This window comes from endosymbiont of Galathealinum brachiosum (assembly GCA_003349885.1).
Lineage (GTDB): Bacteria > Pseudomonadota > Gammaproteobacteria > SZUA-229 > SZUA-229 > SZUA-229.
The window spans coordinates 57,672-115,342 of the sequence record QFXC01000014.1; the positions used below are offsets into that span (position 1 = coordinate 57,672).

At 37.0% G+C, this 57,671-nt stretch carries 50 protein-coding genes (1 of these 50 only partly in view); 36 read left to right on the forward strand and 14 right to left on the reverse strand.

Annotated elements, in window-relative coordinates; translation table 11 throughout:
* A protein-coding gene (locus tag DIZ80_16845; GenBank protein ID RDH80694.1) for an SAM-dependent methyltransferase crosses the window boundary here: on the forward strand, window positions 1–159 show its 3' portion. The gene continues 672 nt to the left of window position 1, outside the view; the window shows 159 of its 831 coding nt (coding positions 673–831); the start codon falls outside the window, past its left edge; the stop codon is at window positions 157–159.
* A gap of 108 nt (window positions 160–267) precedes the next feature.
* A complete protein-coding gene (locus DIZ80_16850; GenBank protein RDH80695.1) occupies window positions 268–1,029 on the forward strand; it encodes an amino acid ABC transporter substrate-binding protein in 762 nt (253 codons plus the stop codon).
* Between the two features lie 337 nt (window positions 1,030–1,366).
* On the opposite strand, the gene DIZ80_16855 is transcribed toward DIZ80_16850, so the two are convergent.
* The gene (locus DIZ80_16855) at window positions 1,367–2,305 is read right to left on the reverse strand and encodes a hypothetical protein (protein ID RDH80696.1); all 939 of its coding nucleotides are present in this window, start codon (window positions 2,303–2,305) and stop codon (window positions 1,367–1,369) included.
* 349 nt (window positions 2,306–2,654) lie between these two features.
* On the opposite strand from DIZ80_16855, the gene DIZ80_16860 reads away from it, so the two are divergent.
* Window positions 2,655–4,763, forward strand: coding sequence for a hypothetical protein (locus tag DIZ80_16860; protein RDH80697.1), 2,109 nt, complete (start codon window positions 2,655–2,657; stop codon window positions 4,761–4,763).
* A gap of 65 nt (window positions 4,764–4,828) precedes the next feature.
* Here DIZ80_16860 and DIZ80_16865 read toward each other — a convergent pair whose 3' ends face one another.
* Window positions 4,829–5,515 (reverse strand): 1-acyl-sn-glycerol-3-phosphate acyltransferase, encoded by a 687-nt coding sequence (locus tag DIZ80_16865; GenBank protein ID RDH80698.1) that lies wholly within the window; start codon window positions 5,513–5,515, stop codon window positions 4,829–4,831.
* A gap of 333 nt (window positions 5,516–5,848) precedes the next feature.
* Here DIZ80_16865 and DIZ80_16870 point away from each other — a divergent pair, with 333 nt between their 5' ends.
* The 4 genes from DIZ80_16870 to DIZ80_16885 all read left to right on the forward strand — a co-directional run bounded on the left by DIZ80_16870 (window position 5,849) and on the right by DIZ80_16885 (window position 8,799).
* Complete coding sequence (locus DIZ80_16870) at window positions 5,849–6,277, forward strand: hypothetical protein (GenBank protein ID RDH80699.1); 429 nt, start codon at window positions 5,849–5,851, stop codon at window positions 6,275–6,277.
* An 82-nt stretch (window positions 6,278–6,359) separates the two neighbouring features.
* Window positions 6,360–6,824 (forward strand): hypothetical protein, encoded by a 465-nt coding sequence (locus DIZ80_16875; protein RDH80700.1) that lies wholly within the window; start codon window positions 6,360–6,362, stop codon window positions 6,822–6,824.
* 162 nt (window positions 6,825–6,986) lie between these two features.
* Window positions 6,987–7,352 (forward strand): hypothetical protein, encoded by a 366-nt coding sequence (locus DIZ80_16880; protein RDH80701.1) that lies wholly within the window; start codon window positions 6,987–6,989, stop codon window positions 7,350–7,352.
* Window positions 7,353–7,485: 133 nt separating this feature from the next.
* Window positions 7,486–8,799 (forward strand): hypothetical protein, encoded by a 1,314-nt coding sequence (locus tag DIZ80_16885; GenBank protein RDH80702.1) that lies wholly within the window; start codon window positions 7,486–7,488, stop codon window positions 8,797–8,799.
* Between the two features lie 81 nt (window positions 8,800–8,880).
* Here DIZ80_16885 and DIZ80_16890 read toward each other — a convergent pair whose 3' ends face one another.
* Complete coding sequence (locus DIZ80_16890) at window positions 8,881–10,584, reverse strand: hypothetical protein (protein ID RDH80703.1); 1,704 nt, start codon at window positions 10,582–10,584, stop codon at window positions 8,881–8,883.
* 688 nt (window positions 10,585–11,272) lie between these two features.
* Here DIZ80_16890 and DIZ80_16895 point away from each other — a divergent pair.
* Both DIZ80_16895 and DIZ80_16900 read left to right on the forward strand, forming a co-directional pair.
* Window positions 11,273–11,620 carry a hypothetical protein gene (locus DIZ80_16895; GenBank protein RDH80704.1) on the forward strand — a complete coding sequence of 116 codons (348 nt, stop codon included), beginning with the start codon at window positions 11,273–11,275 and terminating at the stop codon, window positions 11,618–11,620.
* 34 nt (window positions 11,621–11,654) lie between these two features.
* Window positions 11,655–11,891: a hypothetical protein gene (locus DIZ80_16900; GenBank protein ID RDH80705.1), complete on the forward strand. Its 237-nt coding sequence runs from the start codon at window positions 11,655–11,657 to the stop codon at window positions 11,889–11,891.
* Window positions 11,892–11,961: 70 nt separating this feature from the next.
* Here the strand turns inward: DIZ80_16900 and DIZ80_16905 are convergent, their stop codons facing one another.
* The 3 genes from DIZ80_16905 to DIZ80_16915 all read right to left on the reverse strand — a co-directional run bounded on the left by DIZ80_16905 (window position 11,962) and on the right by DIZ80_16915 (window position 17,715).
* Window positions 11,962–13,797 carry a hypothetical protein gene (locus DIZ80_16905; protein RDH80706.1) on the reverse strand — a complete coding sequence of 612 codons (1,836 nt, stop codon included), beginning with the start codon at window positions 13,795–13,797 and terminating at the stop codon, window positions 11,962–11,964.
* A gap of 12 nt (window positions 13,798–13,809) precedes the next feature.
* Entirely contained in the window at window positions 13,810–16,101 is a 2,292-nt protein-coding gene (locus DIZ80_16910) for a hypothetical protein (protein ID RDH80707.1), read from the reverse strand.
* Window positions 16,102–16,353: 252 nt separating this feature from the next.
* Window positions 16,354–17,715, reverse strand: a complete 1,362-nt coding sequence (locus DIZ80_16915) for a hypothetical protein (protein ID RDH80708.1) — start codon at window positions 17,713–17,715, stop codon at window positions 16,354–16,356.
* 289 nt (window positions 17,716–18,004) lie between these two features.
* Here DIZ80_16915 and DIZ80_16920 point away from each other — a divergent pair, with 289 nt between their 5' ends.
* The 16 genes from DIZ80_16920 (at window position 18,005) to DIZ80_16995 (ending at window position 32,133) form a co-directional block, all read left to right on the forward strand.
* The gene (locus tag DIZ80_16920; GenBank protein RDH80709.1) at window positions 18,005–18,352 is read left to right on the forward strand and encodes a transcriptional regulator; all 348 of its coding nucleotides are present in this window, start codon (window positions 18,005–18,007) and stop codon (window positions 18,350–18,352) included.
* Window positions 18,339–18,770 carry an SRPBCC domain-containing protein gene (locus DIZ80_16925; protein RDH80710.1) on the forward strand — a complete coding sequence of 144 codons (432 nt, stop codon included), beginning with the start codon at window positions 18,339–18,341 and terminating at the stop codon, window positions 18,768–18,770. The genes DIZ80_16920 and DIZ80_16925 overlap by 14 nt, the downstream gene beginning before the upstream one ends.
* 24 nt (window positions 18,771–18,794) lie before the next feature.
* Window positions 18,795–19,247, forward strand: a complete 453-nt coding sequence (locus tag DIZ80_16930; protein ID RDH80711.1) for a hypothetical protein — start codon at window positions 18,795–18,797, stop codon at window positions 19,245–19,247.
* A 115-nt stretch (window positions 19,248–19,362) separates the two neighbouring features.
* On the forward strand, window positions 19,363–19,953 hold the full coding sequence (locus DIZ80_16935) for an RNA polymerase sigma factor (GenBank protein RDH80712.1): 591 nt from the start codon (window positions 19,363–19,365) through the stop codon (window positions 19,951–19,953).
* Between the two features lie 12 nt (window positions 19,954–19,965).
* Complete coding sequence (locus DIZ80_16940) at window positions 19,966–20,634, forward strand: hypothetical protein (GenBank protein RDH80713.1); 669 nt, start codon at window positions 19,966–19,968, stop codon at window positions 20,632–20,634.
* 19 nt (window positions 20,635–20,653) lie between these two features.
* Complete coding sequence (locus DIZ80_16945) at window positions 20,654–21,103, forward strand: hypothetical protein (protein RDH80714.1); 450 nt, start codon at window positions 20,654–20,656, stop codon at window positions 21,101–21,103.
* 81 nt (window positions 21,104–21,184) lie between these two features.
* A complete protein-coding gene (locus DIZ80_16950) occupies window positions 21,185–22,465 on the forward strand; it encodes a hypothetical protein (protein RDH80715.1) in 1,281 nt (426 codons plus the stop codon).
* 266 nt (window positions 22,466–22,731) lie between these two features.
* Window positions 22,732–23,271 (forward strand): pyridoxamine 5'-phosphate oxidase, encoded by a 540-nt coding sequence (locus DIZ80_16955; GenBank protein RDH80716.1) that lies wholly within the window; start codon window positions 22,732–22,734, stop codon window positions 23,269–23,271.
* A gap of 11 nt (window positions 23,272–23,282) precedes the next feature.
* Complete coding sequence (locus DIZ80_16960) at window positions 23,283–23,960, forward strand: hypothetical protein (protein ID RDH80717.1); 678 nt, start codon at window positions 23,283–23,285, stop codon at window positions 23,958–23,960.
* Window positions 23,961–24,066: 106 nt separating this feature from the next.
* The gene (locus DIZ80_16965) at window positions 24,067–24,609 is read left to right on the forward strand and encodes a hypothetical protein (protein ID RDH80718.1); all 543 of its coding nucleotides are present in this window, start codon (window positions 24,067–24,069) and stop codon (window positions 24,607–24,609) included.
* 67 nt (window positions 24,610–24,676) lie between these two features.
* A complete protein-coding gene (locus tag DIZ80_16970) occupies window positions 24,677–24,958 on the forward strand; it encodes a hypothetical protein (GenBank protein ID RDH80719.1) in 282 nt (93 codons plus the stop codon).
* A 5-nt stretch (window positions 24,959–24,963) separates the two neighbouring features.
* Window positions 24,964–25,266, forward strand: a complete 303-nt coding sequence (locus DIZ80_16975; protein ID RDH80720.1) for a hypothetical protein — start codon at window positions 24,964–24,966, stop codon at window positions 25,264–25,266.
* A 97-nt stretch (window positions 25,267–25,363) separates the two neighbouring features.
* Window positions 25,364–26,977, forward strand: a complete 1,614-nt coding sequence (locus tag DIZ80_16980) for an NAD-dependent malic enzyme (GenBank protein ID RDH80721.1) — start codon at window positions 25,364–25,366, stop codon at window positions 26,975–26,977.
* Window positions 26,978–27,001: 24 nt separating this feature from the next.
* Entirely contained in the window at window positions 27,002–28,363 is a 1,362-nt protein-coding gene (locus DIZ80_16985) for a hypothetical protein (GenBank protein ID RDH80722.1), read from the forward strand.
* Window positions 28,364–28,551: 188 nt separating this feature from the next.
* A complete protein-coding gene (locus tag DIZ80_16990) occupies window positions 28,552–30,321 on the forward strand; it encodes a sodium-independent anion transporter (GenBank protein RDH80723.1) in 1,770 nt (589 codons plus the stop codon).
* 144 nt (window positions 30,322–30,465) lie between these two features.
* Window positions 30,466–32,133, forward strand: a complete 1,668-nt coding sequence (locus DIZ80_16995) for a sodium-independent anion transporter (GenBank protein ID RDH80724.1) — start codon at window positions 30,466–30,468, stop codon at window positions 32,131–32,133.
* Window positions 32,134–32,140: 7 nt separating this feature from the next.
* Here the strand turns inward: DIZ80_16995 and DIZ80_17000 are convergent, their stop codons facing one another.
* Genes DIZ80_17000 through DIZ80_17010 form a run of 3 tightly spaced genes read right to left on the reverse strand, consistent with a single transcriptional unit; the run spans window position 32,141 to window position 36,679 of the window.
* Entirely contained in the window at window positions 32,141–32,758 is a 618-nt protein-coding gene (locus tag DIZ80_17000) for an SAM-dependent methyltransferase (protein RDH80725.1), read from the reverse strand.
* Window positions 32,759–32,781: 23 nt separating this feature from the next.
* A complete protein-coding gene (locus tag DIZ80_17005) occupies window positions 32,782–33,723 on the reverse strand; it encodes a hypothetical protein (protein RDH80726.1) in 942 nt (313 codons plus the stop codon).
* Window positions 33,724–33,745: 22 nt separating this feature from the next.
* Entirely contained in the window at window positions 33,746–36,679 is a 2,934-nt protein-coding gene (locus DIZ80_17010; protein ID RDH80727.1) for a hypothetical protein, read from the reverse strand.
* Between the two features lie 497 nt (window positions 36,680–37,176).
* On the opposite strand from DIZ80_17010, the gene DIZ80_17015 reads away from it, so the two are divergent.
* Complete coding sequence (locus tag DIZ80_17015) at window positions 37,177–38,220, forward strand: hypothetical protein (GenBank protein ID RDH80728.1); 1,044 nt, start codon at window positions 37,177–37,179, stop codon at window positions 38,218–38,220.
* A 12-nt stretch (window positions 38,221–38,232) separates the two neighbouring features.
* Here the strand turns inward: DIZ80_17015 and DIZ80_17020 are convergent, their stop codons facing one another.
* The gene (locus DIZ80_17020) at window positions 38,233–39,642 is read right to left on the reverse strand and encodes an ATP-dependent RNA helicase (GenBank protein RDH80729.1); all 1,410 of its coding nucleotides are present in this window, start codon (window positions 39,640–39,642) and stop codon (window positions 38,233–38,235) included.
* Between the two features lie 271 nt (window positions 39,643–39,913).
* On the opposite strand from DIZ80_17020, the gene DIZ80_17025 reads away from it, so the two are divergent.
* From DIZ80_17025 to DIZ80_17035, 3 genes are all read left to right on the forward strand, one after another.
* Entirely contained in the window at window positions 39,914–40,297 is a 384-nt protein-coding gene (locus DIZ80_17025; GenBank protein ID RDH80730.1) for a hypothetical protein, read from the forward strand.
* Window positions 40,298–40,381: 84 nt separating this feature from the next.
* Window positions 40,382–41,566, forward strand: coding sequence for a hypothetical protein (locus tag DIZ80_17030; GenBank protein RDH80731.1), 1,185 nt, complete (start codon window positions 40,382–40,384; stop codon window positions 41,564–41,566).
* A 232-nt stretch (window positions 41,567–41,798) separates the two neighbouring features.
* Complete coding sequence (locus tag DIZ80_17035; protein RDH80732.1) at window positions 41,799–42,440, forward strand: hypothetical protein; 642 nt, start codon at window positions 41,799–41,801, stop codon at window positions 42,438–42,440.
* 172 nt (window positions 42,441–42,612) lie between these two features.
* Here the strand turns inward: DIZ80_17035 and DIZ80_17040 are convergent, their stop codons facing one another.
* On the reverse strand, window positions 42,613–43,566 hold the full coding sequence (locus DIZ80_17040; GenBank protein RDH80733.1) for a hypothetical protein: 954 nt from the start codon (window positions 43,564–43,566) through the stop codon (window positions 42,613–42,615).
* Window positions 43,567–43,734: 168 nt separating this feature from the next.
* On the opposite strand from DIZ80_17040, the gene DIZ80_17045 reads away from it, so the two are divergent.
* Window positions 43,735–45,648: a hypothetical protein gene (locus tag DIZ80_17045; GenBank protein RDH80734.1), complete on the forward strand. Its 1,914-nt coding sequence runs from the start codon at window positions 43,735–43,737 to the stop codon at window positions 45,646–45,648.
* A gap of 229 nt (window positions 45,649–45,877) precedes the next feature.
* Window positions 45,878–46,351 (forward strand): signal transduction protein, encoded by a 474-nt coding sequence (locus DIZ80_17050; GenBank protein RDH80735.1) that lies wholly within the window; start codon window positions 45,878–45,880, stop codon window positions 46,349–46,351.
* An 80-nt stretch (window positions 46,352–46,431) separates the two neighbouring features.
* Here the strand turns inward: DIZ80_17050 and DIZ80_17055 are convergent, their stop codons facing one another.
* Window positions 46,432–47,406 carry a hydrolase gene (locus DIZ80_17055; GenBank protein RDH80736.1) on the reverse strand — a complete coding sequence of 325 codons (975 nt, stop codon included), beginning with the start codon at window positions 47,404–47,406 and terminating at the stop codon, window positions 46,432–46,434.
* A gap of 64 nt (window positions 47,407–47,470) precedes the next feature.
* On the opposite strand from DIZ80_17055, the gene DIZ80_17060 reads away from it, so the two are divergent.
* The 5 genes from DIZ80_17060 to DIZ80_17080 all read left to right on the forward strand — a co-directional run bounded on the left by DIZ80_17060 (window position 47,471) and on the right by DIZ80_17080 (window position 52,495).
* Window positions 47,471–47,827 (forward strand): hypothetical protein, encoded by a 357-nt coding sequence (locus DIZ80_17060; GenBank protein ID RDH80737.1) that lies wholly within the window; start codon window positions 47,471–47,473, stop codon window positions 47,825–47,827.
* A gap of 74 nt (window positions 47,828–47,901) precedes the next feature.
* On the forward strand, window positions 47,902–48,624 hold the full coding sequence (locus tag DIZ80_17065) for a YebC/PmpR family DNA-binding transcriptional regulator (protein ID RDH80819.1): 723 nt from the start codon (window positions 47,902–47,904) through the stop codon (window positions 48,622–48,624).
* A gap of 117 nt (window positions 48,625–48,741) precedes the next feature.
* Window positions 48,742–50,211, forward strand: a complete 1,470-nt coding sequence (locus tag DIZ80_17070) for an FAD-binding oxidoreductase (protein ID RDH80738.1) — start codon at window positions 48,742–48,744, stop codon at window positions 50,209–50,211.
* 2 nt (window positions 50,212–50,213) lie between these two features.
* The gene (locus tag DIZ80_17075; GenBank protein RDH80739.1) at window positions 50,214–51,275 is read left to right on the forward strand and encodes a glycolate oxidase subunit GlcE; all 1,062 of its coding nucleotides are present in this window, start codon (window positions 50,214–50,216) and stop codon (window positions 51,273–51,275) included.
* Window positions 51,276–51,277: 2 nt separating this feature from the next.
* Window positions 51,278–52,495, forward strand: coding sequence for a glycolate oxidase iron-sulfur subunit (locus DIZ80_17080; protein RDH80740.1), 1,218 nt, complete (start codon window positions 51,278–51,280; stop codon window positions 52,493–52,495).
* A 158-nt stretch (window positions 52,496–52,653) separates the two neighbouring features.
* On the opposite strand, the gene DIZ80_17085 is transcribed toward DIZ80_17080, so the two are convergent.
* Both DIZ80_17085 and DIZ80_17090 read right to left on the reverse strand, forming a co-directional pair.
* Window positions 52,654–55,110: a hypothetical protein gene (locus DIZ80_17085; GenBank protein ID RDH80741.1), complete on the reverse strand. Its 2,457-nt coding sequence runs from the start codon at window positions 55,108–55,110 to the stop codon at window positions 52,654–52,656.
* Window positions 55,111–55,334: 224 nt separating this feature from the next.
* Entirely contained in the window at window positions 55,335–57,638 is a 2,304-nt protein-coding gene (locus DIZ80_17090; GenBank protein RDH80742.1) for a hypothetical protein, read from the reverse strand.
* Between the last annotated feature and the right edge of the window lie 33 nt (window positions 57,639–57,671).

The window sequence follows — 57,671 nt, forward strand, 5'->3', positions numbered from 1 at the left end:
AAAGCTCTACGAGAAAAAACAGAAGCGAATGGCGGCCCACCTCCTCTCGGCCTGCACACTTTAATGCAGGAGAGCACTGCAGATAAAATTAAAAACATGATTCACAATATAACAGAGGGCTATATTGCTCCGGTAGAAATTATTTCACACAAAACATAAGCATTATTAAAACGCATTAATTTACATCCCGATTAACCCATAAAGCAACTGAAAAATGATATATTCCTCTGACCCTGATCATTTATAAACAACCAATACGTACTTACTATGCAAACACACAATCAACTCAAGAATTTGTTACTCCTGTTATTTCTGGGTTTACAATTCAACCCGGCACTAGCCGATGAAATAACAATAGGCGTTAGCGCCTCTATACCGCCATATATAATAAAAGAAACAAAACAAGGTATTGAACTGGAGATTTTACAGGAAGCATTTAAGATCACGGGGCATACGATAAATATCGAATTTCTTCCTTTCGCGAGAACATTTACATTACTAGATGAAAAAAAATTAGATGGCATAATAAACACGAAAAAAGGAATGATCGACAATGTCTTTTATACTGATATTGCCATTACTTTTCAGAACTGTGTTATTAGTTTAGCTAAAAACAACTATCCGGACTTTAAAAACATATCATTTTTAAAAAACAAAGATATCATCGCCTTCCAGAGAGCATCTGAAATATTAGGTAACGAATTTGCACTAATAACAAAAGATAACGACAACTATGAAGAAGTGGCATCCCAAAGATCACAGGTCTTACAGTTCTTTCTGGAGCGGAATGCTGAAATAATTATTATAGAAGAAAACATTTTTAAGTATTATCGAAATAAAGCCTATGACATTATCGGCAATAAAGCACATACACCTGTAAAATATCATCGAATTTTTCCGCCAACAGAATACAGGTTTGCATTTATAGATGAAAAGATTCGAGATGATTTCAATACGGGTTTGAAAACAATAAAAAGTAATGGTACTTACAGTCAGATTATAGATAAATATGAACGTTTAATGTTATAACTCGATCAACCCTGAATAGCTGATCAAAATATATAAATTATAATTAGAGAATAAGGAGGAAGGTCATAATAGGAAAAACTAAAACAGGTGAAAATATTAGAATTCAATATTCTTACGCTGAACCTGGTTTTATATATTCACACCTTAATAAAAGCTATAATTTTGAAAACTTACAATAAAAAAATGTATGCAGTACAAAATCATCTTTAAAATCGGGTTACATTTTCCCTACCTCCAACTATTACCTTAGTTATTTAAAGTTGAAAACACTAAAACACCTGTTTTATTTGATAAATATCTTTGGCTTTTGTCTTCTTACTGAGCACTTACATTAAAATCAGTCAAATTTTATAGAAGGTGTAATTACTAACTGTACACTCGTATCTTCAACCAGTGGAGCCTGATAACGTCTATCTGTGGTTCTAATCAAACCCATAGTTAAAGTAAAAATATTTTTTGATTCTTTCAGCGGGAAATTTTTATGAATTAAAAATCGTTGTTGAGTCGGCCTGAAATTCGTTTGATCAAATTCAAAAAAAACATCTATACCACTATTATCCAATAAAGATAACCACTTGCGATTTACATTTATATGATCTCTCCTCATACCAACATATATTGCATCAGCTATCGACTCATTATCATGCCACTTACCCCCCACACGAAAACTCCAGTCGAGGTTTTTGTTTTCTTTTTTTATCTTTCCCTTTATCTTCCATTCAAATTCAAACCAGTTATCGTCGATTACTTCATTATTTAATAAATGCTTATCACCATAACTGAGCAAATACCCCATAAATCCTTTATTATTTGCCTGTTCACCTTCTCCATAAGTAACCATATTCCCCATAAATAATGATACAGCGTAAGGTTCTTCAAATCCTGCAGTTAACACCTCTATTACGTTAATGTTATTGGTTATCTGAGCTTTATCATAAGCATAATCAGAATTATGACGAATTGACGCACCCAGTATAGGCATGGGATTAACACTGAATTCCAATAACAGGAATCGGGGTTTGTGGCTTCTGAGTAAAAGATCCTGATATATCTCTCGTTCAGTCTTGTCACCAAGATTGGGTATTTCCTCATCAGTCAGGTTCACATACAGACCTAAACTACTGTAATACGGATCAAGCTCCATCTCCCAGTTATATCTGTCTTGCTGTTCTACTGCTTCTGCCTGTAAAAAAGTGACATTCAACACAGTCAGAAAAAAACACAGTACTCTAGGCACTTTAAACACTCCGCGAAAACAGGCTATAAAACATATCATTAAGCACACATGTTTAGTGGCTGTATCAGTTACTATAGTAAATTATTTGCATCTGAACACAGTCGTTATTACCCCCCCTAACCTGTTTTCTCAGCACACGATTTAGTACCTCCTTGTAAGCTATATGTAACATCAATAACAAACCACTTTAATCGCAATATATGAAAACAGCTTAACTCATCAAATATTCATATATTTCAAATAGATATAAGGACTTAAGGGATACCTAGAGATTCTATATTAGTGATTTATTTTATACTCATTAGTAAGCTGATTATTTAATATGACTGGTCTACACTACTGTATATAGACGTAATGGATTACAAAATTTATTATGTGATATATAAATATGAGCACAGTCCACCCAGCAAGTAGATACACATCGCTTTTACTTCTTCTCGGCCTTTTAATCATTTCTTCAACGGCCCTGTCTGAGAACATATCTTTCGAAGAGATTTTAACTTTATCGTTAACTGATTTAGTCAATCTTGAGATATACAGTGCAAACAAAACACATGAAACCATTAAAGAGTCCCCTGCCAGTATTTATATCGTCAATAGAGCTGACATTGAAAGGTATGGTTATAATACGTTGACTGATATTCTGGAAAACGTGCCTGGTTTTTACAATATATATAGTTATAACGGTGCACCAGGAAACTTTGGTGTCAGGGGCTTCTGGAACCCAAATCAACAAAATAGCAGTATGGCTATTCTGGTTAATGGTGTGCATCAATATACCTTTGATTCTAGAAGCAGCCCTATGGAACAAATTCCTGTTCCTGTTGAAGCCATTGATAAAATTGAAATAACACGAGGACCAAATGCGGTTATTTATGGAAGTGGCGCCTCATTCGGTGTAGTAAATATCATTACAAATACAGTTACTGATGATCAGAAAAAATCTTTATTCGCATATTCATCAGGCTCTTTAAACACAGAAAGAGCGGCTCTACGTGTTGCTCTGAAAGAAAATGATTTGAAGCTAGTTATGAATGCCGGTACCTACAGTACAAACGGTCCAGATAACAAATTTTATGATTTAATGAATTCAGATAATTTCTCCACTCTGCCGAGTTTTGGTATAACCGACCCCGAATATAGCACTAATGAATTATTAGAACAGCATAATAAATATTTCAATATTAACAGTTCATACAAAAACTGGTTCTTTGATTTTGCATTTAATCAGTCAAGCACTGAATTTTTCATATTAGTACCTTCTGTACAGGATGGATCAGAAAGAAAAAGCACCTCCATTAATATGACAGTTGGTTATGCATATGAAATTAATGACTGGATTGATATGAATTTTAAATCAACTTATTATCAGCACAATAGAGATACAGACTTTGATGCATTCAGCCCTTCATTCTATGGAATTATTAACTCATCTTACGATGCATATAACATTGAGCTATTAAGCAACATTAAAGCATCTGATGATACCAGCATTTTAATTGGTCTTAACTACCAGAGCATGAAGAACCTTGATGAGTTAACAGACATACCTGCATTAAACTTTAATCAGGACAGTTATTTCATTGATGACAGACCACTGCATGCCGTCTTTTCGCAAATAAACTATCAGGCGACTGACAAATTAAAACTAACTGCTGGAGGTCGTTTTGAAGAGATACAACCTTATAGAAGTACCTTTATTTCAGATACTGGAGAAGCTTCAGAGAATAGAATTATCAGTAATAATGAAAGCATACACATAAACTCTTATAGGGGCGCTGCGGTATACTCATCAACAGATGAACACACTTTCAAATTTATGATAGGAAATTCAAGCCGCATAAGTGGAGATGATTTTTTACCTGAAGAAACAGATACTATAGAGTTAAACTATTTATATGTTGTTGAAAACCTGTATACAAGTGTTAGCTTATTTCATAACAACCTTAGAAATCTCGTTGTTCCATTTTTAGTAGATGATGGGGCGGGAGGCTTATCAACAGAAGAAGATACCTCAGGTAAGCTATCGACTGATGGCATTGAAATCATCATAAACAAAAACTTTCAAAAATACTGGTTAATTGAAGCTGGAATAACCTATCAGGATACAAGTGATGATATTAATAAAAATCTGGAACCAGCGTACTCTCCAGATTTACTCTCACATATTAAACTTAGCTATAAAAGTAGAAAATCAACGTATTCACTTATAAGTCGATATGTAGACGAGATGGAAAGCTTCTACGATCCTGGTATAGACAATGGGGACGGCAGTTTTGGCAATCGAACAGGTGATAAAATAAATAGTTATGCAACTCTGGATGCGAACATAAGAATAGATAACATCTATGAGGGTTTTTACCTTAATGTAAAAGCGAATAATCTTCTGGATAAAACCATTCGATACCCGAACAACAATGACAACAACACTCTTCTCGACAAGGGAACGCTTGGCAATGAAAGAATCATTACTGTTACTGTTGGTATCGATTTTTAGATAAGGAATAATATAATTATTGTGATTATAGAAAATCTCTGTTTATACATTCTATTTTTAGCATATTATTGAATATTAAACATTTTTCTGTAGGCCTGCTCAAGACTCATCGATCTATCTTTATAATCAATAACATCTCCAATGATTATCTCTATCTGTAAGTTCTTTTCACGATTTACAATCGCTCTTCGTAAGATATCATTGGCATTATCTTTTATATAAACAGGTAAAATAGGTAACCTATTTTTAACTGCAATCAGTTGAGATCCTTCTTTAAACTCGGTTAGATCAGTATCCTCTTTATTACGAGTGCCTTCAGGAAAAACAAAAATGGAAACACCTGTACTCAAGCCTTTTTTAATGTCCTTGAAAAAGGAGCCCATTGTATTTGACTCTCTATCCAGCAGAATAGAACCGCCATTACGCACGAATAAACCAAAGAAAAACGAATTATAAAGTTCCTTTTTTGAAATCCATAACCCCAGGATAGGTGTGTTTTTTAAAGCCTGCTCAATAATACAGGGATCGATTATGCTTCGATGATTGGAGATCAGTAAATACTGACCCTCAGGATCAATTTTATCTGCACCCGTTACGATTATTTCAATGTTAAGCCTTGAAAGCAGCGTATCACTATACTCAAGGCGCAGTTTCTTCTTCTCAGCATTGCTTGATGCTTTCTTTAATTTAAAACCATATTTGTTTGTTAAATACAGCGCGTACAGCGCCATTCTTACCTGTTTCAGACTCAAAAAAGCAACCCTCATATTTTGAGACGCGATTATAACAGGACTTGGGTTCAGGCTTTAAATTATCTATAGAATTATTAGTTAATAGCATTATATTTCTAAAAGAAGGTCGTTTTGGTCAAAAAACGACCAATCACTTGCATGAAATTCACCCATTTACCTGATTTTTCTCTAATCAAGTCAAACAAACTGCTGCTTTTTAGTCTTTTAAAAACATGGCTTATACCTTAATAAAATATTGAATAATGATATTTATCATTGCTCAAAATAGTAAAAAACTGATAAAAATCAGGTAGTAATTGTTAATAACACCATATGACTTAATAGGACTTTGTTATGAAAAAATCATTATCTATAATATTCTTCACCCTTCTATACTTCGTAGTTAACACATCCGCATTTGCGGATAACTCGGATAAAAAACTTTTCGTTAATTTAATATCGGATGATCTAGATCGTGCTGCAATGGCACTTGGTATCAGTAATAAGGTGTTAAGCACTGAAAATATTAAAGTAACAATATTTTTAAGTGCTCAGGGCGTTCGTTGGGCTGATAAGAACATCCCTCAGAATAGTTATGTTAATGGTAAAACGATTCCCGAGATGTTACAGGCTTTTATGAAAGCTGGTGGTCAGGTTATTCTCTGTAAAATGTGCATGAATAATGTAGGCGGGATAAAACAGAGTGAAGTTATAGATGGTATTAAATTCACAGGTACACTTGAAGCATTGTTTGCTGATGACACAACGGTACTAACCTATTAGATATCTGATTAAGGTCAGAGTATATTTTATTCTAATATCAGATTACATTATCCTCTGCCCTTATTTAATTAAGTAGCATTAGATGTTAATAAAAACAAAAATCCAGATCTTCACTGGTTTAATTTTTCTCAGCATTGTTAGTAGTATTTACCCTGGGCTCTGCCAATTGAGTCCATTTCCCATGGTACTACTTGGATCCGGTCCTTTTATTTTATACGGTATGATATATTTACTGATTAAACGAGAGAGCGTATTAATTAGCTGCATTTGGGCCATATCTATTACATTATTTTTAACATTATTATCTCAATATACCATCTATTCTAATTGTAAAGGCACTACATACGGTTATTCAGCTCTACCATATTTGTTTGTAACGCTTAGTAATTACATGATAGCCGGTCTGGCATTTTTTATCGCACTGAACAGTTATTTTCGTAATCATGAAAACAAACCATTAAACAGTATCGCATCATTTATAAGCGCATCAGGTATAATTATTATGGTGACAATTCTTGTGGTGACTCTTATTGAAATTTTGGCATAGTCATTACGGTTTATTCAAGCTAATATAAAATTACCTATTAAAACTAAAACCTTAACTGTGATATTTGGTACATTCATTAAAACACATAATGATATATTATAACTCCATATATTAACGGCATTAAGGTCAGGAAACATCTAATTAAATCTACAGAAAGATTATATGCAATCACTTGAAAGCTGGTTTTCTTTAATAGCTCTCTTTATTTTATGCTTCACTATTATTGGTGGAGCAGCGACGGCTTTCGTTCGTCTCTTCGATATAAACACCCCCATCGACATAGGTCTACTTCATGGTCGCGCTGGAGTAGTTGGCACTTTATTATTAATATTATCTATAGTCATTGGTAATGAAACGGGGCAGACTATAAAACCAGCAATTGGATTTCTAACATTAACTGTGCTGGGAGGAATTACACTGTATTTTATTATCAGAAGAAAAGGCATTTTACCCAGAAGTATAATTCTCATACACGGCGCTCTCGCTATAACAGCTGTTCATACCTTAATTTTCGGTTTTAATATTTAAGCACGAAAATCGAAGCCATATTAGTAACAGTCATTTTACTTTCACAGCTAACATTACGAGCAAGTATCACTTATATCCGAAACCATCGTATTTGTGTATTATTGATTCCCCTTAATAGACTAACACCAGAATAATGAAAAGATATAATTTACTACTTCTATTAATTTTATTCATACAGACATCATTAGCATTCTGCGAGAATAATATACCAGTTAATATAACTGAAGATTTCAATAAGGCAGCTAATCATCATAAAGGGATGTTTAAAAGTTTAATGGGTATGCGTGGATTTCCGAGTCTTAAAGATCGATCAGCAACATTAGACAATATTCTCAATAAATTAGCCAGTTATGAAAAACCAACAACATTACTGTTTTATGAAAATAATGAAAATGAGCTAAGGATATGGACACTGAATAACAATAGACAGGTAAATTTAAAAAAAATACAGATATCTTCAAGTGATCTTGAGCAGAAAATTATTGGATTTAGAAAGACCATCAACTCACTAAGCTCTCAAATCGATAGAGCGCCTAAACTAAAACGTGGCATAACAAGGAATGCTAAAAAAGTAAATAAAACGAGTCTAGATGAAATCAGCCAACTGTTAGTACCGGAAGAGCTTCATAAAATACTTGATAACACTGAACAACTCTTAATTATTCCATCATCAGCTATTGGAAGCATTCCATTTGCCATGTTAGATTTTCCTGGCAAAGATGGAAAACAACTTGTAGATTCTGTTTCCATTACCATACTACCTAGTTTATTTGATACAGATAATGCTCTGCCCCGTAGATACGTAAGTACTAACAACCATAATACGTCTCTAATTGTCGGTAATCCTGAATTTTATAATGATTCTGACTGGCATTTTCCACAACTACCCGGTGCAGAACATGAAGCCAGAATAGTTTCTAAATATTTAAATTCTTCCCCGTTAACTGGAAGTAATGCTAATAAGTCAGATGTTCTTAAAACAATCGAAACAGCTGATATTATATATTTTGCAACACACGGCGTTGCCAGTGTTGACTCCCCTCTTGATGAAAGTTTCATTGCATTAGCCGGTACAGACTTTAAAAGCAGTCGATTAACTGCTAGAGAAATACAAAACCTTTCTTTACAGGCAAAACTGGTAGTTTTAAGTGCCTGTCAAACAGGACTTGGTAAAACTGAAGACGCGGGTATCATAGGACTCGCCAGAGCATTTAAAATCGCAGGTGCTGAAGAAGTACTGGTAAGCTTATGGAATGTTGATGATGAAGTAACAACTGAATTGATGACAAGCTTTATGAAAACCTATTTAGAAAGCACTGAGAATGCTTCATCTGCTTTAAGAACAACAATGGCCATGATGCGCACTAAACATAAAGACCCCAGGCTATGGGCATCATTTACTGTATTTAGTGGTGAAGGCACTGTTATTGAACAAACAGATAATTAATTCATCAAAAAATATTATGATCGAAAGAGCTAAAAGACAACCGTCTCTATTCCTAAAGAACAGTGTCTTTAACCTCTTTTTTTACACACCACGTCTGATTGTATTCAAGGTCTGCTCAAAACGTTCACGTCTGTCAGGATTATTACGACGATTTTCTTCACTGTATCTGCTCTTTTGTGCCCGGTACCAGGTAGGTACAATAAAACCGAGTATAAAGGTCACTATCCCCATTCGAGTAACAATAGCCCAGAACGTCGCACCTTCAATAGGATCCGGTCTTAACGGCTCTAATAAAGGTATAACTATAAAAGCAGCAATCAGCATTAGACTAATTGCACAAATAACTGCGTCTTTAAGGTCGCCCCACTGTCGATAACGCTGCCAGCCTTTTAACTTTGTTATAACTGGATATTCACCAGTGGTTAAACGTATTGACAATAAAATGGCAATACCACTATGAAGAAAACTCCATGGATAAGAACATTTTGTATATCGTTCAACGCCTGTATATTCACAAAAACCAGTAGGCTCTAAAAATAGACCGCCAATGTAAAAAGTCATAAATGCAATAAACGCGGCAATCAGGCCTGACAACAGAGGGTAAACTACATTCGGTCCATATTGTTTTAATGAAAAATCACATATTCGTGGGCAGAATCGCGCAAGTACAATTGGTGTCAAAACAGCACTAAACATAATACAACCAATCATAATCGCTTTTACAATACCCAGTTTATATGCAAGAGGAAACACAATGAATGAACATAAAATAATAGTCAGTATCAACATATCATTTGGGTTAGGGAGCGGACTAATACCTTCAGCTTCAAGTTTGAAACCCAGTTTACCAAACTGTTTAACTCTATCGGCATCGCTATAATGAGAATGTAAAGAAATTCCAGCTAATAAAGAATAAATCTTACGTAATAAATCTCTACAGTTATCTCGAAATTCAGACTCTCGTTTTGTTAACTCTTCACTTTTTTCCCCACTATTTAATCTTAACTTATCTAAACAGACCCGGGCATCAGCAACAAGATTCTGTTGTATCTCTTTAACAACATCCACAGATCGTCTTTCACTATCAGGTTCTTTTAGTACAGCAAAAGCTGTTTTATAATGATCATCTGCTTCCCAGTAGTTTATGTTTTCAATTAATAACAGACACTTACACCAGAGAGACTGGGTAGTAGCAAACTCACTATTGTAAACAACATCTACAGCATGAAAATTATCTTCAACTGCCCTGTTTCGTACCTTCTCTACCAGATCAGCCTGTGGATTATAGGGAGCCCTTTTTAGGCGGTTTATCTCACGTAATTGCTGAGCAGGAATTAACGCACGTTCATACAGGATCGACCGAATACCAATATCGGCCCAGCGAAATGGTGGCACATTAGGCAATATCAAGATAACAAATGCTGCAATCACAAGTGGACCTGCATTGGTTATATCTGGAAGCCCCTCCTGTACAAACCATAGAATTATCTGCTGAAACTGGCTGCTGATACCAGGTTGCAATAAGACTAATAGATAAATTAACATCGCCAGTAATGCATACAGAAATTGATAAAGACGAAATCGAAATGCTGTGGTATTGGCACGAGGTGGTCTTAACAGTAAATTATGTTTACCGGGATTGAAACTCAATATTTGACTGAGTTTATCTTTCCAGTTTAAATTATCAGATGTTGATTGTGTTTGCAGTATATGTGGATTATTGAAACGATACATTGCTGATAAGAGCACAACAAGCGCCCCAAGCAGAAGAATTAAGCCATCCATATCACACCCTCCGTAGCATTAATAATAAGCGATTCTAATATACCAAAATAAATGCATTAACAACAATAAACTTTTCTTTTAAATGAAAATAATAGTTAATTTAAACAAGTTTTATTAACTAAGATAGACACGACATTTACCAGGTTGACCTATATACAAACATTAAGTCAATACTTTCAATAACTTGCATAAAGTGATATGTTGGATTTGAAAAGCTTCACTCCTACAGAGATTTAGAATTTATGCTTAAAAGAAAAACTCAGTCTGGAAAAAAATAAAGAAATACAGAATTTTATACACTAAAGTATAAATACATCACAGGAAAATTATGAAGAGTCATTAAGAAATTCCGCTCCACCCGTATTAACATGGGATACAACAACCTACACAATGATGGAGATGAGCTTATATTTGAGGTAACAACAATGACAATATCAAATAAATCTAGTATTAGTGGAAAAATCAGTTACGAAACTAAATAAATTTTATATAAATAGTCGATAATACAAACCTATGAATAAAAGAATAATAAACTTACTGCTCTTTATATTAATTCTGACTGGATTAGCTTTTGCAGCCGTTCCTTTTCTTAGCTCTTATGAACCTGTGAAAGCCGTAAATAATCAGATCAAAGATGATGCAATAAAAAATACAGGAGTAATAAAAGACAATCAACCATAATGTCTATATGACCAATAAAATATTTAAACCCAGAGGTGATATTAGCCGCTATATCGATACTGCAATTACATTTATTATTAGTATCGCCAGCCTGTTTATATACTACAGCATCAATCATGTTTTATGTATTGATGCTGTATGCAAGAAACTAACCATAACCAGTTACTGGGTATCATCATCAGGTTTATACATTCTATATGCTATTTCTTCATTTATATCTGGAATATACTTATTTAAAACAGGAGAATTAGCCAGAATCTACGCTATGTCTATCATTATAGTTATATGCAGTAGTTTTATTTTATGTGCAATGATGTTTTTTGCTATCGCACGTGAAATTTCCACTTTCACCTAGATCACCTACCTTCTAACCGGTTAATAATAAAACTATGTGGAATCAAATTAGAGGTCTGGAAGAAAAAATAAAACACAGAAAAACGCTAAAAATCTACAGTCGCTGTGGATTTTATTACTCTAAGACCGAAACTTCATGCCCTCATTGCGCAGACATGGATGATGAAACAGTATTAAGGCAGCTGGCAAGGAAAAAGCATTTCAGACTAAGCCTGGGTAAAGGCATGTTTATAGCCGCCATTTTAATTCTATTACTTATGATAATCATATAAATTAAATAAATAAAAATCTGATCTGAGCTTTACGCTATTACTACTACGTCCTGTTACGAAAAAACAGGATTTACTGTATACCACTTTGCATTGCCAATGCATCGCCTATTATCTGACGAACCCTTTTCGATGGTTCAGTACGAATAAGATTTTGTAAAACCGGTTTATACTCAGGATGTTTCGCTAAATTTGATCCCATAAAATTTGCCATAGAATAACGAGCTGACTCATAGGTTTCGGTTTGAATAGCCTTACTTATACTGGCCATCATTTCTGAGGTATTGGTTAATGGTAATCGGCTTAATGAATCAGCCATAGCTTCACGAACCTGACTATTTCTCTCTAGCTCAAAACGCGAGGTTAATGCTTTAGCACTTTGTTCAGATGACATTAAGCCGAGCGACAACGCTGCTGCGCGTCGTATGGCAGGCTGGTCATTATCTAAAAAGGTGCTTACATTTGAAACCACTTCTGTATCTCGAGTATTACCCAGCGCATAAATAAACGTTGTCTGTTGTTGAGTATTGCTATTGTTGTTAGCACCACTGATTAGCTCATCACGCAATGCCGGATAATCTGGATTATTGGCCACTTTCATATTGCCGCCAATGCTACCTAGTGTATAAGTAGCCGTATTTGAAATTTGCGGACGCTCAGTATAAGCCGTATCCCACAGCGCTTTCACAGTTTCAACGCTAGGTTCATTGATTCCTGCCAGTGCAACGGCTGCCCTCAATGCATCACGGGTAGACCAGTCAGCACTTGTCATAACCTGAGTCAGGGCCGCCTGAGCTTCGTCTGTCGCGGCCAGCTCCAAAGCCAGAAACAAATCCGCACGTGTTCGATCACTCAGCTTCCGGGTTTGCATTTGCTCAAGCAGAATTTCTGGCATTGTGCCATCAACACGCAGCAGATCTCTTAGAATATGAATGCGCTTGCTCCTTGCCTCAACTGCCGCATCTAATGCTGGCACTTCATCAATCAGTTTCCTGCGTGCCTCCTGCTGAGAAAGTTGAGGAATTGCCTTTGCAGGTTTAAGCAAAATTGGCTGTCGTGTCGCTGCTATAAAACTCCAACGATCTTTATGAATACTCACCTGATTACTTGAAACAAAATTAACTTGAGCATGATTATTAATGTGTAATGTCGGGCCATTCTTACCGGGTGTTTGAATAGTTTCATCTACTGTCATACTGGTGATCCAGCTAAACCTCTCATTGAGCTGAATGCTTTCTTTCGAGGTGATAGTTGCTTTGTTAAGCATGGGTGATGAAGATAAAACAACAAAGTCATGCTTATTCTTTTCAAGCTGAGTTGAGCTAACTCGCTGATAAGTTGCCAGATATTCACCGGAAGCATTTTTTTCTTTAACAACCCAGTTTTGTTTACCCTCTGGCCTGGATTTCTCTGGTTTAGACTGCTTCGGAATTGATATAGTGAAAGTACGCACAATGTTTTCCAACATGCTTTGTTCCTGACCGGTAAGCCCTTCCGAAAATTCAAATTTTTCTGGAACACCGCCTGCTGTAAACTGAACTCTAAACGGGAGCTCAAGCATCTGATTCATCTCCGGATCAGATTGTCCGGAGATATTGATTCGTACATCTGATAACTGCATTCCTACTCGCGTATTATCTTTACCTGCTTCCAGGGTAACCATATCGAGTAATGAACGAATACTAACCTGAACATTTTGACTGTCACTGGTGCCAAACATATTTAAGCGACTGGATGAATCCATCACTACTCGATATCGCTGGGAAACACCTACCTGCCAATGAATAACGTGGGGCTCATTTTGCTCAAGCGTATTATTAACACTCCAGCTTGCCTGTAAAAACCAGAACACACCCACACTGACTGAAATTAATAATAATGAAAAAATAAGTCCCTGTTTTTCTTTCATTTTTACCGTTTCCTATTCACCGGGGCCAGGAACAAAGTACTCAGGCTCCTGACCATCCAGCAGCACTACATCAAATATAACGCTGGGATCTTCATAAAGAACATCTACAAACTCAAACGCAGCGGGTGAAGAAACAAGATTCTTTTTCACCTTAACTCTGACAAAAGCCGGGCAACGCACTTTTATAAAGCCAATCTTACAGGTTTTGGTTTTGAGTACAGGGAATTCAGCAAACAGATTAATTTTTCCCTGAGGACCTCTAAAAGTATTAGTAATAACCGGCCCCTGAGTAATTACAAACTCTGCCGGTTCCGCACCGACACCATCACTCAGTAAATCAATATCAACACCGTAAAAGAACTCTAATTCTTCACTTAAAAGTGATAACACACCTTCAACTCCTGCAATAATAAATTTCCTGCTACCAAAACCACCGTACACAGTCGCTTCTATATTTGCGAAAGGCGTAATAGCAGTTCCCAGCCGGTAATCATCGTTGGCACTGGTGAAAAGAATCGGGTTTAAGTTCTGGTCAACAGTACCGATTCTGATACCCATATTACCGGTGACATAACCGCCAGCACTCATGGGAATAGGTCCAACATAGAAAGTGGCTTCGAGAAGTTTACCTTTATCCGGATCCGGAAACTCCTTGGAAAAGGAATACAGGTTATCCACCTGATCTATGGATATTTCTACACCACTTAATATAGAGGGCTCTTCTCCCGGGGGAACAGTGACCCAACTCGTTAGAATTAGACCCGAGTGACGAATTTCTAATGAAATTTTGTTCTCATCTTCAGCAGGTTTTCCTTCATAATCCGGCACCAGTTGTGTCCGCATATCAATTGCCATATATTCAAAGGGAGTCTTAAAAATAGTCATAGGAATCGATGCATTCAAAGTCTCTACATAACCTTTATGGTCAGCAGTCGCATAGTTACCAAAATTAACTCCAAATGCAAAAACCGAACCACCAGCTCTGATATTAAAGCCCACACCGTTATTTAATGGCTCAGAGGGCAACGAATATTCAGGCGTATATCCGTTTAGGTCTGGAGTTGGTAGTACCGTTGATTCAACCGGGGGTAAAGTAATTACTAATGGAGAACAAACTTCGTTGTCTTCGGGTATAGCATCAGTAATAAGTTGATCTGTTGGACGGATTTCAACACAGATAGAAAAATCTGTGACATCCATCGCCAGCGTTTCATTTGTCGCAACATCACAGTTTGCTGCTTTTGGATAATTATTTAAAAACGCTTTTAAGGCATTAATGGCCTCTTGCGTAAGATCCGGTGGTGGCAAAGTTGGTGGCGGTGGATCACCAAGAACAACCGGAATATCCGTTCTTACACAGTTATAACGCATTGCAAAGGCAAGCTCACTACCCAGTTTGCCGGGAAAATAATAACTCATTAATGAGGAATTACGCCCAACATCATCCAGAGTAACGCCCTCAGAAGTAAAATTACCTTCTACTTCTGATCCCGAGGTAACCAGTTGCGGATTAAACGTACCCATTGATAGCCACTCCACAGCAGTTGTTGCACCGTCAGGGGCTATGCCATAAGCATTCATATAACGTTGCTGGTCTGAACTCCAGAGGTAAAGTGGCACATCATGACTTGTTGATTGATCAGAACGTGAAATTCTTAATTTCGCAAAGGCCTCAATATCAACATTTTCTCCAACTCTTAAGCCATCTGAACCTACTCCTAAGGTGGCGCTGGCGTCTGCGTTGTAAACATTATTATTAAGTTCATTAACTTGATCATCATAGGATAATGTGCTGATTTCAAGGGAAGCACGATCCAGAGTAAGCCCCGTAATTAAGAGATTGGGAGCAACCGGAAGCGAAAAAATGACTTCAACAGAGGCGACGTTATCCTCTTCATCGGTTTCAACTAACTCATCGGCCGCATCAACAATAGCCGATACATAATATTCACCGGGTAATTCGACACTTGCGGGTATATTGATTTCAATTTCATAAGGGCCGCCGCCGCTAACAACATTCTCAATAGTTGCCGTACCCAGAGGTATTTGTCGAGCTTCCAGTTCAGGGTCATCTTTTTTCTCAACAGCATAAAGTGAGACGCTGACCTGATCGCCTTCTACCTCACTTTCCAACTCAACTTCAAACACCATTGGATAAGAAATTTCAGGGTCGAGCGTAAGTACTTTGAGTGATGTAAGCGATAAATTTTTTGGTGGAGGGGAATCACTACCACCACTGCAGGCAGAGAGTAAAGTAGTAGCAAAAACAATAATCAACAGCTTGTTAAATGTTATGTTTTTCATTATCTAGTCCTCAGATAATATGTGTAGTTACAATATTTTAATGAGCTTCATATATTATTCATATATTATTTTCATAAAAATTATCCCTGTACTTTATTACCTGTTGAAACAATCTGAAATAGATCAGGCAATAGTACAAAGAGGGTAAATTATACAGCAATAAAGTATGCAAAAATACCTGAATCAAAACTCAGTTATTTATAATATTAGACAATATTGAAGTAATAATCAGAATATATTCCTTATAACAAATTAGTACTGATTATTATTTCTGGCTAACTTTATAAGGCTAGCAAGTTCTTTTTCAATATTTTTTCGCTTTTTCAATAAATATCGACGTAAATTACCACTTCTTATTAGTATTATAAAAACACGTAGATTATCAATTATCTGGTGTTGTTCACGTTCAATTATTAAAGCGGTAAGTGATGTAGGCAACAATAACACTACATAAATAATGGCTGCGTTTAAACCAGATAGAGAATAAACAACCTGTGTTTGAAGAAACCAGAAAACACTGAAGAACAGGGTTCCTGTCAGAATTTTAGATGTATCATACTGATCATCTCCCTTAGACAATAATCGACTTGATATTTTTGTCATTAAATAAGGTAGAAATGAATTTATAAAACCATATAATCCAACAGGTAAAACAACAAGAATTATAAAGAAACTACGTAAGACAAATTTCCTGATCATCTGAGAGTTATAACTGACACTTAAATTATAATCATTAATGCCGAGTTTATTACATAAACGGTTAAAGTGTCTTAAGTGATGTTTAAATTCATCTACTTTGTCAGGAACTGTTTTATGAAGATATTCGTTTGCTGTTAATAATAATTTATGAGATTTAAACTTCTGACTCAGGTTTCTCTTGCGTGACTTTTTATGTCTTAATGAAAAAAATCGTTCAACCTGTTTTACAAATACCAGATCTTCTACTTCTTCAACCTCTAATACAAGACCCTTCATTGCCATCATAATTCTATCAGTAAGCGTTTTAACATCCTGCTCTTCACTCAATGACCATTCATTTTCTATTTCAACTGGTTTACCAAAATTTATATAAACATTACTTCTAAATTTAACTGTATTCGTAAAATTTAACCCTATGGGTATAACCAGTGGTACTTCATTATATTTTTCTTTATATCCTAAAATGATTCTTGATACGCCTGTTTTTAATTGCTTTAGTTGTAAATCTGAATGACTCTGCCCTTCAGGAAATATCATTAATACTTCATTTTTCGCCAGCATTTCATATGCTTTTATAAACATGGCATCATTATCAACTACACCATCCTCCGAATCCTGCCGCCTATAGACAGGTACGGCCTGCCATACTGATAGAATAATTTTAAGAATCGGGTTTTTAAATAAACCACTTCTTGCAAGAGGGTGTATTAAACGTTTACTGGTGTACTGTAATAAAACTGCATCTGCAAGAGCATTCGAATGATTTGCGCATAGTATAATCGGACGTATATTATTTAAAATATCCGCACCGGTAATTTCAATTTTTTTATAAAATGAAACCACAAAAAGACAACAGAGCTTTTGCCAGAGTTTTTGTGATACACCTAATTTGAGTTTGTTTTTATGCTCTTCCATGATTTCTCTATTTTCATTTAATTTAATAATTAGTCTTACAGGATACTATTATATTAAGTCGATAGAAATTAACCTAATTAGAATAATTTCTGTCCAGTAATATATATAGCAACTTTTATTCAAAAGCTCAAAGCTATGGTCAGATGACCCAGAAGTTTATTCATTCTATGATTATCAAACTGGTATTTTGATACAAAACGCTCTCCCCTCTTATTTATCGTTATTTAACAAACGCCTATTATTCAACCAAAAGGTTGACTATAAATAAAAAGCCATTATACTGAACCATATGGTTGAATATAAAAAAGATAAAATCCTTTCAGAGCTGTTAAAAGCAGTAAGTGATACTACTCGTCGCTCACTCTTAACGCAGCTTTGCCAACAGGGACCAAGCCGTGTCACAGATTTGGCTAACTACTATGACATGTCATTAAACGCAATTTCAAAACATATAAAGGTACTTGAGAAAGCAGGCCTGGTTAGTCGTAAAAATATAGGCCGTAGCCATTGGATTGAAGCGGATTTAAAGAAAGTCAGGGTAGTTAATGAGTGGTTCACAGAGCTTAAATCTATATGGGATTTACGTCTGGACAAATTAAACGACATATTACAAAACGGAGAGAATGATAATGACTGATTTAGCAGTGAATGTTAATAAAACCATAGATGCCCCTGTTAAAGATGTATTTGAGGCCTGGTTAAACCCGAAAACTTTAACAAAATTTATTTTACCTATGCCTGGCATGCCTGAACCTGATGTTGAATCAGATTCTGTAGAAGGAGGTAAATTCACCATAATCATGCACGTGGGAGAAGATAAAATACCACACACCGGTCAATACCTGGAAATTGAACGGTTTAATAAACTGGTTTTTACCTGGGAGTCCCCTTTTTCGACAGACAATAGTACGGTAAGCCTGCTATTTAAGGCGATAACTGATACTCAAACTCATGTAGAACTGACACATGTGAGGTTTATTGATGAAGAAGCTCGCTCAAATCACGAAGGAGGATGGACGAATATTCTAGACAGATTAAATGAAATTATAAGCTAGATAAATTAAAAACAAGGAGAGGATATGAAATATTCGTTTTGTAAAAACTTAAGCTTTAGCCTGCTGAGTATGAGCCTGTTATTGCCATATTCAGCTTTAGCAATAAACACATCATTAATCGTAAATCTGCCAGCTGAAAAACTAAACTGGAAAGTAACACCTGAAGGAGCTGCTTTTGCGGCATTAGAGGGTGACCGCTTTAAAGGCCCATATATGGCTATGGTAAAACTTCCAGCCGGAATTACGAGCCCGATGCATGTAAAATCGGCTAATATGTATGGAATGGTGATATCGGGTACCTTCTCGCATATTGCTAAAGACGCTAAATTATCAAGTGAAATACAATTACCAGCCGGTTCTTATTATATGATTCCAGCTAATCTTCCACATATCAGTAAGTGTATTTCTAAAGTTGAATGCGTGAGTTTTCTATATCAGGATGGAAAGTTCGATTTCATTACTGAATTAAAGCAATAAAGAGCTTAGAGTATTAAAATCAGGTACTCATTCATTACCGCTGTTCACAATTAGTGAATGAGTGCACAGATTATATTATCTAGATGGTTAACCATGTAACGCATAATTTAATAGTATGCGTTATATAAATATGTCGATATCTAATTTATGGTCTAGCAAACAAACAGATCATGAGCGCTTTGAACTACTCGTAAGGCCTCATGTGGTTCGTCTTTATAAACTGGCTTATCGCCTGACAGGCCAACGTGTTGATGCCGATGACCTTATTCAGGATGTCATGCTCAAGTTATACCCTCGCCTCACAGAACTGCAATCCATTGAGAATCTAAGCCCCTGGCTTTCACGTATTCTTTATCATCAGTTCATTGACCAGCAACGACGTGTAAAGCGCTCCCCAGTTGAATATACTGATGATGAAGATGTACTCTATAGCAACTCAGCGACAGGTTCTTTGGAACCCACTGAGCTGCTGGAATCTGATATCACACAGAAAAACATACAGAATGCATTAGAAAAGCTAAACCCCGAACAGCGCATTGTGCTGTTATTACACGACATTGAAGGTTATACACTACAGGAAATTCAATATATACAGGACGTATCACTAGGCACCTTAAAATCACGATTACACCGCAGTAGAAATAAATTACGTGAATTATTAAATAAAATGGAACCTTTTACGGATGCCAGACGTGTTAGTAGTTAGCAGAGAGAAAATATGAATTGTACAGACATCAACACATTTAAAGACGACTACCTGGACGGGCAACTTCCTTCTTTACAGAAAGCTGTTTTCGAGCAGCATTTGATCGAATGTAAAAACTGTAATGAAACTGTAAATGCTTCACAGCAAATACTGGATGTAATGGGTACTTTGACAGCACCTGAGCCCGCTGATGACTTTGTTGAAAAAATGTTTAAGGAAGTACGCAAACAGTATCCAGAAAAATCATCCCATCACTTTGTTGCAGGTTTTGCAACAGCGATGGCAGCTGGTTTTGCATTGTGGTTTATAAGCACGATATTTGAAGTGCAACAACAATCATTACCTGCTTCTAATGAAATGATGATTTCTCTGAATACAGAACGAAGTGTAAGACTCATGTTTGATGCACCTGACAATATAAAACAGGTTACATTAAGCATTAAATTGCCAGATAATATCGAACTGTCCGGTTTTGCGGGACAGTCTGAGCTATCATGGCAAACCAGTTTTACTAAAGGACCTAATATTTTAACTCTGCCAATTAAAGCGGTAGATCAGGGTGCAGGTGAATTAATTGCACGTTTGAACTACGGTGATAAATTAAAAGAATTTCATCTGGTGATAAAAACAGCAGAAGACGGTGTTGTGAACTATCAACTTAAACCGTTTACATCTGTATAAATATTTGGAGATTAAGTACATGAAAAAATTAAGTATAGCAATTACGTTAGGGTTAGGAATGTCATTGCCTTACGCTGCACTGGCTGAAGAAGAAGACGTTACAATTCGTATGATGGATATGGACGAAACAACGGCTGAAGAAGTGATGAAAGAAATTGAGCTTCCTGAATCTGCAAGCGACATGGGCAGGGAACGTTCGGCTAAAGGCATTGCTAATGCAAATGCACGTCATGAACGTAATCGCCTGAGAAAAGAAGAACATGAAGGTGACGATGACGAAGCTCATACTCAGGAAGATATGGATACAGAAACTGAAGCAGAGCACGACGATGACAATGAAATGGTTAAAGAAGATCATTTAAGAGGTCTGGAACGTGCAGCTGAAGTTAGAGCAACACCTGAACGCCCTGAATTACCCGAGCTGCCAGAAGCAGCAGAAAGTAATCGCGCGGATCACTCAAACAAATAATAAACAAGCTGTTTAATACAAAAACCTCTACCTGGTTTCAGGTTGAGGTTTTTGCGTTTTAAAAACACTACTGGATACTGTATGAGTCACCGACTCAGGGCTCGCATTAAATTACACCTAACTATTCTACTGGTTGTCTTTTCTAGTTCGACCATTGCATCATCTAAAAACCATTTTAAAGATGGCGTTAAATTATTCGAGACTGAAAAATACTCTCAGGCAGCTAAAAAATTCGAACTAGCAAGAAAACAGGGGCTTAAATCAACCGCACTTTATTACAACCTTGGCAGCACCTATTACAAAACTGGAAATTATAAAAAGTCCAGACAATATTTCAATACGCTTAAAAATATACCCAGAATGAAATCTCTAGCCGAGTACAATCTTGGCCTTATTGCATTAAAACTGAATGACATCACAAAAGCCAACAATCACTTTAAAGCAGTTATTAAAGAGAACAAAGACAACAAGCTGATTTATTTATCTCAAAAAAAACTCGACAAATATTTGCCTGATAAAAAACCGTGGTCAGTTTATGCAGGAGCAACGCTGGGTTACGATGACAATATTAATATAGCTCCTGTGGGAATAGTTGTGAATGAATCAGGTGTTTTTACTGATTATGTTGTGGCTGCAGATTACGTAGTAAAGGGTAATAGAAAAAATGGCTGGATCAGCGACTTTATCCTTACAAACACTAACTACACTGCCACCAATATTTACGATCAAAACCAGTATGGTGTCGGAATTAAAAAAACTCGTTCATATAACAAGTGGAATTCACATGTTAAATTCAGCTATGATAAATTCAACTATTCTCATGAAGATTATCTAAGCACCTTTAAACTTGAAACACAGGGTAAATATAACTGGTCAAAAAACAGTAAGATATATCTAAAGTATCGATATGAAAACATCTCTAGCGACAATGCCCTGTATGATTATCTCGATGGATGGAAACAGAATTTAAGAGCTGAATACCGCTTATATAATAAAAAGAGTAGCAGCCGCTTTTATTATGAAATGGAGCTAAACGATAGAAATGACCTTGTGACAGCCGTTACTGGAGATGAATTCAGTTACTCACCCACACGCCATGCATTTAGACTTAAACACACTGAGATTTTAAACAAAAAATGGAGAGCAACAGGCGACATCTCATATCGAACCAGTGATTACCCTGCTACCGCAACTCAGGATAGAAATGACGACCGTTACAAATTAGCCGCATACGCTGATTATCGATTAAATAAAAGACTACAAGTTCGATACAAACTGGAATACACAGATAATAATTCAAATGAAGCCATATTTGATTATACCAGGACCGTATATACGCTTGGAATTAATGCTTTTTTCTAACACCTAAATATAAAGCACCTGTATTAAACACCCTTATTAATACATTACTACCACTTCATGACTCGTCTTATCAACCTATACTTAAAGACAGTTTTCTATTATTGAATAATTTCTATTAAGACTTTAATATACTGATTCATTTAGGTTATCAGGCTGTTAAGTCATTTACAGAGAAGTTTTAATTCTAATTTTTACCATTAGCTTCTAAATTATAACCTCTGGAAACAGGTGAATATTACCCCTGTTTTTACCACTGAGAAATCACCATGTCCGATAAATTTGAAAAACTAACTGAAAAACATATTCAATTCATTAAAAATCAACACATGTATTTTATCGGTACCGCTGCACCTGAAGGTTATATTAATGTCTCTCCAAAAGGCATGGATAGCTTCAGAGTCATCAATGAGAACAAGGTTATCTGGCTTAATCTCACTGGCAGTGGAAATGAAAGCGCGGCTCATGTGGTTGAATCACCGCGAATGACCATAATGTTTTGCTCTTTTGATAAACAGCCTCTAATTATGAGGTTATATGGTCGAGCAGGTGTTTTACATGAAAGAGATGAAAGATGGGATGAGCTTTATTCTTTATTCCCTGATTCTGTTGGTGCTCGTCAAATCTTTGAACTTGAGCTGGACCTGATACAAACGTCATGCGGATTTGCAGTTCCCTTTTATGAATTCAAAGGGGAACGCCCTACTCTGTCTAAGTGGATAGACAGCCGAGGTAAGGAAGGCATTAATGATTACTGGGAAGAAAAAAACACATTAAGCCTTAATGGCAAAGACACACATATATTTTAACTGGATAAATTATGCTAACTACATTTTTACTCGATAGCTGGTCTTTTTTCAAAAGACACATTATTACTATTGCCGCTATCGTTCTACCTATCTCGATACCTTTTGAAATAATTACTACGCTTCAACAAAATTCTATCAATATGGAAGAGCTTGTTCTGGCAGATTTATTATTACCTCTATTGATAGATTCTATGGTTTATCCGGTATATACCATAGCTGTTATTTTTTATATGTCCTCTGTTGTTTCTGATAAAAGTAGCGATATAAAAACACTCTGGAGCCTTGGCATTAAATTCTGGCTACCCTTTATGATTTATAGTATTGCTTCTGGAATAATTATAACGATAGGTCTGATTCTATTTATTATACCCGGGCTTATATATACCGCCAGATACGCTTTTGCTCCATTTGATCTGTTATTCAATGAAAACACACCTTTTGATGCTATGAAAAATAGCTGGCATGCTGCTAAAGATTATTTATGGATAATACTTGGTGGTTATATTGTAATAACGGTTATTGTATTCAGCCCGTTCTATTTTATATCACAGTTATTTACCCAGGGGTCAACGACGATGTTAATATTTGACATTATTTCAAATATTATTCTTTCTGTGCTGCATGTTATGTACACTGTTTTTTCATATCGTGTATATGAATACGCCAAAAATGAAAAACAAATACTATAAATACATTGTTGTAACAACAGAGTTAAGTGCATCACAAAGTCAAATATACACTGACAATATCAGGTATAATAGAACACTTAACACCTAATAATTAAGGCATTAAGTTGTGGCTTTAAAACCAACTATCTATAAATTTAGAATATCACTGTCAGATTTAAACCGTGATTATTATGACACACTCAATCTGACTGTTGCCCAACATCCATCTGAAACGACAGAACGTATGATGGTGCGGGTTTTAGCCTATTGCATTAATGCCAGTGAATACCTTACATTTTCTAAAGGACTCAGCAACGTTGAAGAGCCTGACATCTGGGCAAAAACATTAGATGAGCAAATATCCCTATGGATAGATATTGGCGAACCTGACGCAGATAGAGTAAAAAAAGCCTGCCATCAGGCACAGCTTGTTAAAATATACAGCTTTAATACAAAATCAGATGTCTGGTGGGATCAGGGTGCTAACAAATTCAATCAGCTGGATGCTTCATTTTTTCGTTTTGACTGGGCCGATATATTAACCCTGGCTAAGCTCGTAGAACGCACAATGGATTTCTCGGTCACCATTACAGAAAATTCCGCTTATATTGCAACTAAACTCGGAGAATGTGAAATTCCCTGGATAGAATTGAGCAATGGCCAGAATTAAATAATGAGTAGAGCCAGCTAATCACTAAACCTACAATACTAATGACAAACATATTCGGTAAAACGTAATGAAATCACTCTTTAGAAATATTTTCTCCCCGATACTCAATATTTTTGAATCAGGCAACGATGAATATCTGTATAAAAAATCTCACAGAATAATTTTAATTGTAATGGGAATACTCTTCACTGGACTTGCTTCGCTGGTATATGTATTAGCTGAAGGTGAAGACATTGGTTATTTATTACCAGTAGTCGTTTTTGGTGGTGCTGGGTTATTAAGTTTACTCATTGGTTTTATTGGTGAAGATAAAGCCGTTGCAAAAATATGGGGATCAGGTATTAAATAACCCCCATGAAACTCATTTACACAAATGAAAATCGTTTTATCGTTAATAATATTAAAAACATTATCGAAAATACAGGCATAGAAATTACCTTAAAGAATGAGTATATTGCAGGAGCAGCAGGTGACTTATCACCTTTCGATACCTGGCTGGAAATATGGGTTGAAAATGAAGACTATAACAAAGCAATGCAAATTGTTGATGATATAGATAACGCAGATAATTCACATGACTGGTTTTGTAGTAACTGCCATGAAAAAAATAATGCCTCATTTGAATTATGCTGGCAATGCCAGAGCGAACGTCCTTAGGATAACTAATATAGATTTTTTTCTATTAACCCTGCCATACTCAGTAAGCATACAGATAAACTAATTTAAAAGTACATTTTATACACAGGTTATATAAATGGAAAAAATACCCACAGGTTTTGATGTTCTACATAATCCAAAGTTAAATAAAGGCTCTGCTTTTACAGAGGCAGAACGTAACCAGTATGGCTTAAAGGGGCTTCTACCAGCTGGTTCAGTTAGTCAACAAATACAAATTCAAAGAGTGCTCGAAAACATTCACCGAAAAGCTTACGACATAGAGCGCTATATATTCCTGTTTGCATTACAGGGGCGTAATGAAAGGTTATTTTATCGATTATTAATTGATCATATTGATGAACTTATGCCTATTATTTATACACCCACGGTAGGACAGGCATGTCAGCAATTTGCTCATATATTTAGAGAGCCTCGTGGTTTTTATATCACGCCTGATGACCGTGGCCATATACATGATATTTTATCTAACTGGCCCGAGAAAGATGTAAGAATGATTGTTATTACAGATGGTCAACGTATTCTTGGACTAGGTGACCTTGGTGCTAATGGCATGGGCATACCTATCGGTAAACTTGTTCTTTATACAACCGGAGCCGGAATTCACCCTGACCAGTGCCTGCCTGTGATGTTAGATGTTGGAACCAGCAATCAGACATTACGTGATGACCCCTTATACCTTGGTGTTAAACAGGACCGACTGACGGGTGCTGCTTATAATGAGTTGATTGAAGAATTTGTAACAACAGTACAAAATTTATTTCCAAAAGCGCTAATTCAGTTTGAAGACTTTCTCACACCTAATGCTTATTCACTACTCAACACATATCGCAAGCGCGTGCTCTGTTTCAATGATGACATACAGGGTACCGCTGCTATGGTATTAGCAGGAATCTATAGCGCCATTCGAATTACTGGAGAACGATTTTCTGACTTACGAATACTGTTTCTTGGCGCAGGATCTGCGGCCACCGGAATGGCAGATTTAATTAAATCTGCGTTATGTAATACAGGGATTAATACCGATGATGCTTCACAAAGATTATGGTTAGTTGACCATAAGGGGCTAATTGTGAAATCTCGTACTGATCTATCTGATCATAAGCGCCACTATGCTCAGGAGCATGGTGAAATGTCATTTACTGAAACGATCAGATCATTCAAACCCCATATTTTAATCGGGGCAACTGGCGTGAAAGATACATTTACCGAAGAAGCAATACGCGCAATGTCCGAGATACAGAAACACCCGGTAATTTTTGCACTGTCTAACCCGTCATCACATTCTGAGTGTACTGCTCAACAGGCATATGAATGGACAGATGGCAGGGCTATTTTTGCAAGCGGCAGTCCCTCTGAAGCGGTTAATTATAAGAATCAGATATTTCACCCCGGACAGGGAAATAATGCTTATGTTTTTCCCGGAGTGGGTCTAGGTGCTATTTCCTGTGAAGCCAGCTTAATAACAGATGAAATGTTTCTTGCTGCATCTGCTGCGCTTGCTGAAATGGTTACCAGAGAAGATCTTAATAAAGGAACGATATTCCCTCCTCTAAAAAATATACGTGGTATTTCATTAAAAATTGCCTGTGCGGTTGCTAACAATGCATATGAAAACAATATAGCTAAAACACCACGACCTGAAAATCTAGAGCAGGCAATTCGAGAATTGATGTATGATCCTACTTATTAAACATTAATAACCAGTTAGATTAAAATGAAAAAACTACTTAAATTTACCGGACTATTCATACTATTACTTCTTATTGTTGCCATTATCCCAGTACTCTTACCTGATGAAGACTACTCTACTGGCGCCAAAGAATGGCTAGACAGTGCAAGAAGCCCGGCAACTATTGCTGAAGATAAAAATCGTTTCAATGCTCTAGTCGGATTTTATGCCGCTAAAGATGAAGATATTTTAGTAACTGGCGCAAAACTCGTAAAAGAAGCTAACACTAAAACCACTGGTTTTATGCAATCAAGTACCCATGCATTTAAGCATAATGAATACTGGGAAAAGCCCCCTCTGACAGTAACTGATAACTTGAGTGAATTATATTATGATTTCAACCAGGACAACTCTATACAGTGGTTAACTGAAAATACTGATTTATATAAATCATTAATAAATGATAATCGTGTCCTCCTTGATCGCTATAAAAAACTCATTCAGATTAATGATTTCAGTTACACCTTAAAACCGAGCATAAACTCCCCTTTTATTTCATATTCAGGTCTGGTCACGATTATGAAACTGGATAATCTTTCTATTATTCATGACTATACAAGTGGCAATGTACAAAGCGCATTTAAACGCCTTCAAAACAGCATTATTTTCTCTAAACTTATGATGCAGCAATCCCCGAATCTTTTACATAAAATGATTGCGGTGAACTTTCTTAATACATATTTAAATAGCACATCGTTATTATTGAATCAAAAAGAGTTACCTGATGACTTCACTATTTCTAATCTGTCACTTAATGAACGCTCTTTATTAAAGGCATTTCAGGGTGAGTTCACGTCTATGTCTGATGTGCTTTATATGGACAACCCGGCGGGAACATATGGTATGAGTGAATCTTTTACAGAATCATTGCTAACCAGAACATTATACAGCTACCTGAAGCCACGAAAGATGGAAAACAGAGCATATAAAGAACTCTGGCTGCCTTATCTTGCCCAACAGGATAAAACCCTCGCAAAACGAAAAGACAACAATATTAGTTCCGAATTATTAGATATCTCCTGGTGGGACATGTATCAGGATCCTGTCGGTTATGTTCTGTCCTCAATCGCAATGCCATCATACTTTTCGTATATTGATCGTATCGATCATGTTGATGCAAAAATCAGCCTAATTTCGATAAAATATAAAATTATTAACGAAAAGATCGAAAAAGATAAAATCCATGACTACCTTTCCAGCTTAAACATAGTTATAAATCCGGGTTATCAGGGTGCAAGTATTAGCTGGAATGCAGACAAACATCTGTTACATTTTATCATTCCTGATTTTAATCAAAAGCAGGATGCAGTTGAGTTAGATAAGTCACCTGTTGTTAGCATTAATTAAATATTATCGAGGATTCGGTTTTCTCCTGCACTAAAAAAGGTTACCTCTTTCTTGACCCAAATCGTATTCATAGTCATTAATGATCCATCTTATTGCAAATTAAGGCATAAGCGATTTTTAAACACGGCTAAAATAAGGTACAATTTTCCGTCATAAAATAATTAACGCTAATTTGTTTGAGGATCTCAATGCTTAATAAACTTTTTCCTTTTTTAACCTGGATTCATGAGCTTAAAGACCCCCAAATTCTCCGTGCAGACCTTCTTGCCGGCCTGACTGTTGCTCTGGTTCTCATACCACAGTCGATGGCTTACGCTACATTAGCCGGTTTACCTGAAGTTTACGGTTTATATATTGCGTTTGTTCCTGTATTCATCGCTGCTTTATGGGGATCATCTCGCCAACTAGGCACCGGGCCAGTTGCGGTTGTATCGACTATGACAGCCACCATACTGACACCTGTTGTTATTAGCATGCTAGCGCCTGATCATACACAGGAAGAATTCATGGCTCTATTTATACCAACAGCCATGCTTTTAACTCTAATGGTCGGGATTTTTCAATTTTCACTAGGACTTTTTCGCCTTGGTGCAATCGTTAACTTTCTATCTCACCCGGTTATTGTTGGTTTTACCAATGCCGCTGCTCTATTTATAGGCCTTACTCAGATTTCAAAAGTATTCGGTGTTGACATGCCCGGTGGAGCTAGTGACAACTTCCTCACTGTGCGAATATGGGGTGTAATCCAGAACCTGGATCAGACACATATACCAACACTTATAATGGGTGTGGCTACTTTTGCTATTTTAATTGGTATGAAGCGTTATTTCCCCCGATACCCCGGTGTATTATTCGCGGTAGTAGGCACCACATTGACCAGTTACATACTGGATTTTGAAGGCATGGGTGGAAAAGTTGTAGGCACAATCCCAGAAGGTTTACCCGGCTTTCAAATGCCAGCCTTCAGTTATGATGCATTTACCAGCCTTATGTTAGGCGCAGTGATTATTTCACTGGTTGGCTTTATGGAAGCTATTTCAATTGCTAAAGCAATGGCTGCAAAAACAAAAGATCGAGTCGATCCAAATCAGGAGCTGGTGGGTCAGGGTCTGGGTAACATTGCAGGAAGCTTCTTCCAGTCATACCCTGCTTCGGGCTCTTTTTCACGCTCAGCTGTCAATCTTAATGCCGGTGCTAAAACAGGTTTTTCCTCTGTTGTAACCGCTGCACTCGTTCTCATTACATTGTTATTCCTAACGCCATTATTATATCACCTGCCTAAAGCCACACTGGCAGCCGTTGTTATTATGGCTGTATTTGGTCTTATCAATGTTAAAGCCATTAAACACATCTGGCTCACCAGTAAACACGATGGAGTTGCTGCAATTGTGACTTTTTTCGCCACTATCGCTTCAGCGCCACAACTTGATCACGGTATTATGGTTGGTGCATCACTGGCAATCGGCCTGTACTTATACCGCACAATGCAGCCACGTGTAGCTTTATTAGGCCGATATAAAGACGGTACTTTACGAGACCTGAGTGTGCATAAAGATCTTCCGATGGACAATAATATTATTGCGGTTCGATTCGATGGCTCATTGTATTTTGCCAATGTATCCTACTTTGAAGATGCCATGCTTAAGGCAGTTGCGGATCACCCAACAGCAAAATACCTGCTTGTTGTTGGTGATGCGATCAATCAGATTGATGCATCAGGTGAAGAAGTACTACACCATCTGGTAGAGCGCCTCGCAGATAGCAATGTAACCGTTGTATTTAGTGGCCTGAAACGCCAGATACTTCAGGTACTTCGTGCAACTGGATTAAATAATATCATTGGTGAACAACATATCTTCCCGAATGAGGACATGGCTTTTGACGCCATATATGACATGTTAGGGCAAAGCGCATCGGGTAAATACTGCGCCCTTAAAAAATCAGATCAGTTAATTTAATCTAAATTAACGATGAATCTAAATAGGAGCCATATACATTATTGATGTATATGGCTTTTTTGTTTGCGATAGAGCAAAATAGCACCACGATCATGATTTATAATCCTTTAATAACAAAACAATAAATTAAATATAAAAAACAATATGAATTATATAAACGGCCTGCATTTCAATAATATACGCGGTGATATATACGGTGGCCTTACAGCCGCTGTCGTAGCACTTCCTCTCGCAATGTCTATGGGTGTTGCATCCGGTGTTGGCCCTATAGCCGGCATGTACGGTGCTATTTTTGTCGGCTTTTTTGCGGCTTTATTAGGTGGCACACCGTCTCAGGTCTCAGGCCCGACTGGTCCAATGACTGTAGTCATGGCTGCAATATTTATTCAATATACCGGTATGTTTCCTGACGACCCCTTACAGGGGGCGGCACTCGCATTTACCGTCGTTGTACTAGGTGGCCTGTTTCAAATAGCTTTTGGTTTACTTAAATTTGGTAAATATATAGAACTGGTTCCCCACCCGGTTGTCTCCGGTTTTATGTCGGGTATCGGCGTAATTATTATACTGTTACAGTTTGGCCCCCTTCTAGGTCAGCCCGCTGACTCTAGCCCTTTACAGGCAGCCCAGTCTATTCCTTATTATCTTTCACAGCTGGATATAAACTCTTTGTCACTGGGCCTCATTGCACTTGCAGTTGTTTATGGTGTCCCAACTTTTCTGCCTAAAGTAAATAAACTGGTTCCCTCACCTTTACTCGCATTAGTAATTGGAACCGTATCGTATCTGGTATTTTTTGCCGCAGGCAGTACACCGATTATTGGAGAAATACCTACCGGTTTTCCTGATTTTCATTTACCTGTTATTGACGTTTCACTAGCTTTAACGATGGTTGCATCCGGCCTGACTCTTGCTGGTTTGGGCGCCATTGATTCATTACTGACATCACTTGTTGCGGACAATGTTACACGTTCACAACATAAACCTGATCGTGAGTTAATTGGTCAGGGTATTGGTAATACCATAGCGGGTTTATTCGGCGGTTTACCCGGTGCAGGCGCAACCATGCGAACGGTTGTAAATGTAAAAGCAGGTGGTCGAACACCTATTTCCGGTTCATTACATAGTGTCATTCTATTAATTATTGTACTGGGTGCCGGTAGCCTTGCCAGTGACATACCCAAAGCGGTTCTAGCAGGTATCTTAATTAAAGTTGGAACAGATATTATTGACTGGGATTATCTTAAAAGAATGAAAAGTGCACCACGTGCGGGTGTATTAATTATGTTTACCGTTTTAATCATTACCGTCACCATCGATTTATTACTCGCATTTGGTGTCGGCATGGTCATCGCCAGTTTTCTATTTATGCAACGTATTACCGATATGCAAATTGAACAAATGCGCCCCATAATTTCGCCAACTGACGAGATTCCATTAAGTGATGTAGAAAATGAAATATTAAAAAATTCTAATAACGAGATTATGTTATTTCACCTCAGTGGACCGATGAGTTTCACCTCGGCAAAAGCCCTGATTAGACGACATTCTAGTGCTCTTGACTACAATATTATGTTACTGGACCTGACAGACGTATCGGTTATCGATTACACATTTACCAAAGCACTGGATGACATTATTATTAATACGCTTGAAACAGGTAGAAAAGTATTTCTCATCGGTGCTAGCGGCAAGGTGCATAGTATGTTGCAGAATCAAAACGTATTAAAACACTTTGAAGAAAACACCATGTTTTCGCAACGAATTCTAGCGTTAAAACATGCTCAGGAAGTTATCGACGATAAGTCATAAGCTAAAACTACGGTAAATATGAGAAGTGAAAATACATAAATTTCTGCTCCACACTGGATGGAGTAATATGATTTTCACTTCTTACATCAAGCAATTTAAAATCGCCACCTAGTTCTGCTGATATTTTTTCTACATCATATTGAACAACATCTAAACCACTGCACTTATCAGGTCCTCCAACTTCAAAAGCAGCAAGAATGAGAACACCTCCTGACTTAAGCGTCTGTTTTAATATATTAATATATTTTTGTCTGTCACTTTTATCTGTCAAAAAATGAAATACCGCTCGATCATGCCAGAGTGAGAATAAATGCGGCGCATTGAATTCTGTTATATCGCTTTCATACCACTCTATCTCTAATGCTGTTTTACCGAGTCGCCTCTGACTACTTAATAGTGCATTTTGTGATATATCTAAAACCGCAAGATTTCTAAAGCCTAAACCATACAGATAATCAACAAGTTCTGACGCACCGCCACCTACATCAATAATAGCGTCATCAGAATTGATCTGACTATGTCGAATTAATTCCAGGGATAATAACGGATTTTTCTGATACCAGCTCACTTCATGGGAATCTTTATCCTGATAAATACCTTCCCAGTGATTTTTTCGATTAAACATAAAATTATTTTCTTCAATAATTGTTAGAATCTATTTTCTAAACCAAAAACGATATACTCCCGGGTTTCTTTATTGGATCCACCCTTTACTACATCTGTTACATCAACACTTTCTAAATGCACACCAATTACTGGATATAAGCCTCCAAGTGTTTGCGTGAATAGCATTCTAAGACCGAATCGAATAGTAACTTCCTCAAGCTCAATTGTTTCGGTTATAAATGCATTAGCAGAACTATTTAACACCTGTAAATCATATTTTTGTGGCAGTAATTCATAATCAGCTAAAAAACCTACATTTATGCTTCCACCCGTTTTGTAAACCGATTCAAAAGAAACAGCATAAGAAACATCCTGCTCCATAGAACTTGTTCCTGCACCCTCACCAGGCACGAGAGGTTTAAATCGAGTTGTTTGATCAACATCTAACTGCGATATTGGCGAAAAACTTAAGCCAAGCCGCATTAACAGATTATGATCCAGCAAACTCCAGGCAATATCAGTATTAAAATTCGGTTTTAAAACCGTGATATCAATTTCATTATCAAAAGCAACATAATCACCTCCAAAGGAAGCGGGTAATTGAAAATAGCCAAATTCGAGCTTACCTATATCGATGACCTCAAGATCAAAACCCACAGACCATTTAGTAATTCCCGAGGCCCGCTCATATGTGATCGCATTAATTTTCAACCGATTTTCTTCGGTACTTGTACCTATTCGACTATCACTAAAACCATCAATTACATCATTTGTCTGAGACGAGCCACTTCTAAAACCCAAACCTGAAAACCAGTGTTTATCCCAGCGATAAGGTATAAAAGCATCAGGTGTAATTTTACCGTCATCATAACCAAAATCGATACTAAAACGATCATCAAATTGTTTAACAGGTTGCGAATCAGCAAGTACAAGTGTAGACCCTGAAATTGATATTAATAAAATACCAAGTGTTTTATTAAGCATATTACTCATCATCTAAATTAATTTATTTAAATTGTACAAAATGCAGATTATCACCCGCGACAATACCATCACCATTAGGCGTAACTTCTATATCTGATCCATTTATTGTCTGCCTTGAAACCATGAACATATCTTCAGGGTCAGAAACATCATAAATCCCAGTTAAACCACTATCATGAGTACAATATAAATGATTTAAACCTATCATTGCCATATCTACACAGGATGAATTAGTTGATATTTGTTGAGTAATAAAAGGATTATTAACATCACTAATATCAATAGCAAAAAGAGATGATGCGGCTGAAGAAAAATAAGCCATTGTTGCTGTCGAATTAATAATCATGTCCGTTATTGAAGCACTCATAGTAGGCAAATCAACAAATGAAATTATAGAAGGATCATCAATAAGACCATCACTCGCACCTGGGTCACCAATAAATATAATGTTTAATCTGTTGGTTGTTGCAACATATAAATAATCACCTGAAACGGCTAATTTTTCTGTTCGACTGGAGGACACTGAAGGGATTGCTACAGAGTTTACAGGAGCGGAGCCTCCAGATAATGGAGGCGTTACATCATAAATTTGAACTGCTGCTGTATCCATTAAATAAATATAATTACCATTATTTCCCGAGTAAGCAATATCTTTTCCGTCACTGGCACCTACCGAATCTGTTGTTGTAGCAGTCGGTGTTATTAAATCTAAATCAATATTGTGCTCAATTAATTGTGTGGAACGACTTATAAACACTTCAAATATATCGTTACCACTATCTAAAACATCTATTGCCTCTCCTGAATTAAGAATTAATGGATTTGCAGTTCCAGGCTCATTAACAACCAGAGGTAAACTTATATCCGAGATATCCAGTATCGAACCTGTATCAGATGAACTAATCAGAAACAAATAATCACCTCGTATTTGCATATCATGATCAGAAGCAGTTATAGGTGTAGTAGAAATAATAGATGGGTCAAATGGTGTATTAACCGAATCAAAATTCAAAGTATAAAAATCAATATCACCTGCATGCATATAACTTACCTGTTGGGTATACAGTGACATAGGGGTTGCACCACTTATATCATTATTGGTGGGCTCATTAAGACTCGTATTAGTAAATTCATTAACATCTAACGAAAGAACGTCACGACCAAAACCAATTCCATAGGCTGTTTCTGAAGTAACAGTTGGCGTACTCACAACCAGCTCATAACTATCCAGTGCATTATAAGGAATATATCGGCTTGCATAATCGGTTACTCGCACCGGTTTAAGACCAGGAGCAATTAAATACCCCTCTGCTCCATGGGTAATGATACTGGGTCTTTCCATTGACACTTTCACTGGAATAGCCGAACTCAATGTAAAGTTCACACGATCAGACCAGCTCTGGCCATTTATATCTGTCAATGTCACATCAATGGATAATTCTTTATCCGTTAACGGTCGATTAAAACTCATTGATACTGATGATTCAAAAAAGGCTCCTGATGCAATACCCGTTGTCACAGAAGAACTTGAAAATGATCTGACATCCGGGTCATCTAAAGATAAACTGATTGTTAAGCCTGACACATCCTGTGTGCCAACATTCGTAATATGAATAAATTTGTTGTAAGTAATTTCCTGTTGACCATCAAGCGTGCCAAAAAATGCGAATTCGTTCGTTAAACGTGAAGGATTTTCATAACTTCCATAATCATCATGCATTTCACTTTTAAAGTTATATAAAGAAGTACTAACCAGAGTAAAATCACCCAAATTTTTATTTTCTCCTTCTACAGTAACCTCTGTTTCAACTTCATTGCCACTTCCATCTGTAGCCCGGAGTAAATACTGACCAGATGGTAACTGAGTTGTGAAATTTCCATCAACATCCGTTGTAGCCAGACTATTAACCGAGCTGTCACTGATATTAGAAAGAATGACATTTACACCACCAATACCTGATAATGCCTGATGCATAGTAGTAGAAATTTTTCCGAACGCATCAACAGTTATTTTAGGAACAACCGGAGCGGTACCTAAAGAGCCTACAGCTCCACTAACCTGAACGTTTGGTATACCTGCACGAATCAGATGATATGTTTCAAAATCGGTTCTAATAAATTTAATTAAATTATTATTTACAACAGTTAAAGGTAAATGATAATAGTCACCTAACCAGACCTTCTCTGCACTATCTACATATAACCACTGTCCTTTCAAAGCGCCATCAACCTGATCACCGACAAGAAGTTCGATAGAGCCTTCAATATTTACGCTGCTATTGGTAATCACTGTATTAGCCGTGATTTTTGCTATGCCTTTTCCACCTGTTTCAGGTGATGTACTGGCAAGCCCTGTAGAAGAAACTGAGACACCTACTGAGGTATTAAATGATTCAACTTTTTCGACACTCCAACTAATAAGATTAGTTAGATCTTTACTTGTCGCATCACTGAATACTCCTGTAGCCGTTAACTGAACACTGGCATTCATCGGTAAGGAAGGTGCACCTGGTGTTACACGAATGCTGCTTAATTTACTACTGGTAACGGTTACACTCACGTCTGCTGAATCAGAGGTACCATCCAGATAACGACAGTTAACACTTACAGTTGCTACCCCTTCAAGCAATCCCACCATTAAAAAATTGGCACCGCTGAGTGTATTTTCAGGCAGTTCAACTACGTTGCTATCCGATGACGAAACGGTACAACTGGCCAGAAAATTTTCTCCATCATTAAGCACTACTTTAAATGGTTCTTTTTGAGCAAGCTCTAAAGTCGCAGGAACCGTAATACTATTATTTATTTGAGTTGGTGTGACAGTTGAGTTTGAAGAAGAGCTATCACCACAAGCGGAAAGAAAAAATAAAGAAACTAAAACCAGATAAAAAGCAAACGCCCTATCCTTAAACACCCCTGAAACCATCTGCAAACCCCCTATTACAACACACATCATGTCTTTTTTAGATATGTCCTATATTAATATTGAAAAATTCTAAACTAAATCATATTAATCAATACGACATTCACATAAGTGTAGTATTTATATGACAATCTATTCTATAAGTAATGACATAATCCCATTAATTAGAGGCAATGTTGATAAATATCATAAATCTAAGTGAACTCTGATTTAGCTAAACAGCTATATAAGTCTTCGACCATATAACCAGGAACCCTCAGGGACTAATATCTTATTATTAAAACTCCAATTTAAATTAATTCTATTATTTTATGTAAGGGAATATACGTTAGAACCTTTGATATCACTGGTAAAACATTTAAGCAATAACTATAAATATTACTTCCAGCAGGAGCATACTGATAAGTATATTCTATAAGACAGAATTACCACTCATCATATTTGTAGATAACAAACAGCTGTTTACTGCTATAAATGTAAGTAATGTTTTTTAACTGATTTACTAAAAAACCAAATAATAAGACTAACATATGAAAAACACTCCTCCTGTCACGCTTGATGAACATGAACAGTTTATGTCTAAGCTGCGTTCAGTTATCGACCTTACTACCAGCACAGTTGGTGATGAATACTTCATACATCTCTCTGAGGAGTTATCAAAAGCTTTTGATGTAGAATATGTCGCTATTTCAGAATCTGTCGACAATTTCAAAAGAATACGAACCATTGCTTACTGGTGTAAGGATGAACTGGTTCCTAATGTAGAATATGAATCTAAAAATACACCCTGCGGGAAATTACGTAAAAATGAAATTACGTTTTATCCGTCAAAGTTAAAATCCTCTTTTCCGTTAGACCCTTACATTGATGAATTGAAAGCTGAAAGTTATTTAGGCATGCCCTTCTATGACTCCGATGGTTCGGCACTGGGTATTATTTGTCTTTTAGGTACGAAAGCAATGGATAAAAGCATATATAATGAATACCTGTTAAAGATTATTACTGCCAGAGTGAGTGCTGAATTTATACGTCGTAGAGCAGAACAACAACTAACCTATATGGCTACTCACGATGCATTAACAAATATTCCAAATAAAATGCTATTTCGAGACAGACTAAATACAGCTATTTCAAGAGCTGAACGTAATAAAAGTAAATTTGGATTACTATTTATTGATTTAAATAACTTTAAAATTCTGAATGATAATTTTGGTCATGATACTGGCGATAATTTTCTAATTGCAATAAGTAAAAAGCTGAAATCCTGCTGTCGTGAATCTGATACCTTATGCCGATTTGGCGGAGATGAATTTGTTATCATAATTGAAGCGATTACAGATGCAGATAACATAGATAAACTAACAAAATCATTACATCAAAAAGTTGTAAATGAAGACTATTTAATTAATGACAATCTGTTTCAGGCGGATTTAAGTATCGGTGCCGCTATTTATCCTGAACATGGTATTAATTCAGACATGTTACTTCAACACGCTGATGAAGCGATGTACAAAGCTAAAAAATCTCATATCCCATATAAGATATATACTGAAGCACATTCCCTTACTCATTAATAAAGAATTTCTTTAACGAGGTGTTCTACTCTTTGGTTTAAACTTTCTTTTTGGTGGTCTTGAACCATCATTACTGCCTGATGCTTTCCCCGCTCCCGAACGCCTGTTTCTATTCTTATTAATTTTCTTACCTGTAGATGGTTTTGGAGATTGTCCAGGTGATTTATGTCCCTGTGCATTTTCAGCAGAACGCTGACCGTCTTTATGACCCGTTTTGGGTTTTTTAGGCCTCTTGGGTTTTTTATCTTTTTTCCATAATTTCGATTCAGGAACATCATGACGTGGCTCAAAACCATCAATTAACTTACGAGTTAATAATTTTTTAATTAAATGCTCTATATCGCTTAACTGATCAAATTCATCTGCACTAACCAGAGATACTGCCTGACCTTCTAAGCCGGCGCGCCCTGTTCTGCCTATTCTATGAATATAATCTTCAGCTACATTAGGTAAGTCAAAATTAACAACCTGAGGCAAATGATCTATGTCCAGACCACGTGCGGCAATATCGGTTGCAACTAATATATCTACTTTCCCCTGTTTAAACTCATTTAATGCTTTAGTTCTCGCCCCCTGGCTTTTATTACCGTGAATTGCAGCTGATTTAATATCTTTCTGATTAAGGTAGTTACTCAGTTTATTGGCCCCCTGCTTGGTACGGCAAAAAACCAGAACCTGTTGCCAGTCATATTGCTTAATTAAACTGGTAAGCAAGTCCGGCTTTTTCTTTTTATCGACAGGGCATATCCACTGTTTAACTGTTTTGGCTGTGGTATTACGAGGCGTAACCGATATTTCAACCGGTTTATTCACCAGTCCTTTTGCAAGCTTTCTGATCTCATCAGAAAAAGTAGCGGAAAACATCAGGTTCTGCCGTTGCTTTGGAAGTATCGCCAGAATTTTACGAATATCGTGGATAAAGCCCATATCAAGCATTCTGTCAGCTTCATCTAATACCAGTATTTCCAGTTGTTTGAATTTAATCGCGTTCTGATTATAGAGATCGAGTAAACGCCCGGGTGTTGCTACTAGAATATCCACACCCTTTCGTAAGGTCATCATCTGAGGGTTAATTTTTACACCACCGTATACAACCGTTGAACGTAATGGTAAATATTTACCATAGGTAAGCACGCTCTCCCCTATCTGAGCCGCCAGTTCTCTTGTCGGTGTTAAAATCAGTACCCTTGCCTGATTAGCGCTCGCGCGTTGACCTTTAGTCAGTTGATGTAATACAGGTAAGGTAAATCCGGCTGTTTTTCCGGTTCCAGTCTGCGCCGCCGCCATTAAATCCTTTCCCTGAAGTACCACAGGGATCGCTTTTCTCTGTATCGGTGAAGGCGTTTTATAGCCTTTTTCTTCAATCGCTTTTAAGATTTCAGGGCTCAATCCAAGTGATTGAAATTTAACTTCAGAATTCATATTTTTAATGTTTCTATTGCACTATAAGCCTATATGTAGGCTTATAGCTTACACGAAGCGCTTAAATACTTCACATTTATAGCGGTGTCTATATTAAAACATGTCTTAAAAATAGTGACATGGATCAATCCTGAAACCTCTATTAGCAAAAACTGATAGACGGTACATATAAGACCTTGCATATATTCTGTTTTACTAATATTATTTAGCCATGATCTATTTAGATCGAAGCGCATGAAAGAAAACTGTTAATTAAATGAGGAAAGATATAATGAAAACTTTAAAAGTAATCGCTGTTGCAGCTACTCTTGCTCTTGCATCTACTACTGCTAGTGCATGGTGGGGCCCTTTCAATAACAATGGCTATAACAATGGCAATGGTTATAACAACAACAACTGGAACAACAATGGTTACGGTAACGGCATGGGCGACATGATGGGCGACGGTAACTTCGGCTTCAACATGAGCGGTAACGGTCGTGGAAATGGTCAGGGTTACGGCAACGGTTACAACCAGTTCCAAAACCAGAACCAGTATAACGGTTACAATGGTTATAACGGTTACAATGGCTATGCTCCAGCACCTTACGGTTATGCTCCAGCACCATACGGCTATGCTCCTGCTGCTCCAGCACCAGCTGCACCTGCAAAATAATAACTTTTTAAATTAAAAGTTATTACAAAGAAGCTGGGCACTTATGTGACCAGCTTTTTTTTTGCGTATAAACGGAGAAATACAATGAGCAACCAAGAAGCAGAAAAAAATCAATTAAACAAACAGTCTGATTCAAATCCTGTCATCAATAACACTGAAACACAAATAGTTGACGACGATTATGGTTTAAAAAAACTGACTATATATACTGTTCTGTTCAGTATTACCTGTTTAGCTGTTGCAGGTATCTGGTATAAAAAAGATGAAATTCCTTTTGAAGAAATATCTAATACTTCTGTCGAAATTTACGACGTAAGCTCTAAATTTATAACTGAAAACTACAACACGATAATGAACAGCCTTTTAGAAGAAAAGACTGTTATTACTGATACCGCTACAACAGAGCCAGAAGTTTCTCTTTCTGATGATACTGTTGAAATCACAACACCAGATTCAACGACTATTACAGAAGTTAAAGCAACTGAAGAAATAGTAGAGCCTGCAGTTGTAGTAGATACAACACAAGATGAAACTATTTCTACTGAATCAGAAGTTATCAGTGATGAAATCATAACTGAAGATGTTGTTGTAACTGAAGCCTCGTCTGAAGCCGTTGATATTACAGAAAATGCGGTTGAAGAAGTAAACGATACAGTTGTTTTAACGACAGACATCGAAGAAGTAAAAGAAGCACAAACTTCAGAAATAAATACAGAAGTAACGGTAATAAATGCAACTGATGTTACAGATATTGATATTGCTACTACTGAAACAACTGAAGCTGAGATAACTATTACTGAGACTCAGGAAACTAAAGCTATTATTGAAACAGCTGATAGAGCAGTAACAGATAAGCTGGTTGAAGTTGCTGCTACACCCGAAATTAAAGCAGTAACAACACCTGCATTTAATCAACCTGCACGTGGCATTTACCAGGCACCTCGTGGTTATGCTTATGCCCCTGCGCCATATCGTTACTCTGGCCCTGCTGTAAATATGCCTTTTAATAATATGGCTAGAAACAACATGCCACGTAACTACATGCCTCAAAATAACAGGATGTTACAACAGCCTCAAACTTTTGAGCAGAACATGCAAATGCAACAACAAATGATGCAACAGGCAATGAAAATGCAATCAGCCATTTTCAAAGATGCTGATAGACGACATCAGGAAATGTTAAAGCGTGTTGCTGAGTGGAAAGTTCAGGCACAGGAACGACGTGATGCTGCTAATGCTCGTTATAAACGCCCTGCTTATATGAATTAAAATTTATTAAATCAGCGAAAGCCAGAGCAGCCTGTAAATTGCTCTGGCTTTTTATTTACCCCCTCCTTTCCGATCTTTAATCTTACAGTCACTCAACCTGACCAGCTTTAAAAAACCCATATCTAGATTCTATATATTATTTTTCTCATAATCAGATCAGCGGCACCATAATATATTGCATATATTATAATTTACTTATATTATTCAGTAATGATCTTCGCGGATCTAGCGCATGAATTTTAAACTGCTAATTAAACAGGAAATGAAAATGAAAACTTTATCTATTATCGCTGCTGTTGCAGCAATCACTGTTTCTACATCTGCAAATGCATGGTTTGGAAATAACGGTTCAAATAACTTCGGTAACATGAACAACAACGGTTTTGGCAACGGCAATGGCGCTGCTAATGGTGATTTTGACTCAAGCTTCTCTTTTGGCATGAGCGGTAAAGCAAATGGTCGTGGTAACGGCAATGGTTATAACGCTTATAACGGTAACAATGCATATAACGGCAGCAATGGTTACTACCAGCAGCCACAGTATGGTTATGCTCCAGCACCATTAACTAAAGAACAAATTGAAGAACAACGTGCTATTGCTGAAAAAGCACAGAAAGAAGCTGCGGAGCGTTACCAGGAAATGGTTAAAAACGCACCTAAAGCACCTGCTTTCCCAGTAGCTCAAACTCAACCACAACCTTTTCAACCAGCTGCATTTGACCAGCAGGCAATGATTAAGAAAATGGAAGAGCAACGTGCACAAATGATGAAGATGATGGAAGAGCGTCGTAAAGAAGCTGAAGCACGTCATCAGGATTTTTTAAAGCAAGTTAAAGATGCTCGCGCTACGAAGGTAGAAACTCAAAAGAGTTAATTTAACGGGGACATCTTCCCCCCTCCCCGTTAAAAATTGAAGCGTGATGCACAAACTGTGCGTATTTACAAAGGAGATCTGTAAATACACACCGTACGTTTAGCAGCATCATGCGCTGCTGGGTGTAGTAGCTGGAGTTACTGCACCCATTTTTTTGCCTGAAAAAAATCGTTTAGTTATTAGGAAATACTTCCCTTGCCGCCCATTCGGCAAATGCCTGTCGAGTACAACTGTCTGCTGTATTAAATCTCTGCCCTTCAACTACACGGTAAATCACCATATCGTTTTTCGGATTAGATGACTTTGACTCATCAATAATGCTGCGAACCGACCAGTCAGTTCCATGCAAACCATTAGTATAAAAATGCCCCAGTTTAACCTGATCTAACATCACCTTCTGATTTCGAGAATGATCGAAACTTAACTGAATCACCCTTTGTAAATCTTCTATTGTTACATCCATAACCAGATCCATATCAGAAATAGCCTGTTCAACCGCTTTTTTATCAACAAGATTTATATGATATTTATCAACTTTTGCTGGCTGGTCAGTAAAACGCATCATTACCGCTGCTGGATATCTTCTCCAGGGAAAGAAGCCATTAAATACAATAGCAACAATAAGAATGATTAAAGTGTTTAAAAGAATTGGAGACAATATATAAGAATAACCCAATGAATGAATTGCGGGGCCGCCAATTATTGCTGCTAAAGCCGTTGCGCCACCGGGAGGGTGTATACACTTGAAAATATGCATTGCACCAATGGCAAAACCAACTGCCAGACCAGCTGAAAGATAAGTATCACCAAACATCTGATAACAGATAACACCGACGACTGCTGAAATAACATGGCCACCAATTAAAGACCAGGGCTGAGATAATTTGCCATGGGGAACAGCAAATAAGAGAACAGCTGAAGCTCCCATAGAAGGAACGATGAGAGCGGCACCAGTTGCACCTGAAACCTTAAAACTGACCAGTGAAACCAGACTAACACCAATGATGCCACCGAGTGTAGCAACTAGTTTTTCTGCATGACTGACACAGTCAAAATCTAGTGCCATAAAACGTTTCAGCTGAATCAACCAGCCGGGTAACTTTATCATTTTACTCTTTACTGACATTAATTTCCCTAAAACCACACAAAAATTACGATTTATTATACATATAATTAATACGTATTTATGTTTACTCAATAATTTAATTAATAGCTCGCTCAATCTGCTTAATTGGTACAAGCCTGATTATGGGTTTAAGATGGTTTAAATTTTAATCAACCGACTGGTAAATCAATGGAACAAATTCTCGAAATTCGCGATGGTTGCAATACACCGGGACAATTACTGCGTAGTCTTGCTTTTGCCCGCTTTCTAAAAATTTATAAACAGGAATTTATAACTGATTTAGAAAGTCGATCTGAACGTCGTCGACAGGAAGCAGATCACAAAATATCTTTTATTCAAAAAGTCAGTACACGTGATCTTATAAAAATTCTTGAAACCGATGAATTTACTGCAGATAATAAACAGGACAAAGCTCGTGAACTGATCCGATTTATGGATGGGGCTTTTCACCATTACCGTGGTGCAGGCTATACCCGTCTGGTACGTCTGCAGAATGATGTTGTTTCCACCGGTCTTGAAACGACTCAAACCGTTAAAAATAAAGTAACGGATAAAGCACAACGTTTAGCTGAGCTTATTCTTGAAACCCGTCGTCAGTTACTTGATAAAGTGAATATGGATCAGGGTGTACGTCGTACTCCGGGTATGGATGCATCACCTAATATCACCGCGGGTGAAATTTCAGGCCATTATTTTAATTACCCGGCTGATTATTCATTACTGGCACATGTGCCTTTAACAGTTGCTGCAGACATGAAAACAGGTGTTGATTACTCAACACCATCAAATAAACGTGCAAAACCATTTTATGAGTTAAAACACAACCCGTTAAATCTGGGCCTGTTTAATATTGATGACTGGGTATCCGTTCCTCTACAGGTGGGCACCTCATTAATTATTACCTTTATTCATAAGTCGCGTGGTTGCATCGAAATGGAGCCAGGGCTACTCAACCTGTTCCCATTTGCCAAAATTGAAGACATTACCAGTAACAGAAAACCTGACGGTATATTTTTCTTTGGTGATCCAAATGCAGAAGAAAAAGATCTGGGTTATTTTTACGATAATGATAGTCAGTTATTAGTGGGTGTTGTACCTAATATAGATGAGCTTAAATATTTTGGTTATGCGAAAAAGCCAATACTTACGCTTCACAATGTACTGGCTATATTAAATGGTGACCTGCCACTGCATTGTGGTTGTACCCGTTATGTTGTGCGCTTTGATAAAGATGAACCTTATATCGCTGAAATGTTAATCAAAGCTGATGATATGGGTAAGATCAGCTTGATCAAGCAGGAAAATGACAATATTACCCGCCCTATTTTCTGTGGAACAGAAACCGGGGCATTTGCCTGCCTCGATGGTTTTAGTGAACAGGCTAAATTATTAATGGCTGGACGTGAGGTGGGTTATAACAAGGACACTGGTTCTAATGCACGACAAATTGTACCGGTAACGGAAGTTGATGAATTATATCGCCAGGACCCACTCGATATTCTTTTGTATATGAACAACTTCATTTTGATTGAGCCGAATGAAAGCACAGTTAAATCTGATATGCATATAGAAGACGCGCTTGAGCATTTCCGTCTAGGAGAGCGTGTTGCAGCAGGCTCTACTCAAACGCATCGTGGCGCAAAAGAGAGTAGCTACTGGGCGAACCCTTTCCCTCTATTGCAGGAAAAAGATGGCAGTATTATTCACCCTGAGTTATTTGAGAAATTCTCAGAAAATGAAAAAGGTTTTATAGGGGATATGAATATCCTTATTAACCGGGGTGAACTTAAAGTGGGTGTTGCCCATAGTCAGTTAATGGCCGGTGTATATGAAGGTAACAATGATGACGACCTGGATCGATGCGGATTTACTGATCGTGATCAGGTTGAGCAGGAAGGCCCTGTAAAACTAGCAGATGATCTCATTGATCTTATCAAGTCTTCTGCGTTAGAAAAGCGTAAATTATCTAAAACAAATGAAGATGAAGTCAGCATTACCATTGCACTTGTCGGTGACAGTCGTACAGGAAAATCGGAGACTGCTGAAAAAATGGAAGGAATTTTACGTTTACAGTTAGTTTAAGCTTTATTAATAACTTTATTTTCTTCATGCGCCAAATTGACATATATCAATTTGGCGTTTTTATTGAATAAAATTAATTAGTTAGAAGTGTTTAATTCTTACGTATAAATAAAAACATCTCAGCGATTAAATATCTTTGTTTGTCTGATTATCGGTAATTCGATATAAAGAAAACAGCTTGTTTCCTTAATCTTAAAACATAACAACTTCAAGCTGCGGAGAAACTAATATGATCGTTCAAGATATAATGAATACGGCTGTTAAAACAGCGAATGCAGACACTCTGATTAAGGACATCGCTTCAATCATGTGTTTTAACAAAATTTCAGGCATGCCTGTTGTTGATAGCAATGAGAAGCTAATTGGCGTTCTTTCAGAGAAAGATATTTTAAAAGCCATGTTCCCTGATGTAGAACAAATTATGCAGGAAGGCGCTAAAACAGACTTTGAGTCTATTGAAGCTGATTACAAAGGCCTGCTGGATAAAAAAGCTGAAGATTTTATGACTCAGACAGTTGCATCCGTTTCTGCTGATATGCCTTTGTTAAAAGCGGCATCTCTAATGTGTGTAAAGAAGATTCGTCGTATTCCAGTAACAGATTCAAGCAATAAGTTAGTTGGTATTATTAGTATTGGTGATGTGCATAAGGCTATTTTTCAGGATAGTTTACTAAAATCAAATAGCTCGGACGAAGCAGCTTAAGGTTTAAACATTTACTTTAGAGCATCATATAAATTTTTATTTTCTATGTTGCTCTAAAGTAAAATATTCAATCTGCTACTCTAGATAAATTCAGACAAATATTCTGGAATACGTTTTTCCAACCAGAATTCCGGTCTTAAAATAGAACCACCTATAAATCCAACATGTCCTCCATGTCTACTTAATTCTAATTGTGTATTCAACGACAGCTCTGATTCATCAGGAATTATGTCCTGCGTCATAAACGGATCATCCAGCGCAAGCAAAATCAAGCTGGGACTTTTTATCTTTTTTAGATACTGTCTGGCACTTGACTGATCATAGTAATCATTAACACCTTTAAAACCATGTAACGGCGCTGTAACCTGATCATCAAATTGCCAGAAGCTAGTTAACTGATTAATTTTTTTTGTATTCAAATTTATCAGCTGTGAATAATTATGCAGCTCTGCTTTGATTAATAATTTTCTTTTAAGATGTCCGATTAAATGCCGTTGATAGATTCTTGAAAAACCTTTACTCAAACGATTAGCACAGGCATTGAGTAACATTGGAGGACATACACTGACAACTGCTTTAAAGGGAGAAGAATCAGCTAGCTCTGCCTGTAATTTTAACAACATATTCCCCCCCAGTGAAAAGCCAACCGCTGCTAGCGGTGAATCAGGGTAATGGGTTTGCAGCCAGTTTAATAAAATTTTTGCATCACCAGTTTCACCACTATGATATGAACGGGCTAATCGGTTTCCCTTTATAGAGCAACCTCTGAAATGCATTAGTAAACCTGACCAGCCCTGCTTTTTTAGAGCCAGCATTATGCCTTTGGCATAAGGTGAATCAATTGAACCTTCAAGACCATGGAAGATAATAACGATGGGTGTATTGTTTTTCGGTTTTTCTGTCCAGACGAGATCCAGAAAATCACCATCCTCTAGCTCCAGTGTCTGATTAACTCCATTAAACTTTAATTTATTACGAACAAAAGTCGGTAATAATGTCTGAAGATGGGCGTTACTTAATCCTGAAGCGGGTGTAAACTTACTTTTTATTATCATTTTTAATAAATCAGTAACATAGTGTTTATTAACTCACATTATAAAACGAATAAAAAATACCTGCATGATTACACTCACAAATACGCTTAAGGCATGGAAATCTGAAAGTTTTGGCCCTGAATTTACTCAGCAATTTAAACTTGAAATTGCTGCAATAGACCATCATTCTCTACCGCTACAGCAAGGCTTATCACTCAGTAGTTATGTTAGTGATGATAAAGTGAGTGCCATCATCAATAATACAGATGAAACCGATACACATATCATTATAAAATCGGGTATCTTTTATTCTGGCATTATTGCAGGGTGTAGCTGTTCTGATGACCCTACTCCATTAGATACACAGAACGAATACTGTGAGATGTTTTTTACTATAGACAAACTCACCGCACAGACATCAGTTAGCCTGATAACGGAATAATTCATCTGGTAACTCTTCGTCGTTACCGTTAAAATCAGATGCAATTACAGGCATTTAACAGAGAACATATTCACATGGGCAGAAGTTTTGAAAACCGTAAAGCCTCAATGGCTAAAACACAGGGTGCAAAATCCAAGTTATATGCACGTTATGGTAAGGAAATCTATGTATCAGCCAAAAATGGCGGACAGGATATAGACGGTAACCTTGCCCTGCGTCGCCTGATTGAAAAAGCAAAGAAAGAACAGGTACCAGCCCATGTAATCGACAATGCACTTAAAAAGGCAGATGGCGGCTCTGGTGAAGACTTTGTATTAGCTCAGTATGAAGGCTTTGGCCCCGGTGGCTGCATGGTTATCGTTGATTGCCTCACAGACAATAATAATCGTACTTTTACCGACGTTCGACAGTGTTTTGTAAAAAATAGTGCAAAAATTGGTACTCAGGGAACAGTTAGCCATATGTTTGATCATGTTGCACTGTTCGCCTTTAAACATGATGATGAAGAAGCCGTATTAGATGCGTTAATGGAAAAAGACGTAGATGTTACGGATATTGAAACTGAAGACGGTATGATGTCAGTTATCGCTCCGAACACTGAATTTAACAATGTTCGAGTCGCTCTACAGGCTGCTTTTCCTGAAGTAGAGTTCGAAATGGATGAAATAACCTATATACCTCAGACTTCATGCACCGTAACAGGTGAAGACGTTGAGGCATTTGATGGTTTTATTGCCGCTTTGAACGACTGTGATGATGTGCAGCATATTTATCATAATGCAGAGTTTGAAGAATAAACTCTAATTTTAAAACAATCATGATGACTCAGTAACAGGCATTCCCTATATTTTGTATAGAGATTGCAGTGTCATTGAGTAGTAAGATGACAACAGATAAATTATTCTCCCCTATATATGTCACTTCCTATAATAGATAAAACACTTTTAATTAGTCGGTTAGAATATATTCTGCCAGCTGATTCTGTATTACATCAGGCTGAAGACCTGCATCCTTTTGAATGTGATGGTTTATCTGCCTATCGTAATTTACCGCTTGCAGTTGTGTTACCTGACAGGATAGAACAGGTGCAGGCAATATTAAAACTGTGTCATGAATTAAATGTTCCTGTTGTTGCAAGAGGTGCTGGCACGGGTTTATCTGGTGGGGCCCTACCCCTTTCTGATGGCATATTGCTCAGCCTTGCAAAATTTAAAGACATCATAGATATAGACCCGGTACAACGTATAGCGCGGGTTCAACCTGGTGTACGTAATCTGGCTATATCTGAAGCAGTCTCACAATATGATTTATATTACGCACCAGACCCTTCCTCACAAATTGCCTGCACCATCGGTGGTAATGTTGCAGAAAATTCAGGTGGTGTGCATTGCCTGAAATATGGTTTGACGATTCACAATATTCAACAGATAAAAATTATTACTATAGAAGGTGAATTACTCACTTTTGGTGGAAGCGGCCTGGATTCAGCCGGTTATGACCTGCTTGCATTAATGACGGGCTCAGAAGGCATGTTAGGTGTAATCGTTGAGGTAACCGTGAAGTTGTTACCTAAGCCTGAATCAACTCAGGTTATTCTTGCCGCATTTGACGACCTGATAAAAGCGGGTGAAGCGGTTGGTAATATTATTTCAGCTGGAATTATTCCTGCCGGTCTGGAGATGATGGATAAGCTCGCTACCAAAGCAGCTGAAGATTTTGTTCATGCGGGTTATCCGCTTGATGCTGAGGCTATTTTATTATGCGAACTAGATGGTAGTACAGCTGAAGTGACCGAATACATTTCAACGGTACAAAATATACTTAAGGAAAGTGGTGCCATTGATGTACGTGTTGCACAGGATGAAGCGGAACGAATTACCTTCTGGAAAGGACGTAAAGCGGCCTTCCCCGCTGTTGGCAGAATATCGCCGGATTATTATTGTATGGATGGTACGATTCCACGCAAGCATCTACCACTAGTTTTAAAAACAATGGCCGAACTATCGGCTGAATACAACTTACCCGTTGCAAATGTTTTTCATGCGGGTGATGGGAATTTACATCCATTAATATTATATGACGCCAACATACCGGGTGAACTGGAAAGAACAGAAGAGTTTGGCGGAAAAATACTTGAACTTTGCGTTGAGGTTGGCGGTAGCATTACCGGTGAACATGGCGTTGGTGTGGAAAAAATAAATCAAATGTGTGTTCAGTTTAATACATTAGAATTAAACCAGTTTCACGCAATAAAAGACGCCTTCGATAAAAAAGGATTACTCAACCCGGGCAAAGCTGTGCCTACATTACACCGATGTGCAGAATTTGGAGCTATGCATGTACATCATGGTGAATTATCTCACCCTGAGCTGGAACGTTTTTAATTATGTCTAACGATATCACTCAGCAATTACAATCTCAGATACTAGAGTCATATAAATCCAGAAAACCTCTGAAAATATGCGCTGGTAATAGTAAAAACTTTTATGGTCATCAGATTGAAGCAAACTGTATAGATACAACAGGTCATAATGGCATTATCAGTTATGAACCAACAGAACTGGTTATTACTGCAAGATCAGGCACATCATTAAAAGAGATTGAAAGCACATTAGATAAAAACGGACAAATTCTACCTTTTGAACCACCTCATTTCGCAGATACAGCTACCATCGGTGGCACAGTCGCGTGCAACCTTTCCGGCCCTCGTCGTGCTTACACAGGTGCTGCACGTGACTTTGTATTAGGCAGTAACATCATTAATGGCAAAGCCGAAAAATTAAAATTCGGCGGCCAGGTAATGAAAAATGTTGCCGGTTACGATGCATCACGATTAATGTGCGGCGCTATGGGTACGCTGGGTTTAATTCTCGATGTATCTTTAAAAGTATTACCAAAACCTGAAACTGAAATAACACTTGGTTATGAGTGTGACATTCATCAGGCGCTGGATTTTATGCATCACTGGGTTAAACAATCACTGCCTGTTAGTGGCAGTTATTATGATGGCACATATCTTTATATACGCTTAAGCGGCAACAATTCATCTGTTAGCTCTGCACAAAAAACTATGGGCGGCGATGTAATAGATGATTCAGAAGCTTTCTGGAAGCAGATAAAAGAACAGACTCATGATTTTTTCAATTCAGACAAACCCTTATGGCGTTTATCTTTAGCATCAAATAACTCACCACTTAATTTAACGGGTAATACTGTCTATGAATGGGGTGGAGCTCTTCGCTGGTTAAGCTCGGATGAATCAGAAAAAATTATTCGGGCTGAATTAACATCCCTGGGTGGACATGCTACTTTATTCAAAAACAATAAAACTGATGGTAGTGCATTTCACCCACTTAACTCAGGCTTGTTAAATATACATAAACAGTTAAAAAGTGCATTTGATCCGGAGAATATTTTAAATCCTGGTCGCATGTATAAAGATTTTTAAATATGCAAACTAATTTAATTCATAGTTTACTCGAAACTCCACAGGGCCAGGAAGCTGATGATATTTTACGCTCCTGTGTACACTGTGGTTTTTGCACGGCCACCTGCCCAACTTATCAAATATTAGGTAATGAACTGGATAGTCCGCGGGGAAGAATTTATTTAATTAAACAGGTTTTAGAAGGCATACCTGTTACTGATAAAACCCGCTCACACTTAGATCGTTGTCTGACCTGTCGCTCATGTGAAACCACTTGCCCTTCAGGGGTTAACTATGGCCGATTAATTGACATTGGTCGTGAACTGGTTGAAAAACAGACAACACGTAAACTATCTGAACAATTCTCACGCTATGCGTTGAGAAAAATCATTCCTTACCCCGAACGATTTAAATTTTTACTCAATCTTGGTAATCTATTTAAACCCGTTTTACCTGCTGTATTAAAAGATAAAATACCCGCAGTAGAAACAGCGACAGAATGGCCTGAAGTAAAACACAAACGAAAAATGTTGATACTTGCTGGTTGCGTTCAACAAACCACCAATGCACAGACGAATGCATCAACAGCTAATGTATTAAATAAACTCGGCATTGAATTAATTCAGGAAAATGAAGTGAAGTGCTGCGGCGCTGTGAGCCAACATCTTTCAGCAACTGATGAAGCGATTGTTACCATTAAAAAGAACATTGATGCTTGGTGGCATCATGTTAATAATGGCATTGAAGCAATTGTTATAACAGCCAGTGGTTGTGGCGTAATGGTAAAAGACTATGCTCATCTACTTGAAAATGATGAAATGTATGCACTTAAAGCAAAACGCGTTAGTAAACTTGCAAAAGATATCAGTGAAATAATATCTAATGAAGATTTACAGCAAGATGAAACGTATTCAACAGGTATTACCGTTGCTTTTCATAGCCCCTGCACCTTACAACATGGCTTACAACTTAACGGTGTTGTTGAAAAAATATTAAGTAATGCTGGTTACAAACTGACTTCTGTTAACGATTCGCATCTATGCTGCGGATCTGCCGGCACTTACTCTGTATTACAACCTGTAATTTCAAAAAAATTACTTGTAAATAAAATAACAAACTTACAAAAAAATCGACCTGATATTATTGCTACTGCAAACATCGGTTGTCAGATGCATCTTTCTACGAAATCAGATAAACCAGTTAAACACTGGATAGAGTTAGTCGAATCTGCAATATGCTAAAAACAAAATACTGGTTATAAATATTTTTTAACTAGACAATAAAAATATCATTCAGCTAAAGCGCTAACTTCTAAATACATCTATAGAAATTAGCTTTCTCTAACGACGACTAAACCAATCTGACAAAGCATATTTTATGTAGCTTTAAATTATAATACCTAAAATTCTAATGGCGCTACATAAAGCGGATTGGGCACTCGATATACATATGAGTTAAAAGCTATATCATCTGGTAATAATGTTGTCGCATAAGAGTGAAAAGTAATATAACGCCCATCGCCACTTATTGAAGCATCTCTACTCTCATCATCGGACTGAGTACCATCAGCCGCAACATTAACTCGACGGATATCTTGTTCAATCAGGTCATATACAAAAATATCAACATATCCATTAGTATCTCCTTCAACAAGATCAGTGGCAGTTGACTCAAATGTTATATAACGACCATCAAAACTGATAGATGGATTTTGGCTAAACCCATTACTAATAACACCCACATTATCGACACTAACAACGCTAAGAAGCCCTGTATTTCTATCAAATACAAAAATATCAGTAAATCCATTATCCCCACCTGCAATATTACTGCTATCAGACTCAAAAGCGACATAACGTCCGTTTCCACTTATCACGGGCGTACGACTATCATCATTAGCCTGCTCACCGAGACTTGATACACTAATCCGTGTGGTTGATTTTGTGCCCGTGTTATGAACAAATATATCAGTTGAGGAGTTTGTATCATCCAATACAAGGCCATTACTATCAGAAGAAAAAGCCACAAATTGCCCATCATCACTTATTGACGGTCGGTCGTTACTAGCACGAACTGTATCAGCAAGCGTAAGTGCATCAATATCATCTTTATTAGCAATACTCGCTACAACCGTATTCCCCGATAAACTGTCATGCACGTATATTCCGCCATTGATAGCAGGATCATCCGTCAATAAATTTGTTGAAGTTGTACGAAATGTTACATAACGCCCATCTGAACTAATATCAGGAAAGTGACTAAACCCATTACCTTCTGCCCCCGCATCACTCACACTGACTCGAGTGGTTTCAGTAACCTCAAGCTCATGTAAAAAGACATCAGGCCTGTCATTACCATCAACTGCAATTAAATTTGTTGCATCAGAAGTAAAAGCCACAAATTTTCCGTCTGCACTAATCACAAGATCGCGACCAGCACCAATACTGCCACTTCTATTATTCGCTTCTGCGCCACCTGAGTTTGTACTCACACGTAAAGTAGTCGCATTAGTAACATCATGAATAAAAACATCAAAAACATTATTAAAGTCATCGATAACATAATCAGTTGAACCAGAAGTGAATGCTATTTTATCACCGCAATGATTGATCGATGGATATTCACCAGAGTATGGGTCACCTACAACATCAACTGATACTCGTCTTATTGGTTGAGGATCTCCATTACATGGATCATCTGATATTTGATCAAAAAAAGCATCTATAAAATGAGATCTTGTTGCATCAGTTAAACTACTGAAGGTATATGAATCAATTGCACCCTGAGATTGCCCATTAACTTCAACATCAAATATTTCATAACCAGTATCAGGTATTATAGAAAACACTTGTTCAACACCACATGAAACTGGAATACCTGCCTGAAATAGCCCCCCTGGGTCAATACTCCCACTCCCAAAAACGTCAGTATGAACAAGGTAACTAATTACTGAAAATTTTGCTGTTATATTTACATTCTCAGTAATATTCGAATAAAGAAAACTACCATTCTCTAATTCATCAGAAAAAACAGAGCTTTGACCAGAGCTTGCTAGCACATCTAAACCATTTTGCTTATGACACTCACCTGCTACCGGTGTAATAAATAAATCACTGCCCTCTTCTAGAATATTACTACCCAATGGATTAGCTGTACCACCATCTTCAGCATACAATGTAACAACATAAGTAGGCGTATTAGTCTCAGCCGCATTCGCTACAGTCACAGCCTGTATAAGCGCTAAAGGATCGCCTCCTCCAAGTAATGATGCGGTTGAAGTTAAATCTAAACTCAATTCAATATTATCTTCCATTGTTTTTGCAATTGCATCAATGGAGTCTTGATAGGTTACTATTGTCATATCAATATTATCGAGTACTAAATCGGATACGGCTACACCTTCTACACCTACATCAATACCCGCTACCGCAATTAATACTGCCATTTCAGCTGTGGATTCAGGATTGATAAAAACCGACAAAGGAACGGTGGTACCGGACAAATGATACATCAGGAGCACATTACCAAGAGTGACACGAAAAAAATAATCCAGACCCGGAAGAAGAAGCAACGAAAACTCACCACTACTACCAACCGTTTTTGTTGCTACAACCTCACCTTCAGTATCCGTTACAATGACCTGTGCACCAGCCCAGTCTGTAATTTTACGACTACTTATCTGACTGATTTTATTCGTATTTATAGATTGTTTGGAAACAGGCACAAGACTGGAAAGTGACGCAGTAATTGTTATTTTATCAGAAGACGAACTTGAACTGCCCCCACCACTACAGGCTGACAACATGAACATCACTAAAACAGTGAATACTGAAACTTTACTTTTATCATTTATCATATCTAACTCCAACAAACTTATGTTGCATGGAAGTGTAGATAAGACTAGATCTATATCGTAAAAAGTCTAGATAAATCAGACTAAGTGTTATTAAAGCAAAATTAATTTAAACTTATATTCGAAAATCAAAGGTTAGTAGTTATTTCTTTATCTGTGTTTTAGCATGCAATATCAACTGATATTGCATGCTAAAAATATATTCAATCTTTATTTACAGAAAATTACTACTCACCCTCTACAGGTAAATTTCTAATATGCACATCCTGTTGTGGAAATGGAATCTCAATATTAGCTTCTTTAAACGCTTTATCAATTGCAAAATTCAAATCACTTATTACGCCTAATCGACCACTCACTTCTTTAAGGAAAACCCGGAGTTCAAAATCAAGTGAACTAGCACCAAAAGTTCTAAATAATACTTTAGGTGCCCATCTGATATTACCATGTATTAATTTTTCATTATCTTGTGCTATTTTCAATAAAATTTCTCTAACCTGTTCTATGTCACTACCATAAGCGACTCCTACAGGTATTATTGCACGCCCTTTTTTACTGGATAACATCCAGTTTGTAACCTGATTAGATATCAGTTCCGAATTGGGAACAATTACGTCTGAGTTATCAAATGTTCTAATTAGAGTAGAACGAATCTGTATGTTCTTTACATAACCCTCCGTTGCACCTACTTCAACCCAATCTCCTTTACGTATAGGTCGTTCAAAAAGCAATATCAATCCGGATACAAAGTTATTAACAATATTTTGCAAACCAAAACCGATACCAACTGATAATGCGCCAGCCACAATTGCTATATTACCAAAATCAAATCCTGCTGCAGATAGACCAATTAAAAATGCCGTTAAAAACATTAGATAACCGGCAATTGTAGCAACAGCATCACGTGCACCTGAATCAATATTAAACATTTGCAACCAGTTCTTTTCTAACTGACACTTTATCCAGCCAGAAACGACTAATAAAGCAGAAAAGATAACGATAGCCCACAATATTTTAACCGGGACTATTCGATAGTCACCTAGCTCAAAACCATTAACAATATAATTTTTGAGTTGTGTTAAAAAGCCACCATTAAAATCCCAGATATTAACCATAAGTAGAAAAAAAGCTCCCCATAATACAACTGAAACTGTCAACCTTATCCAGATCAGTCCTGGAATAACATTATCGCCTTCAACACCAATCTTATTACGAATGCGAGATGATAGTTTATTAGAGCCCTGATCTAATGAATTAAATACAAGTTGAAATACTTTTGTTACCCCGGAAAATAAAATCAACAGTATAAAAGTAACAATAACTCCTCCTCTAATTGCAAAAGAGAAATTTATATAACCCAGCCACTCTGATATTAAGGTCAAGATTAATACAAAATTTACTATTCTGGACACCCAGCTTAATTTTGGTAATTTTCTAGGGTCTATCAAAACACGAATAGTCCAAACCAGATTTATTACAAGAAACAATGAAAAGACATACCTTAATAATAATAAGTTTGTTTCCGTCATACTATTTGAAAAAACAGTATAGAACGCAAGATAACCAACTAAAGCAATCAGAAACAATACTCTTAATCGATTCGATATTTTCGATAACATATCACCCATATTCTCTAATATAGGCCTCGCAGGTGCGACGGGAGATAGAAATAAATTAGTTACAAGAACAAACAGAAAATATAATGTAAGAGCCAGAGATATCTGAGTAATAAACAACGTGTACTCTATATCAAACGTTATATAGTATAGAAACAGATAACTTGATAAAGAAATCAATATAAACGGAACATAACGAGCACTTATTGTTATAAAGGAATGCAGTAACAAGTTATCCATATCATCATTCCAGATGGATGTTTCTGAATATTTTATTAATGATTTTCTTATTTTCATAGAAAACAATAATATAACAGACAATAAAGCCAGACCCGCCCCCCATTCGGTTAACTTGATTTCCTGTATACCGGAATCCTCAACAATAAAACCTGATGAATCACTAAATAAACCTGCCGGGTTATTAACAAATTCATTAACTAAAGAAACTATATTCTTTTGTTTAGAAAAATATGTTCGCTCCAGATTTGAGTTTATTGCTTTATCAAGCATAATATCGACATCTTGAACTAATAAAAGATTCACATTACATTCGGCGATTTCTTTTTCTATATTATTTTGATCTTTTACAAGGTGCTTTCGTACGGATGTGACATTACTATCTTCACCCTTGTGTTTTTCACCCAGTTCATCTATTGATTGTTTTAGTGCTTTGTGCACCTCCTCTTTTTCAGCGATGCATAGTTCGGAAAGGCTGCTCACATCAATAGTCAGTCTAGTCCAGGCCGAAAGATCTTCACTTTTATACTTATGCTTCTTTAAACGTTTTTTTATTTTTTCCAGCTGAACTATATTCTGTTCAAGTAAAATCTCATCATAAGCATATACAGACGGAGATAACATAAAAGAGAAAAGCAGAAAATAACTTATTGTTAACACTTTAAATTTGTCAATCATTGAATAAAAACTCTTTTTTTCATTTATTTATTA

What these genes read in the sequence shown, in the direction of transcription:
- DIZ80_16850 (RDH80695.1), top strand. Translation starts at nt 268, where the DNA reads ATGCAAACACACAATCAACTCAAGAATTTGTTACTCCTGTTATTTCTG.
- DIZ80_16855 (RDH80696.1), bottom strand. Translation starts at nt 2,305, where the DNA reads ATGATATGTTTTATAGCCTGTTTTCGCGGAGTGTTTAAAGTGCCTAGA.
- DIZ80_16860 (RDH80697.1), top strand. Translation starts at nt 2,655, where the DNA reads ATGAGCACAGTCCACCCAGCAAGTAGATACACATCGCTTTTACTTCTT.
- DIZ80_16870 (RDH80699.1), top strand. Translation starts at nt 5,849, where the DNA reads ATGAAAAAATCATTATCTATAATATTCTTCACCCTTCTATACTTCGTA.
- DIZ80_16875 (RDH80700.1), top strand. Translation starts at nt 6,360, where the DNA reads ATGTTAATAAAAACAAAAATCCAGATCTTCACTGGTTTAATTTTTCTC.
- DIZ80_16880 (RDH80701.1), top strand. Translation starts at nt 6,987, where the DNA reads ATGCAATCACTTGAAAGCTGGTTTTCTTTAATAGCTCTCTTTATTTTA.
- DIZ80_16885 (RDH80702.1), top strand. Translation starts at nt 7,486, where the DNA reads ATGAAAAGATATAATTTACTACTTCTATTAATTTTATTCATACAGACA.
- DIZ80_16890 (RDH80703.1), bottom strand. Translation starts at nt 10,584, where the DNA reads ATGGATGGCTTAATTCTTCTGCTTGGGGCGCTTGTTGTGCTCTTATCA.
- DIZ80_16895 (RDH80704.1), top strand. Translation starts at nt 11,273, where the DNA reads ATGACCAATAAAATATTTAAACCCAGAGGTGATATTAGCCGCTATATC.
- DIZ80_16900 (RDH80705.1), top strand. Translation starts at nt 11,655, where the DNA reads ATGTGGAATCAAATTAGAGGTCTGGAAGAAAAAATAAAACACAGAAAA.
- DIZ80_16905 (RDH80706.1), bottom strand. Translation starts at nt 13,797, where the DNA reads ATGAAAGAAAAACAGGGACTTATTTTTTCATTATTATTAATTTCAGTC.
- DIZ80_16910 (RDH80707.1), bottom strand. Translation starts at nt 16,101, where the DNA reads ATGAAAAACATAACATTTAACAAGCTGTTGATTATTGTTTTTGCTACT.
- DIZ80_16915 (RDH80708.1), bottom strand. Translation starts at nt 17,715, where the DNA reads ATGGAAGAGCATAAAAACAAACTCAAATTAGGTGTATCACAAAAACTC.
- DIZ80_16920 (RDH80709.1), top strand. Translation starts at nt 18,005, where the DNA reads ATGGTTGAATATAAAAAAGATAAAATCCTTTCAGAGCTGTTAAAAGCA.
- DIZ80_16925 (RDH80710.1), top strand. Translation starts at nt 18,339, where the DNA reads ATGATAATGACTGATTTAGCAGTGAATGTTAATAAAACCATAGATGCC.
- DIZ80_16930 (RDH80711.1), top strand. Translation starts at nt 18,795, where the DNA reads ATGAAATATTCGTTTTGTAAAAACTTAAGCTTTAGCCTGCTGAGTATG.
- DIZ80_16935 (RDH80712.1), top strand. Translation starts at nt 19,363, where the DNA reads ATGCGTTATATAAATATGTCGATATCTAATTTATGGTCTAGCAAACAA.
- DIZ80_16940 (RDH80713.1), top strand. Translation starts at nt 19,966, where the DNA reads ATGAATTGTACAGACATCAACACATTTAAAGACGACTACCTGGACGGG.
- DIZ80_16945 (RDH80714.1), top strand. Translation starts at nt 20,654, where the DNA reads ATGAAAAAATTAAGTATAGCAATTACGTTAGGGTTAGGAATGTCATTG.
- DIZ80_16950 (RDH80715.1), top strand. Translation starts at nt 21,185, where the DNA reads ATGAGTCACCGACTCAGGGCTCGCATTAAATTACACCTAACTATTCTA.
- DIZ80_16955 (RDH80716.1), top strand. Translation starts at nt 22,732, where the DNA reads ATGTCCGATAAATTTGAAAAACTAACTGAAAAACATATTCAATTCATT.
- DIZ80_16960 (RDH80717.1), top strand. Translation starts at nt 23,283, where the DNA reads ATGCTAACTACATTTTTACTCGATAGCTGGTCTTTTTTCAAAAGACAC.
- DIZ80_16970 (RDH80719.1), top strand. Translation starts at nt 24,677, where the DNA reads ATGAAATCACTCTTTAGAAATATTTTCTCCCCGATACTCAATATTTTT.
- DIZ80_16975 (RDH80720.1), top strand. Translation starts at nt 24,964, where the DNA reads ATGAAACTCATTTACACAAATGAAAATCGTTTTATCGTTAATAATATT.
- DIZ80_16980 (RDH80721.1), top strand. Translation starts at nt 25,364, where the DNA reads ATGGAAAAAATACCCACAGGTTTTGATGTTCTACATAATCCAAAGTTA.
- DIZ80_16985 (RDH80722.1), top strand. Translation starts at nt 27,002, where the DNA reads ATGAAAAAACTACTTAAATTTACCGGACTATTCATACTATTACTTCTT.
- DIZ80_16990 (RDH80723.1), top strand. Translation starts at nt 28,552, where the DNA reads ATGCTTAATAAACTTTTTCCTTTTTTAACCTGGATTCATGAGCTTAAA.
- DIZ80_16995 (RDH80724.1), top strand. Translation starts at nt 30,466, where the DNA reads ATGAATTATATAAACGGCCTGCATTTCAATAATATACGCGGTGATATA.
- DIZ80_17000 (RDH80725.1), bottom strand. Translation starts at nt 32,758, where the DNA reads ATGTTTAATCGAAAAAATCACTGGGAAGGTATTTATCAGGATAAAGAT.
- DIZ80_17005 (RDH80726.1), bottom strand. Translation starts at nt 33,723, where the DNA reads ATGCTTAATAAAACACTTGGTATTTTATTAATATCAATTTCAGGGTCT.
- DIZ80_17010 (RDH80727.1), bottom strand. Translation starts at nt 36,679, where the DNA reads ATGATGTGTGTTGTAATAGGGGGTTTGCAGATGGTTTCAGGGGTGTTT.
- DIZ80_17015 (RDH80728.1), top strand. Translation starts at nt 37,177, where the DNA reads ATGAAAAACACTCCTCCTGTCACGCTTGATGAACATGAACAGTTTATG.
- DIZ80_17020 (RDH80729.1), bottom strand. Translation starts at nt 39,642, where the DNA reads ATGAATTCTGAAGTTAAATTTCAATCACTTGGATTGAGCCCTGAAATC.
- DIZ80_17025 (RDH80730.1), top strand. Translation starts at nt 39,914, where the DNA reads ATGAAAACTTTAAAAGTAATCGCTGTTGCAGCTACTCTTGCTCTTGCA.
- DIZ80_17030 (RDH80731.1), top strand. Translation starts at nt 40,382, where the DNA reads ATGAGCAACCAAGAAGCAGAAAAAAATCAATTAAACAAACAGTCTGAT.
- DIZ80_17035 (RDH80732.1), top strand. Translation starts at nt 41,799, where the DNA reads ATGAATTTTAAACTGCTAATTAAACAGGAAATGAAAATGAAAACTTTA.
- DIZ80_17040 (RDH80733.1), bottom strand. Translation starts at nt 43,566, where the DNA reads ATGTCAGTAAAGAGTAAAATGATAAAGTTACCCGGCTGGTTGATTCAG.
- DIZ80_17045 (RDH80734.1), top strand. Translation starts at nt 43,735, where the DNA reads ATGGAACAAATTCTCGAAATTCGCGATGGTTGCAATACACCGGGACAA.
- DIZ80_17050 (RDH80735.1), top strand. Translation starts at nt 45,878, where the DNA reads ATGATCGTTCAAGATATAATGAATACGGCTGTTAAAACAGCGAATGCA.
- DIZ80_17055 (RDH80736.1), bottom strand. Translation starts at nt 47,406, where the DNA reads ATGATAATAAAAAGTAAGTTTACACCCGCTTCAGGATTAAGTAACGCC.
- DIZ80_17060 (RDH80737.1), top strand. Translation starts at nt 47,471, where the DNA reads ATGATTACACTCACAAATACGCTTAAGGCATGGAAATCTGAAAGTTTT.
- DIZ80_17065 (RDH80819.1), top strand. Translation starts at nt 47,902, where the DNA reads ATGGGCAGAAGTTTTGAAAACCGTAAAGCCTCAATGGCTAAAACACAG.
- DIZ80_17070 (RDH80738.1), top strand. Translation starts at nt 48,742, where the DNA reads ATGTCACTTCCTATAATAGATAAAACACTTTTAATTAGTCGGTTAGAA.
- DIZ80_17075 (RDH80739.1), top strand. Translation starts at nt 50,214, where the DNA reads ATGTCTAACGATATCACTCAGCAATTACAATCTCAGATACTAGAGTCA.
- DIZ80_17080 (RDH80740.1), top strand. Translation starts at nt 51,278, where the DNA reads ATGCAAACTAATTTAATTCATAGTTTACTCGAAACTCCACAGGGCCAG.
- DIZ80_17085 (RDH80741.1), bottom strand. Translation starts at nt 55,110, where the DNA reads ATGATAAATGATAAAAGTAAAGTTTCAGTATTCACTGTTTTAGTGATG.
- DIZ80_17090 (RDH80742.1), bottom strand. Translation starts at nt 57,638, where the DNA reads ATGATTGACAAATTTAAAGTGTTAACAATAAGTTATTTTCTGCTTTTC.